The organism is Anaerolineae bacterium (assembly GCA_016931895.1).
Lineage (GTDB): Bacteria > Chloroflexota > Anaerolineae > 4572-78 > J111 > JAFGNV01.
The window spans coordinates 57,672-115,342 of sequence record JAFGDY010000237.1 but is presented as its reverse complement, the minus strand read 5'-3'; the positions used below and the strand labels follow the sequence as shown (position 1 = coordinate 115,342).

At 53.2% G+C, this 57,671-nt stretch carries 49 protein-coding genes (2 of these 49 cut by a window edge); 36 read left to right on the top strand and 13 right to left on the bottom strand.

The window, feature by feature from the left end:
- Positions 1 to 139 carry the 3' portion of a response regulator gene (locus tag JW953_18115; protein MBN1994620.1) on the top strand. The gene continues 659 nt to the left of window position 1, outside the view, so 139 of the gene's 798 nt are visible here — the last part of the coding sequence; its start codon lies off the left edge, out of view; it ends in the stop codon at positions 137 to 139.
- A gap of 26 nt (positions 140 to 165) precedes the next feature.
- Here JW953_18115 and JW953_18110 read toward each other — a convergent pair whose 3' ends face one another.
- From JW953_18110 to JW953_18090, 5 genes are all read right to left on the bottom strand, one after another.
- Positions 166 to 1,008 carry a thermonuclease family protein gene (locus JW953_18110; GenBank protein MBN1994619.1) on the bottom strand — a complete coding sequence of 281 codons (843 nt, stop codon included), beginning with the start codon at positions 1,006 to 1,008 and terminating at the stop codon, positions 166 to 168.
- Positions 1,009 to 1,237: 229 nt separating this feature from the next.
- A complete protein-coding gene (locus JW953_18105; protein MBN1994618.1) occupies positions 1,238 to 2,482 on the bottom strand; it encodes a hybrid sensor histidine kinase/response regulator in 1,245 nt (414 codons plus the stop codon).
- Positions 2,483 to 2,794: 312 nt separating this feature from the next.
- A complete protein-coding gene (locus JW953_18100; protein MBN1994617.1) occupies positions 2,795 to 3,496 on the bottom strand; it encodes a hypothetical protein in 702 nt (233 codons plus the stop codon).
- A 71-nt stretch (positions 3,497 to 3,567) separates the two neighbouring features.
- On the bottom strand, positions 3,568 to 4,455 hold the full coding sequence (gene folP / locus JW953_18095) for a dihydropteroate synthase (GenBank protein ID MBN1994616.1): 888 nt from the start codon (positions 4,453 to 4,455) through the stop codon (positions 3,568 to 3,570).
- 22 nt (positions 4,456 to 4,477) lie between these two features.
- The gene (locus JW953_18090) at positions 4,478 to 5,938 is read right to left on the bottom strand and encodes a hypothetical protein (GenBank protein MBN1994615.1); all 1,461 of its coding nucleotides are present in this window, start codon (positions 5,936 to 5,938) and stop codon (positions 4,478 to 4,480) included.
- 144 nt (positions 5,939 to 6,082) lie between these two features.
- Here JW953_18090 and ffh point away from each other — a divergent pair, with 144 nt between their 5' ends.
- The 8 genes from ffh to JW953_18050 all read left to right on the top strand — a co-directional run bounded on the left by ffh (position 6,083) and on the right by JW953_18050 (position 14,991).
- Entirely contained in the window at positions 6,083 to 7,417 is a 1,335-nt protein-coding gene (gene ffh / locus JW953_18085; GenBank protein ID MBN1994614.1) for a signal recognition particle protein, read from the top strand.
- An 86-nt stretch (positions 7,418 to 7,503) separates the two neighbouring features.
- A complete protein-coding gene (rpsP, locus tag JW953_18080) occupies positions 7,504 to 8,001 on the top strand; it encodes a 30S ribosomal protein S16 (GenBank protein ID MBN1994613.1) in 498 nt (165 codons plus the stop codon).
- A 178-nt stretch (positions 8,002 to 8,179) separates the two neighbouring features.
- Positions 8,180 to 8,407, top strand: coding sequence for a KH domain-containing protein (locus tag JW953_18075; protein ID MBN1994612.1), 228 nt, complete (start codon positions 8,180 to 8,182; stop codon positions 8,405 to 8,407).
- A complete protein-coding gene (gene rimM, locus JW953_18070; GenBank protein MBN1994611.1) occupies positions 8,404 to 8,979 on the top strand; it encodes a 16S rRNA processing protein RimM in 576 nt (191 codons plus the stop codon). Before JW953_18075 ends, rimM begins: the two co-directional genes overlap by 4 nt.
- A 208-nt stretch (positions 8,980 to 9,187) precedes the next feature.
- Positions 9,188 to 10,300, top strand: coding sequence for a DNA-processing protein DprA (dprA, locus tag JW953_18065; protein ID MBN1994610.1), 1,113 nt, complete (start codon positions 9,188 to 9,190; stop codon positions 10,298 to 10,300).
- Positions 10,301 to 10,343: 43 nt separating this feature from the next.
- Positions 10,344 to 11,405 (top strand): mannose-1-phosphate guanylyltransferase, encoded by a 1,062-nt coding sequence (locus tag JW953_18060; protein ID MBN1994609.1) that lies wholly within the window; start codon positions 10,344 to 10,346, stop codon positions 11,403 to 11,405.
- 30 nt (positions 11,406 to 11,435) lie between these two features.
- Positions 11,436 to 13,850 (top strand): type I DNA topoisomerase, encoded by a 2,415-nt coding sequence (gene topA, locus JW953_18055; protein MBN1994608.1) that lies wholly within the window; start codon positions 11,436 to 11,438, stop codon positions 13,848 to 13,850.
- 193 nt (positions 13,851 to 14,043) lie between these two features.
- Positions 14,044 to 14,991: a DnaJ domain-containing protein gene (locus JW953_18050; protein ID MBN1994607.1), complete on the top strand. Its 948-nt coding sequence runs from the start codon at positions 14,044 to 14,046 to the stop codon at positions 14,989 to 14,991.
- 21 nt (positions 14,992 to 15,012) lie between these two features.
- On the opposite strand, the gene JW953_18045 is transcribed toward JW953_18050, so the two are convergent.
- The 4 genes from JW953_18045 to JW953_18030 all read right to left on the bottom strand — a co-directional run bounded on the left by JW953_18045 (position 15,013) and on the right by JW953_18030 (position 25,666).
- Positions 15,013 to 19,545 carry an AAA-like domain-containing protein gene (locus tag JW953_18045; GenBank protein MBN1994606.1) on the bottom strand — a complete coding sequence of 1,511 codons (4,533 nt, stop codon included), beginning with the start codon at positions 19,543 to 19,545 and terminating at the stop codon, positions 15,013 to 15,015.
- Complete coding sequence (locus JW953_18040) at positions 19,542 to 22,259, bottom strand: AAA-like domain-containing protein (GenBank protein ID MBN1994605.1); 2,718 nt, start codon at positions 22,257 to 22,259, stop codon at positions 19,542 to 19,544. Before JW953_18040 ends, JW953_18045 begins: the two co-directional genes overlap by 4 nt.
- Positions 22,260 to 22,477: 218 nt before the next feature.
- Positions 22,478 to 24,157, bottom strand: coding sequence for a hypothetical protein (locus JW953_18035; protein ID MBN1994604.1), 1,680 nt, complete (start codon positions 24,155 to 24,157; stop codon positions 22,478 to 22,480).
- Positions 24,158 to 24,199: 42 nt separating this feature from the next.
- Positions 24,200 to 25,666 (bottom strand): hypothetical protein, encoded by a 1,467-nt coding sequence (locus JW953_18030; protein MBN1994603.1) that lies wholly within the window; start codon positions 25,664 to 25,666, stop codon positions 24,200 to 24,202.
- A 207-nt stretch (positions 25,667 to 25,873) separates the two neighbouring features.
- Between JW953_18030 and JW953_18025 the strand changes: the two genes are divergently transcribed.
- The 9 genes from JW953_18025 to JW953_17985 all read left to right on the top strand — a co-directional run bounded on the left by JW953_18025 (position 25,874) and on the right by JW953_17985 (position 34,307).
- Positions 25,874 to 26,557, top strand: coding sequence for a GntR family transcriptional regulator (locus tag JW953_18025; GenBank protein ID MBN1994602.1), 684 nt, complete (start codon positions 25,874 to 25,876; stop codon positions 26,555 to 26,557).
- Between the two features lie 125 nt (positions 26,558 to 26,682).
- Complete coding sequence (locus tag JW953_18020) at positions 26,683 to 27,747, top strand: glycoside hydrolase family 88 protein (protein ID MBN1994601.1); 1,065 nt, start codon at positions 26,683 to 26,685, stop codon at positions 27,745 to 27,747.
- Positions 27,740 to 28,513, top strand: a complete 774-nt coding sequence (locus JW953_18015) for a 3-ketoacyl-ACP reductase (GenBank protein MBN1994600.1) — start codon at positions 27,740 to 27,742, stop codon at positions 28,511 to 28,513. Before JW953_18020 ends, JW953_18015 begins: the two co-directional genes overlap by 8 nt.
- A gap of 12 nt (positions 28,514 to 28,525) precedes the next feature.
- Positions 28,526 to 29,560 (top strand): sugar kinase, encoded by a 1,035-nt coding sequence (locus tag JW953_18010; GenBank protein MBN1994599.1) that lies wholly within the window; start codon positions 28,526 to 28,528, stop codon positions 29,558 to 29,560.
- A 37-nt stretch (positions 29,561 to 29,597) separates the two neighbouring features.
- Positions 29,598 to 30,590 (top strand): hydroxyacid dehydrogenase, encoded by a 993-nt coding sequence (locus JW953_18005; GenBank protein MBN1994598.1) that lies wholly within the window; start codon positions 29,598 to 29,600, stop codon positions 30,588 to 30,590.
- A gap of 56 nt (positions 30,591 to 30,646) precedes the next feature.
- Positions 30,647 to 31,321, top strand: coding sequence for a bifunctional 4-hydroxy-2-oxoglutarate aldolase/2-dehydro-3-deoxy-phosphogluconate aldolase (locus tag JW953_18000; GenBank protein ID MBN1994597.1), 675 nt, complete (start codon positions 30,647 to 30,649; stop codon positions 31,319 to 31,321).
- Positions 31,322 to 31,377: 56 nt separating this feature from the next.
- The gene (locus tag JW953_17995; protein MBN1994596.1) at positions 31,378 to 32,208 is read left to right on the top strand and encodes a sugar phosphate isomerase/epimerase; all 831 of its coding nucleotides are present in this window, start codon (positions 31,378 to 31,380) and stop codon (positions 32,206 to 32,208) included.
- A 20-nt stretch (positions 32,209 to 32,228) separates the two neighbouring features.
- A complete protein-coding gene (locus JW953_17990; protein ID MBN1994595.1) occupies positions 32,229 to 33,380 on the top strand; it encodes a Gfo/Idh/MocA family oxidoreductase in 1,152 nt (383 codons plus the stop codon).
- 324 nt (positions 33,381 to 33,704) lie between these two features.
- Positions 33,705 to 34,307, top strand: a complete 603-nt coding sequence (locus JW953_17985; protein ID MBN1994594.1) for a protein-L-isoaspartate(D-aspartate) O-methyltransferase — start codon at positions 33,705 to 33,707, stop codon at positions 34,305 to 34,307.
- On the opposite strand, the gene JW953_17980 is transcribed toward JW953_17985, so the two are convergent.
- Positions 34,241 to 36,700: a hypothetical protein gene (locus JW953_17980; GenBank protein MBN1994593.1), complete on the bottom strand. Its 2,460-nt coding sequence runs from the start codon at positions 36,698 to 36,700 to the stop codon at positions 34,241 to 34,243. The genes JW953_17985 and JW953_17980 overlap by 67 nt on opposite strands.
- 312 nt (positions 36,701 to 37,012) lie before the next feature.
- Here JW953_17980 and JW953_17975 point away from each other — a divergent pair, with 312 nt between their 5' ends.
- From JW953_17975 to JW953_17960, 4 genes are all read left to right on the top strand, one after another.
- Positions 37,013 to 37,873, top strand: coding sequence for an HAD family hydrolase (locus JW953_17975; protein MBN1994592.1), 861 nt, complete (start codon positions 37,013 to 37,015; stop codon positions 37,871 to 37,873).
- Between the two features lie 17 nt (positions 37,874 to 37,890).
- A complete protein-coding gene (gene gnd, locus JW953_17970) occupies positions 37,891 to 39,342 on the top strand; it encodes a decarboxylating NADP(+)-dependent phosphogluconate dehydrogenase (GenBank protein MBN1994591.1) in 1,452 nt (483 codons plus the stop codon).
- Positions 39,343 to 39,365: 23 nt separating this feature from the next.
- Positions 39,366 to 40,658 carry a diphosphate--fructose-6-phosphate 1-phosphotransferase gene (locus tag JW953_17965; protein ID MBN1994590.1) on the top strand — a complete coding sequence of 431 codons (1,293 nt, stop codon included), beginning with the start codon at positions 39,366 to 39,368 and terminating at the stop codon, positions 40,656 to 40,658.
- Between the two features lie 343 nt (positions 40,659 to 41,001).
- Positions 41,002 to 41,754: a hypothetical protein gene (locus JW953_17960; GenBank protein ID MBN1994589.1), complete on the top strand. Its 753-nt coding sequence runs from the start codon at positions 41,002 to 41,004 to the stop codon at positions 41,752 to 41,754.
- 3 nt (positions 41,755 to 41,757) lie between these two features.
- Here the strand turns inward: JW953_17960 and JW953_17955 are convergent, their stop codons facing one another.
- Positions 41,758 to 42,510: a TrkA family potassium uptake protein gene (locus JW953_17955; GenBank protein ID MBN1994588.1), complete on the bottom strand. Its 753-nt coding sequence runs from the start codon at positions 42,508 to 42,510 to the stop codon at positions 41,758 to 41,760.
- Between the two features lie 19 nt (positions 42,511 to 42,529).
- Positions 42,530 to 43,912, bottom strand: coding sequence for a hypothetical protein (locus tag JW953_17950; GenBank protein MBN1994587.1), 1,383 nt, complete (start codon positions 43,910 to 43,912; stop codon positions 42,530 to 42,532).
- A 156-nt stretch (positions 43,913 to 44,068) separates the two neighbouring features.
- Here JW953_17950 and JW953_17945 point away from each other — a divergent pair, with 156 nt between their 5' ends.
- The 8 genes from JW953_17945 to JW953_17910 all read left to right on the top strand — a co-directional run bounded on the left by JW953_17945 (position 44,069) and on the right by JW953_17910 (position 52,069).
- On the top strand, positions 44,069 to 44,686 hold the full coding sequence (locus JW953_17945; GenBank protein ID MBN1994586.1) for a DUF4178 domain-containing protein: 618 nt from the start codon (positions 44,069 to 44,071) through the stop codon (positions 44,684 to 44,686).
- Between the two features lie 95 nt (positions 44,687 to 44,781).
- The gene (locus JW953_17940; protein ID MBN1994585.1) at positions 44,782 to 45,081 is read left to right on the top strand and encodes a DUF350 domain-containing protein; all 300 of its coding nucleotides are present in this window, start codon (positions 44,782 to 44,784) and stop codon (positions 45,079 to 45,081) included.
- A 135-nt stretch (positions 45,082 to 45,216) separates the two neighbouring features.
- Entirely contained in the window at positions 45,217 to 45,402 is a 186-nt protein-coding gene (locus JW953_17935; GenBank protein ID MBN1994584.1) for a hypothetical protein, read from the top strand.
- A gap of 11 nt (positions 45,403 to 45,413) precedes the next feature.
- A complete protein-coding gene (locus JW953_17930; GenBank protein MBN1994583.1) occupies positions 45,414 to 46,973 on the top strand; it encodes a DUF4178 domain-containing protein in 1,560 nt (519 codons plus the stop codon).
- A gap of 6 nt (positions 46,974 to 46,979) precedes the next feature.
- Positions 46,980 to 48,494, top strand: a complete 1,515-nt coding sequence (locus JW953_17925) for a polyamine aminopropyltransferase (protein MBN1994582.1) — start codon at positions 46,980 to 46,982, stop codon at positions 48,492 to 48,494.
- A gap of 480 nt (positions 48,495 to 48,974) precedes the next feature.
- Complete coding sequence (locus tag JW953_17920; GenBank protein ID MBN1994581.1) at positions 48,975 to 50,861, top strand: DNA translocase FtsK; 1,887 nt, start codon at positions 48,975 to 48,977, stop codon at positions 50,859 to 50,861.
- Positions 50,862 to 50,954: 93 nt separating this feature from the next.
- A complete protein-coding gene (gene pdxT / locus JW953_17915; protein MBN1994580.1) occupies positions 50,955 to 51,557 on the top strand; it encodes a pyridoxal 5'-phosphate synthase glutaminase subunit PdxT in 603 nt (200 codons plus the stop codon).
- Positions 51,558 to 51,691: 134 nt separating this feature from the next.
- Positions 51,692 to 52,069, top strand: a complete 378-nt coding sequence (locus JW953_17910; protein MBN1994579.1) for an NUDIX hydrolase — start codon at positions 51,692 to 51,694, stop codon at positions 52,067 to 52,069.
- A gap of 66 nt (positions 52,070 to 52,135) precedes the next feature.
- Here JW953_17910 and mutM read toward each other — a convergent pair whose 3' ends face one another.
- The gene (gene mutM, locus JW953_17905) at positions 52,136 to 52,936 is read right to left on the bottom strand and encodes a bifunctional DNA-formamidopyrimidine glycosylase/DNA-(apurinic or apyrimidinic site) lyase (GenBank protein ID MBN1994578.1); all 801 of its coding nucleotides are present in this window, start codon (positions 52,934 to 52,936) and stop codon (positions 52,136 to 52,138) included.
- A gap of 318 nt (positions 52,937 to 53,254) precedes the next feature.
- On the opposite strand from mutM, the gene JW953_17900 reads away from it, so the two are divergent.
- The 6 genes from JW953_17900 to JW953_17875 all read left to right on the top strand — a co-directional run.
- Positions 53,255 to 54,250, top strand: coding sequence for an NAD-dependent epimerase/dehydratase family protein (locus tag JW953_17900; protein MBN1994577.1), 996 nt, complete (start codon positions 53,255 to 53,257; stop codon positions 54,248 to 54,250).
- A gap of 45 nt (positions 54,251 to 54,295) precedes the next feature.
- On the top strand, positions 54,296 to 55,087 hold the full coding sequence (locus tag JW953_17895) for an NTP transferase domain-containing protein (GenBank protein MBN1994576.1): 792 nt from the start codon (positions 54,296 to 54,298) through the stop codon (positions 55,085 to 55,087).
- Between the two features lie 99 nt (positions 55,088 to 55,186).
- Complete coding sequence (locus JW953_17890; protein MBN1994575.1) at positions 55,187 to 55,645, top strand: SRPBCC family protein; 459 nt, start codon at positions 55,187 to 55,189, stop codon at positions 55,643 to 55,645.
- A gap of 168 nt (positions 55,646 to 55,813) precedes the next feature.
- Positions 55,814 to 56,323, top strand: coding sequence for a CoA pyrophosphatase (locus JW953_17885; GenBank protein ID MBN1994574.1), 510 nt, complete (start codon positions 55,814 to 55,816; stop codon positions 56,321 to 56,323).
- A 35-nt stretch (positions 56,324 to 56,358) separates the two neighbouring features.
- Positions 56,359 to 57,360: a galactose-1-phosphate uridylyltransferase gene (gene galT / locus JW953_17880; protein MBN1994573.1), complete on the top strand. Its 1,002-nt coding sequence runs from the start codon at positions 56,359 to 56,361 to the stop codon at positions 57,358 to 57,360.
- A gap of 41 nt (positions 57,361 to 57,401) precedes the next feature.
- Positions 57,402 to 57,671: the start of a hypothetical protein gene (locus JW953_17875; protein ID MBN1994572.1), read on the top strand. It continues 810 nt past the right edge of the window; the window shows 270 of its 1,080 coding nt (coding positions 1–270); it begins with the start codon at positions 57,402 to 57,404; the stop codon falls past the right edge of the window.

Genomic DNA, 57,671 nt, shown 5'->3' with positions numbered 1-57,671 from the left:
AATGGGCAAATATCAGCAGGAAATGCGGCGGTTAGCCCATGAATTGCATAATCTCTCGGAAGCCATGCGCTTGATGGCCCAAGATATGGAGCATCAAATTAAACGATTAGAAGTATTGACGCCTCGTGAGAAAAAGTGAAGTACCTCCGCAGAAATCAGGGGCGATCAATTGTCTGTTGAGGTATTATCAGGAGTTACCGGGGTGGCTGCCTGCGGGGAAGGGGTATCAGTAGCAGAGACCTCATCAGGTTCAGCTTCCGGGGATGGCGTTTGGGGCGTGGCCGGCTCTGAGGTGGCAGCCATTGTTGGGGAAGGATTGGCTGCGGTTGGCTCGGTGGTTCCTTCCTGAACAGGGCTGGGAGATAGGGTAGGGGTAGGCGTTCCTCCCCATAGTCCCAGTTTTCCATTTTTAGCGCGCGCCTGGGCTTCTAAAATCTCCGCTTCAAAGCGGATGTTTGGCGGTCTGAGGTCGGCCCGAGCCAGGCCTTGCTCGGTCAAAATGATGCTCAGTAATTCATCATCCACGTAAACATAGCGTAATAAATATCCCTCGTCGTCAAAATCAGAAGTATCTCGCACCAGCCGGACCACTTTCAGGTAGGTCATTTTCCGGTTTGTTTCAAAGGCAATGTCGCCCCACGGGGTATCAAGAGGGGGTGGGTCAATCCCAAGATAACGAACCGGGTAAGCCTGGCTGAGCGGGTCTCCTTGCATAACTACGGTAATGGTGCGCCCATCTATCACGTTGGTCACCATTGCCTCTATTTCGTCGGGGATAGGCGTGATGGTAGGGGTAGGCGCAGGGGTCAGGCTATCAAGGGGCAATACGCGGGTATTGAGGGGAGTATTTTTGGGGGTAGGAGCGCTGGTGGGTAAAGCTACAGTAGCCTCTCGATACACTGCGCCAGAGTGGAGTGAGGCCGGGGTGGTTTGTCCACAGGCAGTTAATAAAACGGTAAATACGATCAACCAAAGAAATCTGTTCCACCACGTTTTTAATAATTTCATTATTGAAGAACCGCCAATTTTTGGATTATGATGCTTGGTGCTTGCCGAATAAGCGTATTATAATCCTAATGAAATATCTCAGGAAATCAAGATAAAAATAATTTTTTTGACCGCGGGGTGGAACCGCTCAATAACCTGAATAAGCGTGGCGATACTGAATGAACCATCGCTCGTCCAAGAATCAAAAAATCCCGATCCGTGTCGGGATTTTTGGTGGAAATTGCCTGGTTTATAGCGCCGGCAGCAGAATATAAAATTTGCTGCCGGGCAGTTTTTCCGAGTCGTAACCTTCACTTTCTACCCAGATACGGCCTTGATGGGATTCGATAATGCCCTTGGCAATGGTCAATCCCAAACCGGCCCCGCCGCCCATAAACTTGGTTTTACCGGTGCTGTGCTGAGACACGTTTTCTGCCGTGCTGAATTTGTCAAAGATCAGTTTTTGTTTATCAAGCGCAATGCCCACCCCACTATCGGCCACAATTACTTCAACAAAAGATTGATTGTCCGGGCCGTTTGTCTTTTGGAGCGATTTGGCGCTAATAGTTACCCAGCCGCCATCGGGCGTGTATTTGATAGCGTTACCCACAATCCGGGTGATGGCTGAGTGGAGTTGTTTAAAATCGCCGTTGACCATTGGCAAATCGTTGGCCACCTCTGTGCCCAGAGTTATTTTGCGTTCGGCGGTTGTGGGCAGTTGTTCTTCCACAATTGTTTTGATGATACTGCGGATAGAAACAGGAGCGACCTCAAAATTTGCCCTGGACAACTCAACCCGGACCACGCTGACCATATCGTTAATAATTTCTTGCAAGCGCGTTGATCCTTTGGCTATCCCGGCCAGGAGGTCTTTAGCGCCCTCGTCGGCTTGAATAAAGGGCAGCATTTCCAACATTTGGGTGTAACTGTGAATAACGGTCAAGGGGGTGCGTAACTCGTGGGAGACTACGGAGATAAAATTGCTTTTGGCCTCTTCCAGATGTTTCAGCCGTTCATAGGCAGTTTGAAGCTCGGTGAATTTGCGCTCCAGCTCTTCAATAAGGGCTACGCTTTGTTCTTGCAGATAGTATTCTCGGGGGGTAATCGCTTCTTCTTGATGGCCCGTGGTGAGATAACGGTCAACTTCGGTGATTAATTCGTCAAAATCAACGGGTTTACTGAGATAGCTATCACAGCCAATGGCTTTAGCTCGCTCCCGGTCATCGCCAACACTGCGGGCCGTGAGGGCGATAATGGGTACTTTTTTGAGGTGGGCAAAACTGCGAATGCGGGTAACAGCGGTAAAACCATCGAGATCGGGGAGGTTGATGTCCATCAAGATCAGATCGGGGCAGAGTTGGCTGGCTTTGTCAATCCCTTCCAGCGCATTTGCGGCGTCTACTACCTGGTAACCTGCGCTTTCCAGAATTCGCCTGATCAGGTTTCTATTTTCCGGAATATCTTCAACATTTAAGATGGTTGGCGGCGTGCTCATACGCTGAATTTTATGGATGCTAAATTACAGATTCAAATTAATGGTTGATTCACTGATGTCAAGAGCCGGGTTTGATTTAGAGAACAGGTACCCTATTCCAAATGGAAGCACGCAAAGTATAGCCAGCTGGGTTCTTTGTTAATGTTCAAGGCGCTTTGGTTGAGAACAAACGTGGCTCAACCTTCAGGTGTTTTGCACAGCACAACTATACACCCCCATAATAGCATACCTCCATTTAAAAAAGTATAGGATAACCATCCCAAATTGACAAGCCCTAAAATTTGGGGTATCTGCAAACGACGGCCTTAAAATTCAGGCAATCTCGAATTCCAACCGGGGCGAGTGAGCCGTGAGAATGGCTCGATATTTGGGGGCCGACCATAAAGCCGTAATTTCCCTGGCCAGCGCGTCAATCAAGGCCGGCACGTCGGCAGGAGCCGTTTGGTGCAAACCCTCGCTCACAATGAGGGCGCGAGTTGTCTCCGGGCTAATCACCGAGCGGCGGCTCTGCCGGAACGTCCAGCGCCGGGCGTGCACGTGGTTTGAGGCATCGGCAAAGATCACTTCGCCCGCGGGCGGAATTTCTATTTCCCCGCTAAAGGCCAGGTATTGTTCAACACCTGTGGCGTGACGCACTTCCAGGTAATCGTCTACAGCGGCCAGGTTGAATACCGCCACCGGCAGGGAAAAGGCCAGGGAGACGGCATTGCACAGGTCAACCAGGGGATGGAGGCGGGGTAAGTCGTCCTCGCGTCGAAAGCGGCGCAGTAGGGCTTCGGCAGCCGAGCGGTATTGGGTGGGTTTTAGGCCCATTTGGGTGTAGGCCCGGCGCCAGGCAGAGATTTCAGCCAATTGTGATTCCGGGTTGTTGTTTAATCTTTCGCGGGCGTGTTGATAAAAGGGTTGCAGCCGATTTTCGACTTCAACTTGAGGCTGAATTTTGTCAACAACCAACAGCCCCGGCACTAATTGGGGAAATTCTTGCCAGATTTTAGAAGCGTGACAAAAGTGCATAACACCATCCTATTTTGGGATGGCTTATGATACGGTAGAGATGAACTTTACGCAACAAGCCCCGCCAGCAGTTATTGGTTTTTTGTATTCCGGCGCACAATGGCATCTGTCATGCGGGCCACGCGGCTCATTTCTTTCACCTGGTGCACCCGGATAATGTCCGCGCCCCGTTCAATGCCAATGGTTACGGCGGCGGCGGTTCCTTCTACGCGCTCGTGGGGGGGCAAATCCAGGGTGTAACCGATAAAGGATTTGTTCGACGGGCCAAGCAGGAGGGGATACCCTAACGATTTGAACACATCCAAACGGTTGAGCAGCGTTAGGTTTTGTTGCACGGTTTTGCCAAAACCAATGCCGGGATCAATGATGATGTGGGCGGGGGGAATACCGGCCTGCCGGGCCAAGTTTATGCTTTGTTGCAATTCGTTAGTTACATCTGCTAACAAGTTGTCATAATCGGTGCCCAGGTAGCGCCCGCCCAGGCGGTCCTCCTGAACCGCATTCCGCGGATGGCTGCGGTTGTGCATAATTACCACCGGCGCGTTTTGTTGGGCGCACAGGTTGGCCATCTCCGGGTCCATTTGCAGGCCCCACACATCGTTGACCATCACCGCGCCTGCTTCCAGCGCCGCCGCGGCTACCTCTGCTTTGTAGGTGTCAATAGAAATAGGTATGCCTACTTCAGTCGCCAGTGCTTTAATGACGGGCAAAACCCGCTTCATTTCCTCTTCGGCGTCAACCGCTTCGGCCCCCGGACGGGTACTCTCGCCCCCCACATCCAGCAAGTGTGCCCCTTCCTGGGCAAATTTGATACCCTGCTCTACGGCCCGTTTGACCCATTGCTTGCCGCTCAACAGTCCATCGCCCGAAAAACTATCCGGCGTAACATTAATGATGCCCATCACATAAGTTTGGCTCTCCCAGGCAAAGATAGAGGAGCCGAGGTGTAAAGGTTTCATTTTTCGTTTATCCTCTACCTCCCTACTGGCCAACCGAAATGGGTAAGAACAACTGGAATAGAACCTGATAAGAAACTACCGAGTCCATAGATTGCCCTTTGCTGCCGTTCCAGCCGCCAAAGGCATATATTTGGGTATCAATGACCGCCAGACCGGCATTGCGCCATTGGTGGTCAAAGGGGGCTTCAAACGTGGTCCAGGTGTCGGTGGAGGGATCGTACTTTTCGCTGGTGGTGACCGGCTGCTGCCAGCCGCCGCCAATAGCATACAACTGATTGGCTGCGCTGACCAAACTCAGGCCACCTCGCTTTTCATTCAACGGCGATCTTTCTAGCCAATTTCCCGTTCCAGGTTCAAAAATATAAGTCTGGTTAAATTCAGTTTGCCCATCGTATCCGCCGACAACATAAATTTTTCCATCCAACACGGTAGCGCCAACAAACCCTTTGGCCTGCGGCATGGGGCTGTCAAGAACCGTCCATTCATTGGTTGCAGCAGAATAAACAAAAATTGTATCTACAAAAGCCTGCCCATTCCAGCCTCCAAATAGATAGAGCTTGTTATCTAAACCAGCCAAACCATATCCGCAACGACCTTCGGGCAAGGTTTGTCCTTGCGTCCACTCGTCGGTTTTGGGGATATAAATTTCTAACACATCGGTTACAGTTTGACCTTCGCCGGTACAGCCGCCGGGGATGTAGATTTTTTCATTTAACGCCACCCCGTTGATATTGGCCACGCCCGTTGGTTTGGGCGCTCCTTCTAACCAAGTGTTGGTGTCGGGATTGTAAATTTCTACCAGATATGTGGCCTGGTCGTTATTTTTAATGCCGCCAATGGCATAAATTTTTTCGTCAAAGGCTACTCCTCCCGGCCCGGCTCGGTGGGTGGACATTGACGCTTGAAATGTCCAGTGATTGGTGTTGTTGATATTGGGTACGGTGGGGGTAGGCGTGTGTTGGGGTGGGAAAAACTTATTTTCGTTGACTTCAATAACCGGCAAATAAGGTTGGGTGGCGCCGGCCGTATATTTGACCTGCCAGGGCATAATAGCGGTAGCCAGCGCCAATAAGAACGCGCCCAACAAATAAACATATTGCCATCGCGCCAATGCCGGCTGCCGGTCGGCCCGCAGGAAAGTTTTAGCCGCAGACACCCCGGCTGTGGATGTGTCCGCATCGTCGGAAACGGTAATCCACCCTTCCTGGATAGCTCGCAGAGTGGCCTCGGTGCGAGATTGCACCTCTAATTTTTCAAAAATGTTACGCAGGTGAACTTTAACCGTATTGATGCTGATAACCAGTTTGCGAGCAATTTGCTGATTGCTCGCCCCGGTAGCCACCATTTGCAATACCTGGAGTTCACGCTCACTGAGGGGTTCGGCTGTTTCGTGATTAGACACAGGAGAAATCCACCAAATAAAGGTAATTGCAAATAAATTATGACATAAAACCCGGTGCAAAGCAAGAGAACTTTCAGCCATTTTCTATCTGGCTGGAAATTTGACGAATTATTGTTGCTGCGATACAATGTTATTTTGCTGTTACAGCTCAAAATCTGAGAATTTTATCCCTTCGTTTTTGTTTAAATTTTGAAACGAAGGGGTAAATTTTGTTTGGACACGTCCATGTTTGAAAGCTTGCAAGATAGGCTGCAAGGTGTCTTCAACCAACTCAGCCGGCGCGGTCGTTTGTCTGAAGCCGATGTTGATGCGGCGCTGCGCGAGGTTCGGCTGGCCTTGTTGGAAGCCGATGTCAACTTCAAAGTGGTCAAGGCGTTTGTTGCCCGGGTTCGAGAACGAGCTATTGGGGCGGAAGTTACCAAAACCATCACCCCCGGCCAGCAGGTTGTTAAAATTGTGCATGAAGAACTGTTGACCACGCTTGGCGAGTCGGCCCCCCTGAATTTGGGCGGCGGCTCTCCCCACCTGATCATGTTGGTGGGGTTGCAGGGGTCCGGTAAAACAACCCACGCAGCCAAGTTGGCCTTGCACCTTAGAAAATCAAAACATAGTCCCTTAATGGTGGCCGCCGACACGCGCCGCCCGGCGGCAATTGAGCAGTTGCAAGTGCTGGGCCGGGAATTGGATATTCCCGTTTACGCCGAAGACCCGTCCGTGCCGCCGCCGGAGATATGCGCCCATGCCATCAAAGCGGCTAAATCCGGCGCGCATAATATTGTTATCCTGGATACGGCCGGCCGGTTGCAAATAGACGAAGCCTTGATGCAGGAGTTGAGCCAGATCAAGGCCAAAACCCAGCCGCAGGAAATCCTGCTGGTGGCCGATGCCATGACCGGCCAGGAGGCGGTGCGGGTGGCCGAGGGTTTCCACCAGCAGGTTCAGCTCACCGGCCTCATTCTCACCAAGATTGACGGCGACGCTCGCGGCGGTGCAGCCATCTCCATTCGTGAAGTGACCGGGGTGCCCATAAAATTTCTGGGCACCGGCGAAAAGCCTAACGACCTGGAAGTTTTCCATCCCGACCGGCTGGCCTCGCGCATCCTGGGCATGGGGGATGTACTTTCGCTCATTGAGCGAGCCGAGGAAGTGATTGATGAAGATGTAGCCGAGCGAGGGGCCAAAAAACTTCTGGAAGGCAATTTTACCCTGGAAGATTTTCTGGAGCAGTTGCAGCAGGTTAAAAAACTGGGGCCGCTGAATAAGGTAATGGATATGATTCCCGGTATGGGTGAATTGACCAAGGCTATTCCTCAGGAGGATTTGGAAAATCGGCTAAAATACACCCAGGCCATTATCAACTCGATGACGATCCGGGAGCGGCGCAACGCCAAAATTTTGAACGGCAGCCGCAAAAAGCGGATCGCCAGGGGCAGTGGCACAACGGTGCAAGAGGTCAATCAGTTATTGACCCAATTTCGCCAGATGCAAAAGGTGATGCAACAATTGCGTAACCCTCGGGCGCGGCAAAATTTAATGAATATGTTGGGCGGTTTTCGTTAAAGTCGCCGGTTTCAAAATAAGTTTTTGTGTGCAAATTTAATATATTATGATATAATCAATATTCAGGAAGGAAATAACTGGACAACATTATGGTTAAAATCCGCTTACGACGTATTGGGGCCAAAAAGCAGCCAAGCTATCGGGTTGTTGTGGCCGACTCCCGCTCCCCGCGAGATGGCCGTTTCATTGAGATAGTGGGACACTACAACCCCAGAACCGAGCCGATAACGCTGAATATCCAGGAAGACCGGGTTTTGCATTGGCTATCGGTAGGGGCGCAACTGACCGACCCGGTGGAGAGGCTGTTGAAGAATTTGGGTACGCTGGACCGGTTTGCTCGCCTCAAAGAAGGCGCCGATCTGGAGTCGCTTTTGGCCGAGGCCGAGGCTGCCCATACGCAGCATGTTGAAGAAGTTAAGGCTGAGGTTGAAAAGGCGCCCAAAAAGAAGAAAGAAAAAAAGCAAGCTGAAGTAGAGGAGGAAATACCATCAGCCGAAACAGCAGCGCCAGACACAGGAGAAGATGCTGAGTTACCAGAAGAGGTAACGGAAGATGCGGAAGCCTCGTCTGAGGAGGAAACCTAAAGTTTAGGGTGCAGCACCCCATTGGGCGAGGCCCTATTGGATAAGGGGCGCGAAAAAGGACATCCCGTTATCGTCAGTTGGGAAGATTTTTGTCAAGCCTCTATGTCTGGTTCTTAATTCCTCAATCACAAACTCAAATCGCACAAGAGAAGGAGGTATCCAAATCATGTCTTCATCAATGAAAGAACTAGTCGAGTATATGGCCAAAGCTGTCGTCAACGATCCAGATGCTGTTATTGTCCGCGAGATTGAAGGCTCTAGCGCCACCATTTTTGAATTAAGCGTTACCCCTGACGATATGGGGCGGGTGATTGGTAAACAAGGGCGCGTGGCTAATGCCATGCGTACGCTTTTGCGCGTTGCCGCAGTTAAAGAGGGGAAGCGCGTTACCCTGGAGATTGTATGACCGGGCCTGGTGGTCCGTTTCAAGAAATTCATCGGAACACCAACGGAAGTTCAGGTTTATCACAACCTGAACTTCACTATTTAGCTATCGGCAAAGTGGTTCGGGCGCACGGCTTGCGGGGTGAAGTGTCTATAGCTGTTTTGACTGAGTTTCCTGAACGATTCAAGACAACGGAGTGGGTTTACCTGGGCGATCAATTTGAAGCCACGGCTTACCGTTTGGAGAGTTTCCGTTGGCATAAGCAGAATGTTTTGCTCACCCTGGCCGGTGTCACCGATAGAACCCAGGCCGAACAATTGAAAGGCCAGTTTGTGCAGGTGCCGGTTGAACAAGCTGTTCCGTTGCCTGAGGATGCCTACTATTTTTATCAACTGATTGGCCTGGACGTAGTTACAATCGCCGGTCAGCATTTAGGCATAGTGACGGATATTGTAGAAACCGGGGCTAATGATGTTTATGTAGTTGAACACGACGGCCAGGAAATATTATTGCCCGCCATTGCCGACGTGGTCAAGTCTATTGATTTGGAGACAGGGCAAATGGTGGTAGAAGTCATTGAGGGCCTGATTTGACATCAGGGCCACATTCAGTATAGTTTTATCAAGGGACGCCTGCGGGCGTTCCTTTTGATTAAGCGGGTTTTCTTGTTGCCAAACTTGTTTAGGCCCAAACCCAGTTTGGGAACAAGAAAATATGCAGGTTTGTTTTTCTATTGACAATTACCTTGTCGTCGTGGTATGCTAGCCAGAGTTTACCGATGATAAAGACGGAGAGGGAGCGGTGACAGACGATTTACGTTACTGGGTTGGTTTTAGTAAAGTGCCGGGCATTGGCCCGGCGCGTTTAAGAGGTTTATTGGATTATTACGGCCACATTGAACAAGCCTGGCAAGCCAATCCTGGCGAATTGCGAGCCATTGGCCTGGATAAGCGTTCTGTTGAGAACCTGTACCAGATCAGGAACAGCCTTGACCTTGATGCCGAATTAAAAAAACTTGAACGGTTGAACGTTTCTGTGCTCACCTGGGAGAGTCAAAATTATCCCCCCCTCTTGAAAAATATTGCCGACCCCCCGCCGGTGTTGTACGTGCGCGGTCAACTGATGCCGCAAGATGAATGGGCGCTGGCCGTAGTGGGCACGCGCCGGGCTACGGCGTATGGCCGGGAGTGTACGCGCCTGCTGGTGAGCGGCCTGGTTGAAAATGGTGTAACTGTAATCAGCGGTTTGGCTTATGGCGTTGATACCGAGGCTCACCGCACGGCTGTGCAGTGCGGGGGGCGGACGGTTGCCGTGTTAGGGTGCGGGGTTGACATTATCTATCCCACTGAAAATCGGAAATTGGGCCAGGTTATCATGCAGCAGGGGGCGATTGTTTCAGAGTATCCCTTGGGCACCAATCCGGAGAGTGGCAATTTCCCCCGACGCAATCGTATTATCAGCGGCTTGAGCCTGGGGGTGCTGATTGTGGAGGGCACCATTCAAAGTGGCGCCTGTATTACAGCCGATTATGCCCTGGAGCAGGGTCGTGAGGTTTTTGCGGTGCCCGGCACAATTTTGCGCCAGAGCAGCTCCGGCCCCAATTATTTGATTCAAAATGGGGCCAAGCCGGTGACCCAGGTGAATGACATTCTGGAAGAATTGAATCTGACGATGATTACCCATCACGCTGAAGCGCGAGCCATTATCCCGGATAATGAGGTGGAAGCTGTTTTGTTAGCCCAACTTTCCTCAGACCCCCTTCACGTTGACGAATTGGGTCAGGCCGCCGGCCTCTCCGCCCCCGAAGTGGCCAGCGCCTTGACAATGCTTGAATTGAAGGGTTTGGTCCGGCAGGTTGAGGGAATGAACTATGTGATTGCCCGCGAAAGCGGTGTGAAATACGCTATAGATTAGCCACATAGATGTGGCAACCAGAAAGGACTGGAGGAATAAAACAATGTTTGCGCTTATTTTAGCAGGAGGTGCAGGTACTCGCTTGTGGCCTCGCAGCCGGGCGTCCTCCCCCAAGCAACTATTGGCCTTGGGCGGTGATAAAACGATGATGCAGGCCACGGTCAATCGTATCTTGCCAATTGTTTCCTTTGAACATATTTTTGTGGCCACCAATCGGGAATACGGCCCGTTGATTAAAGAGCAGGTACCCGATATTCCTCCTCAAAACATTATCGAGGAACCTAGTGGCAAAAACACTGCGCCTTGCATTGGCCTGGCGGCGGTACAGATGCGCCGCCTTGATCCCCACGCCATTATGGTTTCATTGCATGCGGACCATTTTATTGTGGACGAAGAGGGATTTCGACAGGCGCTTGTGGCGGCGGCGGAAGTGGCCCGGCAGGGGTATTTGGTTACATTGGGTATTACCCCTAACAGGCCGGAAACGGGTTATGGTTATGTGCAGCGCGGCGCGGAGTTGGGGCAATATAATGATCATCTCGTCTATCGGGTGGCTCAATTCTTGGAAAAGCCCGATCTGATTACGGCGGAAAAATTTATAGCCAGTGGAGCGCATTATTGGAACAGCGGTATTTTTATTTGGCAAATCTCTACCCTATTGGAAGCGTTTGGCCAATACATGCCCAAATTCTACCGGCAGCTTGACCAAATGGAGCAAGCCCTGGCCGGTGGCGGAACCATTGACGCCGTTTGGCAAAAAATAAAGCCAAAGAGTATTGATGTGGGCATTATGGAACGCGCCGAAAAAGTGGCTGTCGTCCCCGTTGACATTGGCTGGAATGATGTGGGCAGTTGGAATGCCATCCACGAGATCAACCAGGCCGATGAAAATGGCAATGTGATTCTGAAAGCAGAACACATTGGTTTTGACACCAAAAGTACCCTCATTCAAGGCAATGGTCGGCTTGTGGCCACAATTGGCCTGGAAGATATGGTCATTGTTGATAGCGACGACGCCTTGTTGGTCTGCACCAGGGATAGGGTGCAGGACATTAAGCAAATTGTCACCTGGCTAGAGAAGAATGGCCGGACTGATTTGCTCTAAACAAAATAGCTTGTAGGAGTATATTTTTAGATGAGTTTAGAACCAGTAATTGCCTACTGCGTAAAGTGCAAAGAAAAACAGAAAATGAGTGATCCCGAAGCAGTGTATACTGCCAACGGCACACCGGGGACCAGGGGTGTATGCAGCGGTTGCGGCACTAAAATGTTCAAAATGGGTCGTACCCCGGCCCACGAGTACGTTACGCCCCCCGACCCGGCGACGCTTAAAACTAGAAAAAAGGCATCTAAAACCCCAAAACGCAAAGGGAAGTTGGTGATTGTGGAATCGCCGGCCAAGGCCCGTACGATTGGCAAGTTCTTGGGCAAGGGGTATACGGTCAAAGCCTCGGTAGGGCATGTGCGTGATTTGTTGCGTTCGCAGTTATCGGTTGATGTGGAGAACGGTTTTACGCCCAAGTATCGCGTGCCCAATGAAAAGCGACCGGTAGTGAAGGAGTTAAAAAACGCCGCAGCCACGGCCGAAGAAATATACCTGGCCACAGACCCCGACCGCGAGGGTGAGGCTATTGCCTGGCATTTGATTGAAGCGGCTGACATTGAGGAAGAAAGAGCCAGGCGCGTTGTTTTTCACGAAATCACCAAAGAGGCGGTGGCCGAGGCGTTTGCCCATCCCCGGGGGATTGACATGAAGCGGGTTGACGCCCAGCAGGCCCGCCGCATTCTGGACCGATTGGTGGGCTATCAAATCAGCCCTCTATTGTGGCGCAAAGTACGCAGTCGCACCAGCGCCGGCCGGGTGCAAAGTGTGGCCCTGCGTTTGATTGTTGAGCGAGAGCAAGAAATTGCCGATTTCAACCCGGAGGAGTACTGGTCGCTTGAAGCAGATTTGGCCAAAACGAAAAAAGAAGCCCCGACAGCCACCCTGGCCGAAAGGCAATTTCGGGCCAAACTTACCCGTGTCCAGGGTGAAAAAATCGAACTAAAGAGCCAAGCCCAAACCCAGGCCATAGTGGACGAGCTAGAGAAGTCAATCTACGTGGTGGAAGAGGTCAAAAGAGGCGAGCGCCGCCGCCGCCCCGCTGCACCCTTTACCACCAGCACCCTGCAACAAGAAGCCTCCCGGCGACTGGGTTTTGGTACGCGCAAAACCATGCGTTTGGCCCAGCAGCTTTACGAGGGCATCGAGCTGGACAGCGAAGGCACTGTTGGCCTGATTACGTATATGAGAACCGACAGCGCCAATGTTTCTCAACAGGCCCAAAACGAGGCGCGGGATTTTATAGGCGAGCGGTACGGTCAAGATATGTTGCCCCCTGAACCGCCGGTTTATAAAACCAAGAGCAAGAGCGCACAGGAAGCGCACGAGGCTATTCGGCCAACCAGTGTTTGGCGCGAGCCGGATAAAGTAAAAGCCTACCTCAGCCGGGACCAGGCCCGGCTTTATACGCTTATCTGGCAACGTTTTGTCGCCAGCCAGATGGCCCATGCCATTTATGATACTATATCGGTGGCAGTGGCGGCCGGGCCTGAGCCGGTGGCGGATGGTCCATGGCCCTATCGCCTGCGGGCCAGCGGCTCAAGGCTGCGTTTCCGGGGCTTTTTAACGGTGTACGAGGAAACCCGTGATGAGGACGAGGCCCCTGATGCCAGTGAAGGGGTGGTGCTGCCTGAGCTGGCGGAGGGTGAGGCCCTTGATTTGCTCCAACTCATCCCGGAACAACACTTTACCCTGCCCCCGCCCCGTTATACCGAGGCCAGCCTGGTCAAAGCACTGGAAGAGTATGGGATTGGCCGGCCCAGCACCTACGCCCCCATTATTTCAACCATTCAGCAGCGGGGATATGTGGAGAATTTTGAGAAACGGCTTTACCCAACCGAATTGGGCGAGATTGTCAACGATTTGCTGGTGGAATATTTTCCCGATATTATCAATGTGCAGTTTACCTCGCAGATGGAGGATGACCTGGACCGAATTGCCCGGGGCGAATTGGCCTGGACACCTGTCTTGAGCGAATTTTACGGCCCCTTTGCCAAAGATGTGGCCCACGCCGAGGAAAATATGCCCGAAGTGGACATTGCCGACCAGCCCACCGGCGAACTTTGCGAAAAGTGCGGCCATCCAATGGTGCTGAAATTTGGCCGCTATGGCAAGTTTGAGGCTTGTTCAAACTTCCCGGAGTGCCGCAATGCCAGGCCGCATCTGGTCAAGTTGGGTATAACTTGCCCCAATGATGGCGGTGAGTTGGTTGAACGTCGTACCAAAAAGGGTCGCGTTTTTTATGGCTGCGCCAATTACCCTGAATGCGAATGGAGTAGTTGGAAACGTCCGCTGCCCACGCCGTGTCCCAATTGCCAGGGGATGTTAGTGCAGAAGAATCGGAATTGGGCCCAATGTTTGAATTGTGAAGAGCAATTTGAATTAAATCAGTTACCGGAATCAACTGAAAATGAAGCGATCGTAAAACCTGAACTGACGGCAGCTTAGCATTAAGAGGCGTGAAAGGATGATCCATGTCACGCTTACCCTTTTTTACTTCTGTTTTGATAAAGTGAATTTTTGCATGCCTGTTTGGGGTGAAATGAAAGGGTCTATTTCACCCCTTTTTTGTTTGATGCTTGGGAATCTCTCTAACAGAATTCTATTATTTGTGTGATACAATCCAAATGGGAGACTGCCTATGGAATATAAAGATTATTACCAGATTTTAGGTGTGAATAAGAACGCCAGTGAAAAAGATATAAAATCTGCTTTCCGCAAGTTAGCCCGCAAACATCACCCAGATATGAACCCGGATGACCCGCAGGCTGAAGCGCGTTTTAAAGAAATCAATGAGGCCTATGAGGTGTTGGGCGACCCGGAAAAACGAGCCAAGTATGACCAGTTGGGGGCAGACTGGCATCGTTGGCAGCAGGCTGGTGGAAATTCCCAGGACTTCAATTGGGGGCAGTGGGCTACGGGGCCGGCCGGCCAGCGAGTGAATGTGCGTTATGCTAATATGCAGGATTTAGAAGACCTGTTTGGCGGCGGCAATCCCTTTTCAGATTTTTTTACTTCCATTTTTGGCGGGATGGGCAGCGATCCACGCGGGAGTGGTTTTGATTATCGTCCCCAGCCACGGCGCGGCCAGGATTTGGAGCAGGAAGTTGAAATCACATTGGCCGAAGCCTATCATGGCACTACCCGCTTATTGACCAAGGATGGCCGTCGTTTGCAGGTGAAAATTCCGGCCGGAGCCAAAACCGGCACCCGGGTGCGCATGCGCGGCGAAGGTGGCGGTAGTCGTAGTGGGGGCCAGACGGGAGACCTATATTTACGGGTCAAAGTAGCTCCCGATCCTCGTTTTGAGCGCAAGGGAGATGAACTCCACACGACTGTTCCGGTAGACCTATATACCGCTGTTTTGGGCGGCGAGACGCGCGTGCCAACCTTATCCGGCGAAGTCAACTTAAAAATTCCGGCCGGCTCGCAGAATGGACAGACGTTCCGCTTGCGGGGGAGAGGCATGCCCAAATTGAACAAGAAAGACCAGCATGGCGACCTGTATGCCAGGCTCGATGTCCGCCTGCCGACCAAACTCACCGCCGAGCAGCGGAAGCAATTTGAAACGTTGCGGAAACTGGGATAATTCAAATCAAGCGCATCGGTTTTACTCAAGATCAAACGTGGGAGTAGTCAATATTAAGGTGGCGGTTGGCGTTGGGGTGAGAGAGAAGATGGGTGTGGCCGTAGCAGTTGGCGTTGGCGTTGAGGTGGTTGGTATTGGCAGGGTGAGGAGAGGCTCTGAAGCCACTGCTGGGGCAGGGAAAGGCAGGCCGGGGCAGGTTGGGATGTGGGTGTGGTAGGTAACTGGGATGAACAGGTCAATTTCCTGTTGGGTCAGGTTGCGATTGGCAATGCGGCAGGCCCGCTCCTGCCACGAAGTCAGATTGACGTCCCACAAGATCACGGTATGATCCCAACTGCCCGAAGCCAATAAATTTCCCGCGGGGTTAAAAGCAATGCTATTGACAAAATCAATGTGGCCGGTCAGCGGCTCGCCCAGCCGTCGCCGGGTTTCCGCATCCCACAGAATGATGGTGCGGTCAAAACTGCCCGAAGCCAGAGTTTGACCATCTGGGCTAAAGGCTACGCTGTTGACAAAATTGCTGTGCGTTTTGAGTGGGGCGCCCAGGGGTTGGGGATGGTTGTAGTCTGACATATTCCACACCATGATGGTGCGATCCTCACTGCCGGAAGCCAGAAGTTTGCCATCGGCGCTAAAAGCCAGACTCCTGATGGGGGTTGTGTGGCCGGTCAGTGGTTGGCCCAATGGGTGAGGATTATTGGGGTCCGACATGTTCCACAATATAATAGTGCTGCTCTGACCCCCGGCAGCCAGAGTTTGACCACCGGAACTGAAAACGACGCTGTTCACAAAACCTGTCTCCGCACTCAGCGGATCACCCAGCACATCAGGCTGGTTGGGGTCCGATACGTGCCACAATATGATTGTTCCGTCATCACTGGCCGAGGCCAAGATTGTGCCAGGGGGGTTAAAAACAACGCTCAACACACTGCCGTTAGGTCCGGTCAGGGGGTGGCCCAACGGTTGGGGATGGAGGCGGTCTGACACATCCCACAAAATAATGGTGCGGTCAAAACTGCCTGAGGCTAAAGTTTGCCCGTTGGGGCTGAAAGCCACGCTGTTTACAGATTCAGTGTGACCGGCTAGCGGCTGGCCAATCTGTTGCCCCGGTGATGATTCATTGTCCATGTCCCACAAAATAATGGTTTTATCCAGCCCTGCCGAGGCCAGGGTCTTTCCGTCCGGGCTGAAGGCCACGCTAAACACCCGATTGGTGTGACCCTGCAAAACTTGCCCCAATCGTTGCCGCATATCCTCCCGCCGGTTGGCCAGATCCCACAGGATGATGTTGGTGTCTATCCCGCTCGAGGCCAGGGTCTTTCCATCTGGGCTAAAGGCCACGCTCCACACCTGGCCGAGGTGGCCCTGAAAAGGACTGCCCAACAGTTGGGGATTATTTGGATTGCCGACATCCCACAAAATGACCGAGCCGTCGAAGCTGGCTGAGGCCAGGAGATGGCCCTCTGATGTATCCGGGCTGAAGGCCAGGCCCCATACCCAGTCGGTATGGTCAACTAAATCTCGCCCCCGTCGTTCCCCGGTGGCTGCATCCCACAGATAAAGTTCGCCCTGCAAACAACGCTCCGGGTCTTGTGGGTCGGGTTGGCGGCAGCTACCCGAGGCCAGCGTGGTTTCATCCGGGCTGAAGGCCAGGCTGAGAACCGGATAGGTGTGTCCGGTCAAGGGCGGGCGTGATTGAGGATTGGCCGGATCGGATACATCCCACAGGATGATGGTGCGCTCAAAACCGCCCGAAGCCAGCATCTGACCATCCGGGCTGAAGGCCAGGCTGTACACCGAGCGGTAGTGTCCTTGCAGCGGTTCACCTATTTGTTGTGGATTGTTAGGGGCGGACACGTCCCATAAAATCACCGCGCCATCCAGGCTGCCTGAAGCCAAAATGTTTCCCGTAGCATTAAAAGCAATATTCCAAATTTGATCGGTGTGACTCATGAGCGGCTCGCTCAATTGCTGTGGATTGTGGGGGTCGGATACGTCCCACAAAATGATGGTGTGGTCATCGCTGCCGGAGGCCAGGGTGCGGCCGTCTGGGCTGAAGGCGATACTGCGTACCTTGTCGGTGTGACCGGTGAGCGAAGGGCCGAGGGGTTGGGGGGCATTGCGATCTGACACATCCCACAGGATGATGGTGCGGTCGTCGCTGCCGGAGGCCAGGATGTGACCATTGGGGCTAAACGCGACACTTTGCACGCCATTGGTGTGCTTGCGCAGGATGGTGATGAGTTCCGGGTTTGACTCTAAACCTTGCAGCAAACTGCTCCTGGCCTCCACGGTGTCGGCGATGCGGTTGGCTTCCAGACTCAACAATAGGGCCAGGTCGTACTGATTCTCTTGCAGGTTGAGCGATTGTAGCGCCAATTGCCGCGAGGTTGACTGGCGAGCAATCTGGTCGGCCCGTTCGCGCTCGGCTTCGGCGGTGGCTTCCGCGGCTTCGGCGGTGGCGCGGGCGATGGCTTCCTGGGTAGCTCCGGCCTCGGCGGTGCTGCGAGCCACGGCTTCCTGGGTGGCCTGGGCCTGGGCCGTGGACCGGTTGGCCTCGGCGGTTTGTTCGGCCTGAATGGCCCGGGTTGCCCCGGCTTCGGCAGTGGCTTGTTCTCGTTCGGCCGCATCCTCGGCATCTTTGGCTCGCTCGGCTTCATGTTCGGCGGTGCTGCGAGCGTAAGCAGCCTGGGTGGCCTGGGCCTGGGCGGTGGCTTCGGCATTGAGCGAACGGGTCGACTCGGCCTGGGCCGTAGCCCGGGCGATGGCTTCCTGAGTGGCCTGGAACTCGGCCGTGCTCTGTGCAGCCACAGCATCTTGCCGGGCAAGGCCTTCTTGAATGGCTCCGGCTTCAGCCGTATTTCGGGCTTGGGCTTCTAAGGTAGCTTGAATCTGGGCTGTGTTTTGCGCGGCTACGGCCTCTCCACGGGCCAGGGCTTCCTGAACTGCCCCGGCTTCGGCGGTGCCACGGGCATACGCGGCCTGGGTGGCCTGGGCCTGGGCGGTGGACTGGGCGGCTACGGCCTGGCCCCGGGCCATTGATTCCTGAGTGGCCCCAGTCTCGGCGGTGTGCCGGGCATACGCGGCCAGGGTGGCCCGGTTGTGAGCGTTGGCTTCAGCGGTTTGGGCTGTTTGGTTTTTGTTTTGGGCCTGGATACCAAAGCCAACGGCCAGAACCACGGCGAAGGCGGTTAGAAGCCAAGCCCCACCCAACCACAGCGCGCGACGGCGTAGTTGGGCGGCGGAGCGGGTTTGTTCCTCGGCTCGCTGGCGTTCTGTGGCGGCGCGTCGTTGCTGTTCTTCGGCTCGTTGACGTTCGGCTTCGGCGCGTTCTCGTTCAGCCTCGGCGCGTCGCTGCTGTTCTTCGGCCAGGGCGCGTAAACGGGCCAGTTCGCGTGGGTCGGCCACTTGCTGGCGCTGCTCAATTTCTTCCACCCACTCCACGTTAAATACGGTTGCGTAAATACGATTGCGCACCTGTAAGGTATTTGTCCCTGGCGTGCGGCGCACAATGCCGGATAGTTTCAGGTGAGACATAATAGGCGACTGTTCTTCGTCGGGTACGGGATACAGACCCTGCCGGATAGCCCGGTACGCGCTCAACACCCCGGCCAGGTCGGGGGCGCGTTTGGTCAGCATATCGCGCACAAATTGTAGATTGTGATCCTGCTCGCTCATTTCGCCTAAAAATGTTTTGGCCACAATCTGATCTACTTCGGCTTCAGTCCAGTCGCGGCGGCGCTGGGTGGCGATGACCTGGCAGAGACGTTGGGTTAAAAAGGGATGGCCGTTGGTCCACTTGAAGGCCCAACTCAGAACTTGCAGGGCCAGGCCACGGGGCAGCCCGAATCCCTCGGCAAAAGGGCGGGCTTCTTTGAAGGTGAAATCGGTAATATCAACCTGTTGGCCGATGTTGAAGGGGGTGCGTTTGGGGTCGTCAATCAGATCGCTGGGGGTGGCTACGCCAATGAGGACAAAAGAGAGCCGGTGAAATTCGGGTATCCGGGCGCGGGCGTTGTAGAGAAAACGGATGGCGGCAAAAAAGTCATCGGTGAAATCCAGGCTGAGGGTGCTGTCAATCTCGTCAATCAGAACGACTATCGGCCCGGTAATCTCGGCCAGCAGCACTTCCCGGAAAAATAGGGTCAGTCGCTGGGCGACGCCCAGGTGAGCGTGTTCTTGCCACCAACTAACCACGTCGGTGTTCAGCATGAGGGTGTCTTCGATGGTGGTCAACAGACCCAGGTACCAGGCCTCGGCGGTGAGCTGCACGCCCAGTTGGTTGAGGTCAATAATGATGGAGGTGATACCCTCGGCTGCCAACTGTTCGGCGGCGCGAACCATGAGGCTGGATTTGCCCATCTGGCGCGAACTGAGGACGTAGGCAAACTCCCCAGCCCGACAAAGGTTCAACAAATCCTCGTCAGCCTGCCGGGGAATGTACAGGCCGCTGCCCGCCTGCACCGTGCCGCCGACGGTGTAAATATTCTGCCCAACGGCCGGCATAGCCGATCCGGTTGCCGGGTCAGCCTGGTTAACTGCGTTGCCTATCATTCGAGTCGCTCCCGAAAGTAGTTGGCGTACAGTTGGCAGCGCGGCAGCACTGCGCCGCCTCCCGCCGGACGACGCACCAACCCTGCGCCGCGCAGGCGGAAGAAAACGCGCTCGTCGGGGCAGGTGTTATGGTGGATAACCTGGCGCAGCCCCTCGACCAATTCCGGCTGGCCGTGCAGGCGGAAGGAGTGATGGCGCAGGTGGTCGCCAAAGGGGCCGTTGTCGTCGGTGGCGCGGCTGAAGAGTTCGTCTATGGTGAGGCGTTTGTTGGCCACCATATAGAGCGCCCGGCGCACCAGGTAGGGATGCCCGCCCAACAGGGCCATCAGTTGTTCTTCTTCGGCTGGCCCCAGGGGAGCGCCGTGCCGCCGGTTGAGGTCGGCCACCTGTTCTGGGGTGAAGTCGGGGAGTTCGATGATTTCGCCCACGTTGAAGGGGGACTGGTTGAGATTTTCGATAAGTTGGTAAGGCTCGGTGGAAGTGACCAGGGCCAGGTTGAGCCGTTGCCAGATTGAGCCAGCCCGGCGGCTGTTGTGCCAACTGCGCAGCATGCCAAAGAAATCGGAACGAAAATCGGTATCGAAGACGCTGTCTACTTCGTCCATAGCCAGCAACACCGGATCGTCAATGGCTTTGAGGAGATGACGACCCATGTAGCGAGTACAACGCTGGCTATTGCCCAAGGGCTGCTGCCAAAAATCGGCCACCCGGTCTTCAACCTCCAACTCGTCGCTTAACCAGACGCAGAATTGGCGAAAAAAGGTATCGGCGTTAACCAGGGCCGATTGGTCGAACAATTGAAAATCCAGAAAGGCGACTTGCTTGCCTTTGTTGGCCGCAGCCTCAATGATGCGCATCAGCAGGGAACTTTTGCCCATTTGACGGGGAGCTTTGATGGTGATGGTCACGCCCTGCCGTTCGATGGCCTCCAGGGCGATGCGGTCGCCAAGACGTTCTATGTAAAGTTTGGATTGAGGGTCTATAGTGCCTTCAGGCATTTCCAGACGGATTGGTTGGGCGGACGGCGGCGGCGTGGCCAGGGTTGAAGGGGGGGTAATCTCAAGCAGGGCCGACTTGGCCTGATCACCAATAGGTAATTGACCGCCGGAGATAGCTCGCGAGAGTTCCTCGATCAGCCGGGGGGTGTCTTCCGGTCCCTGCCAGAAGGCCCAATTGAGGGGGTCCAGGTAGGCGCTGAGAGGGTATTGAAATGGTTTGCGGTAGGCCAGGCGCACCGGCAGGATGATCGGTCGGCCGCCATGCTGTTGGGCCAGGTGATTGGCTTTGGCAATTTCGGCCTCAATCATCTCGCTGTGAATAGATTGGGCTGAGAGGATGGCAATGAGAAAATCGGCCTGGCGGAGTTCGGCTTCAATGCGTTCGGCCCACCGTTCGCCGACCAGCATGGTCTGGTCAATGAATACGTTGTGCTTTTGGTTGAACGCTTGAAGAATTTGGCTGGCGATGGCTTCATCGGGGTCAACATTGCGCTTGTAGCTGATAAAAATGGATACCCGTTTTGTTTTTCGGGCGGGAAAGGTGCCGGTGCTTGCCCGGGCGTGGGCCTCGACCACTGTCGGCGAAAGGGGAGCGGTGTCGGGTTTTTCAGCCTGACCTTTGGCCAGGGTTACGGCGGCATCAAGCGCTTCGGCCATTTCTCCGGCGCTCTGGAAACGGTCGGCCGGATTTTTGTTCAAGGCTTTGAGAATAACGTTCTCTACGACCTTGGGCAGGTCGGGATTAAGTTCGCTGGGGTAGGGTGGGGTTTCTGTGACGTGCTTGAGCACAACGGCAAAGGGAGTATCTCCTTCAAAAAGCACGTGGCCGGTGGCCAGCTCGTAGAGAATGGCGCCTAGGGAGTAGATGTCGCTGCGTTCGTCAACCTGCTGGCCCTGCGCCTGCTCCGGCGACATATAGACCGGCGTACCGACAACGGCGCCGGTGATGGTGTAGCGGGTGGCGCCCATAATGCGGGCGATGCCAAAATCGGTCAGCACCACTTGGTCGTCGGCGGTAAACATGATGTTGGCCGGTTTCAAATCGCGGTGGATCATGCCCCGGCTGTGGGCGTAGTCAATGGCGCTGGCCAGGGCGTTAAAGATGCGGGCGATTTCATTCAGACTGAAGCGTTGGCCCTGGGCTTTACGCTGGCGCAATTCGGCCTCCAGGGTGGGACCTTCGATGAATTCCATCACCATGTAGTAGGTATCGTCTGCCGCAAAAAAGTCGTGTACTTGCACAATGTTGGGATGGCGCAGACTGGCTACGGCGGTGGCTTCTTGCTGGAAACGTTCGATGAAACCGGCCAGGTCGGTCAGGTGGCTATGCACGGCCTTAATAGCTACGTAACGATTCAGGCCGGTCTGGTAGGCTTTGTGGACATCGGCCATACCGCCTCGCCCCAGCCGCTCAATCAAACGATATTGGCCCAGATGTTGGCTGGCCGGTTGGGGGTCATCATAATAGGGTTGAAGCGCTTCATACTTGGCCGGGTTTTGTTTTTGCGCCCAGGCCAGCAGCAGATCGAACTGGCCGGTTTGGCGGGCGTGTTCAAAAAGCTGGTGAATGATCTCGTCTTTACTGGCCTGGGGGGGAAGTTGGTGATGTACCGGCCGAAATTCAGGGATATGCAGGCAGACATCGCGCAGGGCGGTAGCGGTAAAACCCTGGACCAAGAGGGTATAGATTTTGCGTAAATGATAGCGTCTTCTCATAGGGTATCCCTAAAATAAAAACGGCTTCCGATGTTCTGGCAGGAAGCAGTTTTTTAACATGATAGACGCCTTGAGCGCTGATAGGGATCGGATTATTGGTGTTAAATGACAACTGTCCCGCGCCGGAACATCTTTTTAACATTATAGCACAAAATGGGGCAAAATGGGCGGATTTAGTACTTATTCCTTAAGTCTGGCCAGGATGCTGGGGCAAGGGGCTAATCTTCCTCTGAATATGTGTCGCTGGCGATGATGATGGGTTGATTGGGCACGGCCTGGTAGTAGGCATAAAAATCTGCAATCTCCGGCCCCTCGTGCTGGCGCAGATTTTCGGCCCAGCGATAGCTGATGGATTGGTATAGGAGTTTCACGGTGATGGTCAATGGTCTTTGAATTGGTTGGACTTGGATGACGTACTGGATGTTATCTCCGCCACCCAGAAAATCTCTATCGGCCGCCGCCTGGCCCTGGACGGCAAAGTCAGGAGCAGCGGTATTTGGGTCAAAGCCTAGCGGCAGCAGCCGGTTATCTTTCACGTAGGCTGTGCCTCGCATTAAGGTTGTGGTCAACTCATTGTTTGGGTTTACCATAATTGTTTCGTAAATTTGGACCTGTTCCGGGGTTTCAATAGTATGATAGTGGGGTTCGTAACGGGCCGGGTTGGCGTCGTTGTTATTGCCGTTGACCGAGCCATCAGGGTTGACCTGCCCGGATTCAAAAATAATCTGCCCCTGGGCATCTTGCGCTACCAGGTGTAACCACGCGCGTCGAGCCGGGTAGCCGGTGGGAAATTTGTGACCGGCCAGATTCTTGATTGCTACGTGAACGGTCAGGGATGTTCCTTCTTGGAGAAACTGCATAATTTTGACGGTGGCCGTGCGCTGCTGCAATTGGTCAAGCGTACGCTCAATTGTCGCGTCAAAGTGTTCATTGGAGGCCGTCACCTGGAGGTCTTTACCAAATGTTTTCAAGATTTCGCCCATGTACACATTTCCGCCGACAAAGGTATGTTTAGAGAAGGGGCTGCGCGGTTTGCCGCCGGTGATAGAGAGTTGAACGCCGCCCTGGGCGTGGGGCATGTGGCAGCCCTGACAACTGGTGGTTTCGGCGTAATCACTGTGCCGCCATTCCAGGTAGGGGGTTTGTTCTGGGAATTCACCCACAATCTGGCCTGACTCGTCAATAGTAGGGGTGTATAGGGTGTGGCAAGTGGCGCATAGTTCGGCTTGCCGGATATGCAGGCTTTGTTTGGGCGCAAAGCCTGAGCCGCCTTTCATAACATCGGCCTGGGCTTTTCCGATGGGATATGGGCCAAAAAGGTCTCGTTCACCCGGCGGTTTTTCAGCATCTATCACAAAGCTACCACTAAAGCTATGGGCCTGGCCCAAACCTTCCTGAAGAATTTGATGGCATACCGTACACGAAACGCCATCTTGCGCCAGAACGTAAAATTCGTTTTGGGGGTCAAGGAAACCCTCGTCCAATATTTTTCCCTCTTGACCGGCTACGGTTTTGGTGAAACGAGCCATGGGGGTATGGCAGGTGGCGCATTTGTCTTCAATGGCGGCGCGATAGGCGGGCGTATTGAGTATTTCTCGACGCACGGTGGCCTGCCAGTAGGGATCACGCGAGGCGTTGGCCATCATGGTTGAGCGCCAATAAGTGGCGTTGGAAACGTCATTTCCGGCCTCGTCTACCATGTTGACGTGGCAGATGGCGCACTGGCCAGAGGTGGAAAAATAGCGGCTTTGGGCCACGGGCAATGTGGGGCCGGTTGTTGTTTTACTTTCTGCGGATGGGGTATCATCGCCGGCTGGGGAAAATTCTGTAAAATTAGCCATACAAGCCGCTAACAGGGTCAAGCTGACCAGGGGGATAGCAAGCCAGGTTTTATTCAAAATCAACCTCCCAACAGACGGATTAGAGAATTTGGGAACGGTTCAGTTATTGCTTCCAGCTTCATAGCGAAGCCGGGCAGGGTTGGCTTCCAGGCCGTAATCAACATAGTTGGGATTGACCTGGACAATGCCGACGGTCCACAAGTATATCCCATTCCGACCTGAGACTCCCGTGGCATAACGGATATTTGATACGGTCAGGCGGTATCGGTTTTCGCCAATTTTATCCAGATCTACCCATTCTTGATTATCTCGCACGGCATCATGAACGCCTGCCCGGAATTCTCCGGGCTGCCAAACGCTCACTTCAAAACCAAATCTGGGTGCCAGCGGATCGCCGACCCATTCCCATTCAAAAACAGTCAATCCGTATGTCGGCAAATCCAGAGATAAGGGGTGGTGTAGGGTCAACACCCCCCGGGGTAGATTGGGAGCGGAAGGGGGGGGGGTGATAAAAGTAACCACCGGCGGTACCGGCGTGCTGGTGGGGGTGGTGGTCAGGATTGAGGTGGGAGTTAGCGTAGGCGGCCCCAGGCGGCGGGTGGGCGTGGGAGTGGCCGGGGTGGTCCGGATGAAGATGACGTTTAGAGTAGGAGTGGCCGTGGGTGAGCTTGGGATAGAGGGAGGGGTGCGGGATGTGGTTCCGGCGGCGTTAGTTGCGGCGGCATTGGCTGTGGCGGTTGCGTTGGCCCTGGCTATCGCCGTGGTAAGAGCATTGGCCGTAGCAGTTGCAGCGGCGTTGGTTGTAGCCATGATGGCGGCGTTGGCTGTCGCCGTTGTGTTGGCCTTGACTATGGCCGTGGCAACGGCATTGGCTGTAGCGATTGCCTGAGCCTCGGCTATGACAGTGGCAGCGGCGTTGGTTGTAGCCATGATGGCGGCATTGGCTGTCGCTGTTGCCTGAGCCTCGACTATAGCAGCGTTGGCTATTGCCGTAGCCCCGGCATTGGCTGTGGCGGTTGCGTTGGCCTTGACTATGGCCGTGGCGACGGCATTGGCTGTAGCCATGATGGCGGCATTGGCTGTGGCGGTTGCTTGAGCTTGGTTTGTAGCGGCTATGGCGGTGTTGGCTGTTGTCTGGGCCTCGTTTGTAATGGTTGCGGCGGCATTGGCTGTCGTTGTTGTCATAGCGTTGGCGGTTGCTTGAGCCTGCTTTGTAGCGGTTGCAACGGCGTTGGCTGTGGCGGTTGCCGCAGTACTGGCCGTGCCCATATTGGGTCCGATGGGGGGGGGCAAGGGGGTAGATGTAGCCGTGGGAATGGGGGTGGGGGTAAGGGTTGAACTGCCAGCAGCAAGGGAAAAAGTGGAAATTGGCTGGCAACCTCCGGCAGCCCAGAGTAAAACCATGATCATCATGCCAATAATGGTCAAAGCGGTCAGCGCTCCCCAGATTGACCAGAGAATGGCACGAAGCCAGGGGGGCAGTAATTTTTGGCGTAAGGAGAGGCTATCCTCATTTTCAGACGAGGAAGTGGAAGAAGGAGAGACGATTTGATCTTTGTGTTTCATTCAAGCCGCCTTGTAGGAAATGTTTGCCAGTCCACATACCCGTTTTAACAATTGACAAATGTAGTATAAGGTGTTGTCGGATAGGAGTCAAGAGGATTATCAGCTTTAATGAAATAGGGCCAAATTCATTTCTTCAATTTGACAATCATTTTGAAATGTAGTATTGTGCGTATCGTATATCATATATGATATATGATAACGATAGTAATGAACACGCAAACATTGCTCAAATCCTATCTCACCAAAGAAGAATATGTCTATAACACCTTACGCGCCGCGATCATGGGTTGTGAGTTGAAGCCCGGCGAAAAACTGGTCATAGATAACCTCAGCGCCGAGTTGGGCGTTAGCCCCATCCCGGTCCGGGCCGCTTTACAGCGACTTCAGGCCGAAGGACTGGTTGAAATTACGCCCCACACCGGCGCAGTGGTTTCAAAAATATCCCCTGATTTGATCAGAGAAATATTCATGCTGCTTGAAGTTCTGGAAGCAATGGCCTTCAGGGTGCTGGTAGATAAAGCTGATTTGGATGATATTGTTCATTTGCGGCAGCTTGTTGAGGCAATGGAGGTCGCTTTTCAGGCAGACGATGTTAGCCGGTGGTCGGACTTGAATATGGAGTTTCACCGGGCTGTGGCGCAAATTACGCAGATGAAGATGCTCATCGAATTCACGGGCAGGGTGTGGGATAGCTGGAATCGCCTGCGGCATTGTTATTTGAAACCGATTGTTTCGGCGCGGATGCCGCAGTCTCAAGCTGAGCATCAGCAGATGATCGCCCTTTTGGAGCGTCGTGATGTTGAGGAATTGGCTGCGCTGGCGGTCAAGCACAATCGTCAGGCCAGAGAAACTTATCAGCAATTACTGCAAAATCAAAATAATGCCAATTAACGAAACAGCAAGCCAAGGAGACAGCGATTAAACGGCTCTCCGGCAATAATGATTGATAATTCACATTTTCCGAGGAGATACTGGTGACAAACAACACCACCCTGGTCAAAAAGTGTCAAATAACAATGGACTTTGCGGCCAAACAATTGCGCCACTTAATTGAAACCTATCCCGATTTTTTCCCTATGTATACCATCAACGGCAAATGGAAACACGAAGGCGAAGCCTGGACCAACTGGTGCGAGGGCTTTTTGGGCGGCCAGTTGTGGTTGCTCTATCAATATACTCAGGATGCCTATTGGCGCGAAAAAGCCGAACACTACTCTCGCCTTATCGAACATCGTAAAACTGATCGTAATGTGCACGACCTGGGTTTCCTCTTTTTATCCACCTGGAAGCGTTGGTTTGATCTGACCGGCGATAAAGCCATGGGGCAGGTAGTCATTGAGGCCGGGCAAACGTTGGCCCTGCGGTTCAAGGAGAGGGGACAATATCTACGTTCCTTTGTGGCCGATGATAGTTTGTTCATTGACATTATGATGAACGTGCCCATCATTTACTACGCGGCCCGGCAAACCGGCGATGAGAATTTGTGGCGGGTGGCCAACCAGCATAGCCTGACCACTCGCCGCTATCTGGTGCGGGGCGACGGCAGCGCCTCTCACGAAGGGATTTTTGACCTGGAAACCGGCGAGTTTTTGCGCCAGAGCACTCACCAGGGTTGGCGAGATGACTCGTCCTGGGCGCGGGGTTTGGCCTGGGCCTTGTATGGTTTTGGCGCGGTTTACACCTACACCCAAGACGCGCGTTTTTTGCGCACCGCCGAAACCTGCGCCAATTTCTACATCGAGCGCACCCCCGCCCATGGCGTTCCCCCCAACGATTGGGAAGAACCCGACCCCACCTGGCCCTACGAAAGTTCTGCTGCGGCCATTGTCGCCAGCGGCCTCTTCAACCTGGCCAAAATTACGGGCGACCCCCTGCGGGCTCGTTTTTACCAGGAATATGCTCTGAGAATTGTGGACACCCTGACCTCCCCAGAATTTTTGGCGGTTGACACCCCGGGCTGGGAAGGCATTCTCAAACACGGCATGTACCACCAGCGCAAAAGTCTGGGTGTGGACGAAAGCGTGATGTGGGGCGAATACTTCTTCCTGGAAGCCGTGAGTAAGGTATTGGGTTATGAATAATCAGGTAGCGTTAGTGACTGGCGCCGGTCGAGGTATTGGGCGAGGGATTGCGGTAGCTCTGGCTGAGAGAGGTTGGACGGTGGTGGTCAATTATCGGGGAAATGCCCAGGCTGCGACAGAAACAGTCCGGTTAATAGAACAGACCGGGGGCCGAGGGGTGGCCGTCCAGGCCAACATTGCTGAAACTACTGAGCGCCAGCGCTTAGTCAATGAGGTTGTGCAAGCGTTTGCTCGGCTTGATTTGCTGGTCAACAATGCCGGGATGGCTCCTCGCCAACGACTGGACATTTTGGAAACCAGTGAAACCAGTTATGATGAAGTGATGACGGTCAATCTCAAAGGCCCATTTTTTTTGACCCAACAGATTGCCCAATTGATGATTGACCAGCTTCAAGCCGGCATCATTGACCAACCCAAAATTGTCAATATCAGCTCCATCAGCGCCTACACCAGCAGCCCCAACCGGGGCGAGTATTGTCTCTCCAAAGCCGGAATATCCATGCTCACGGCGCTTTTTGCGGACCGCTTGGCCGAATTTGGCATTAATGTTTACGAGATTCGACCCGGCATTATTGAAACCGATATGACCAGCGGCGTTAAAGAAAAATACGATGATTTGATTGGCGGGGGTCTGACCCCCATCCGTCGCTGGGGCCGGCCGGATGATATTGGCCGGGCCGTGGTAGCCATTGCCGAGGGTTATTTGCCGTTTTCCACGGGCGAGGTGATTAACGTGGATGGCGGTTTTCACTTACACAGACTATAGGAGGCAAACACAATGAAAAAAATAGTTACTTTTGGTGAAGTTATGTTACGGCTGTCGCCGCCGGGATTTCAGCGTTTTTCCCAGGCGCGGAGTTTTGATGTGATATACGGCGGCGGTGAGGCCAATGTGGCCGCCTCGCTGGCCAATTATGGGTTGCCGGTGGAGTTTGTCACCCGGCTGCCGACCAACGATATTGGCGAGGCCTGTCTGAGTTTTCTGCGGCAGTATGGCATCGGCACGCAGCACATTGTGCGCGGCGGCGAACGGCTGGGCATTTACTTTTTGGAGATGGGCGCGGTGCAGCGCGGCAGCAAAGTGGTATACGACCGGGCCAATTCCGCTATGGCAACCATCGAAACGGGCATGATTGACTGGCAAACCGTATTTGCCGACGCCGATTGGTTTCATTGGACCGGCATTACCCCGGCCATTTCGGCGGGCACGGCGGCGGTGTGCCTGGAAGCGGCGCAGACGGCCAAAGCGATGGGCCTTACCATATCGTGCGATCTGAACTACCGTAAAAAGCTGTGGCAATGGGGCAAAACTGCCGGTGAAGTAATGCCGGAGTTGGTGAGTTATTGCGACGTAGCCATCGGCAATGAAGAAGACGCCGATAAAGTGTTTGGCATCAAGGCCCCTGAAACTGATGTAACCAGCGGCCAGGTGGAGGCCGATCAGTATCGCGTTGTGTGCGACGGGTTGGCCAAACGGTTTTCCGGCCTAAAAACCATTGCCATCACCTTGCGCGGCTCCGTCTCGGCCAGCCACAATACTTGGTCGGGCGTGTTGTGGAACCGGGGCGACTTTTACCTTGGCCCGAAGTTTGACATCACCCACATTGTAGACCGCGTTGGCGGCGGCGACTCATTTATGGGCGGCCTGATTTACGGGCTACGTACCTATCCGGCTGACCCGCAGCGGGCGCTTGATTTTGCCGTTTCCGCTTCTTGCTTGAAACATTCTATCTTTGGCGATTTCAACATGGTCACCGTGGCCGAGGTGGAGAAGTTGATGCAAGGCGATGCTTCGGGGCGGGTGAGTCGTTAGCCAGGCCCAGAATTTATCACTGCCGAAAGGTTGCCCAATGCGCAAAGGCATATTCCTGCTCCGCGCCGATGCCTACCAAAAGATCTACGGGCCTGACGAACTCAAAGCCATCCATGCCCTGGTTGACATCTCTGTTCCGCCGCAAACCAGCGAGTCGGTCAAGAAGAATCCGTCTATCCTGAATGAGGTTGAGGTGATTCTTTCTGGTTGGGGGATGGCCGTGATGGATGAGAAGTTCCTGGCGTCTGCGTCCAACTTGAAGGCCGTTTTTTATGGGGCTGGGTCTATCCGTTATTTTGTGACCAATGCCTCCTGGCGGCGCGGCATCATTGTGACCAGCGCCTATGCGGCCAATGCGGTGCCCACGGCAGAATACACCCTGGCCCAGATTTTGTTGTGTCTCAAGCGGGTCTGGCCGCATGCGCAATTGGTCAGAGAGCAAGGCACTTTTCCGCCGCGATTGCCGGTGGCGGGCGCGTTTGGCAGTACGGTTGGCCTTATTTCTTTGGGCCAGGTTGGCCGGCAGGTGATCAAACTGCTACAGAATTTTGACATAAACGTGATAGCCTACGATCCCTTTGTGACGGCGGCAGAGGCGGCTGAATTAAAGGTGGAACTTTGCGCTTTGCCCGAAATTTTTCGCCGCGCCGATGTGGTTTCTTTGCATACTCCATGGCTGCCGGAAACCGAGGGGATGATTACGGGCGAGCACCTGGCTTCAATGAAACCTGCTGCCGCCTTTATTAATACCGCCCGGGGCGCGATTGTGCGGGAACAAGAAATGATCCAGGTTTTGCGGCAGCGCCCGGATTTAACAGCGGTGTTGGATGTGACCTACCCCGAACCGCCCGCCCCGGACTCGCTCCTCTACACCCTGCCCAACGTGGTGTTGACGCCCCACATTGCCGGGGCGATGGATCAAGAGTGTCGCCGGATGGGGCAGGTTATGGTTGAGGAGTTGAAACGTTACCTCAATGGCGAGCCGTTGCAGTGGGCGCTGACTAAAGAAGATATGGCCCGGATGGCCTGACTCTGAGGAACCTACAAAACGATACACATTATACAAAACAAACAATGAGGTGAACAATGGCTAAATTTGATCGTCTGACCGTACTCAACACCATGATTGACACCGGCTTGGTGCCGGTGTTTTACCATAGCAACCTGGAGGTTGCCAAAAAAATTGCCGCAGCCTGCGTAACCGGCGGGGCCAAAATTTTGGAATTCACCAACCGGGGCGACCGGGCCTGGCATATCTTCACCCAACTCATCGAGTGGGCGGAACAAACCCATCCCGATCTGATTCTGGGGGTAGGTTCGGTGGTGGATGCGCCCACGGCGGGAATGTACATTGGCAGTGGGGCCAACTTTGTGGTCGGCCCGTTGCTCAATCCAGAAGTGGCCCGCTTGTGCAATCGGCGCAAAGTGGCCTACAGCCCCGGCTGTGGCAGCGTCAGTGAAATCTCGGAAGCCGAGGAACTGGGCGTTGAAATTGTCAAAATTTTTCCCGGCGGGCAGGTCGGTGGCCCGGCCTTTGTCAAAGCCGTGCGCGGCCCAATGCCCTGGACGCGCTTGATGCCCACCGGCGGCGTGGATACGACCAAAGAAGGTATTGCAGCCTGGATTACGGCCGGTGTCGCTTGCCTGGGCATCGGCAGCAAACTTATCCGCAAAGATTTGGTAGCTGCCGGAGATTATGCAGCCATCGAGCAGAATGTCCGCCAGGTATTGGCCTGGATTCAAGAGGCCAGAGAAGCCTGAGAAAACAAATTATAAATAGCAATTTGTAATTTGCGATTTGAATTGGGAGCATCGCCATGCCTCATTTAATTCAGGATACCTCCAAACTTTGCATCCACACCATCACTACCCAACCCTGGCCCGTTGAAGAAGCGATTGAGCAATATAGCGCTATTGGCGTTAAAGGCATCACCGTTTGGCGGCAGGCGCTTGAAGGACGCAATCCGGCGGCCGTAGGCGAACGAATCCGGGCGGCGGGATTGACCGTTGTGTCGCTGTGCCGTGGTGGATTTTTCGCCGGTCTGGATCAGACAACTCGCCGGGCCGCGATTGATGATAATCTACAAGCCATTGACGCCGCTGCTGTCCTGGGTGCCCCCTTGATTGTATTGGTCTGTGGGGCGGTGCCGGGTCAATCCCTGGCCGAGTCGCGCCAACAAATCAAAGACGGCCTTGCCGCCATCCTCCCCCACGCCGAAGCCTGTGGGGTCAAACTGGCCATTGAATCCCTTCACCCTATGTATGCCGACTCGCGCTCGGCCATCAATACGCTGCGCCAGGCCAACGAGATGGCCGAGGAGTTCAACTCGCCGTACTTGGGTGTGGCGGTAGATGTGTATCATTTGTGGTGGGACCCGGATTTGGAAAACGAAGTCCGGCGTTGCGGCCGGGCCGGTAACTTGCTGGCCTTTCATGTATGCGATTGGAAAACGCCGACCGAAGATATGTTGAACGACCGGGGTTTGATGGGCGAAGGCTGCATCCCCATCCCCACCATTCGGGATTGGGTGGAAGCAGCCGGGTTTGACGGTTTTATTGAGGTGGAGATTTTTTCGCATAAATATTGGGCTATGAATCAGGCAGAGTTTTTGCAAGAAATCAAGGAAGCGTATTTGAAGTATGTTTGAGAATGTTTGGAGGTAAAACTGTGAAAGAACACAAAATCGGCATCATTATGAACGGCGTCACCGGGCGGATGGGCACCAACCAGCACCTCATTCGCTCTATTCTGGCGATCAGGCAGCAGGGAGGCGTGCAAATCAAGCCGGGTGAAGTCATCATGCCTGATCCTATTCTGGTAGGCCGCAATAAAAACAAACTGGCCAAGTTGGCGGCAGAACATGGCCTGACCCGTTATTCCACCGACCTGAACGCCTGCCTGGCCGATTCTTACAATCAAATCTATTTCGACTCCCAACTCACTACCCTGCGCGTTGAGGCGGTGCGTAAGGCCATTGCCGCCAAAAAAGCCATCTATTGTGAAAAGCCCACGGCCACCACCCTGGCCGACGCCCTGGCGATTGCCAGCGAAGCGAAAGCAGCCGGACTCAAAAATGGGGTGGTGCAGGATAAACTTTTTTTGCCCGGCCTGCTCAAATTGAAATATCTTATTGATACCGGTTTTTTCGGCCAAATCCTATCTGTGCGCGGTGAATTTGGCTACTGGGTGTTTGACGGCTATCACCAACCCGCGCAGCGTCCCTCCTGGAACTATCGCAAAGAAGACGGCGGCGGCATCATCATTGATATGTTTTGCCACTGGCGTTACGTAATTGACAACCTGTTTGGCCTGATCAAGGCGCTGTCGGCGTTGGGCGCGATTCACCTTGACAAGCGCGTTGACGAAAACGGCACCGAATATACCTGCACCGCCGATGACGCGGCCTATGGCACGTTTGAACTGGCCAACGGCATCATCTGCCACTTCAATTCGTCCTGGACGGTCAGAGTGCGGCGGGATGATTTGCTCACCTTGCAGGTTGACGGTACCAAAGGCAGCGCCGTGGCCGGCCTGCGGGATTGTGTGGTGCAGCATGATTCTTTTACCCCCAAACCCGTCTGGAACCCCGACGTTGATAACCCGATTGACTTTTACGAAACCTGGCAGCGGGTGCCCTCCAACCAGGTGTATGACAATGCCTTTAAGGTGCAGTGGGAGATGTTTCTCAAACACGTGGTGTTGGATACGCCGTTCTGCTGGGGGCTGTTGGAGGGCGCCAAAGGGGTACAATTGGCCGAATTGGGCCTGGAATCGTGGCAGAAGCGTTGCTGGGTAGAGGTGCCGGAATTGACTCTTTGAAAAACTTTTTAAACGTCAACGCCGAAGTCGCCTACAACTTTAAACCTGGACGTTGTAGGCGTTTTTATTTCTCCTTATCAGTGGTACAATGTTAGTAGTGATAAAGAAAATCGCTTTGAAGGGAGGAAGGTGCAATTGCGTCAAAAAATTGTTTATATTTGTCAAACTGTACTGATATTGATTTTGCCAGCCGGTTTATCGGCTTGTGGCCTGAGTTTGTCTGAGCCTACGCCGACCGCTGGCTTCACCGCTATAGCCCCCCCCCCCGAATCTACTCTAGCCGGTACACCTTTTGCCGATCCTTATGTTGACTTGCGCCAGGAAATGGTCGAGTACCAAATTCGCCGCCGCGATGTTTCTGATGAAGCTGTGCTGGCAGCAATGCTCAAAGTGCCGCGCCACGAGTTTGTGCCCGACGACTACAAAGCTCGGGCTTATGAAGACCATCCTCTGCCCATTGGCTACGGCCAAACCATCTCCCAACCCTACATCGTGGCGGTGATGACCGAATTGCTTGAACTGCAACCGAGCGATAAGGTGTTGGAAATCGGTACTGGCTCCGGTTATCAAGCCGCTATCCTGGCCGAAATCACCAATGAGGTTTACACCATTGAAATCATCCCCGAATTGGCCGCACGCGCCCAAGAAACGTTTGAGCGTTTGGGTTACGAGCAAATTATGGCCAAACAGGCCGATGGCTACTGGGGCTGGGAAGAGTACGCCCCATTTGAGGCCATCATCGTTACCGCCGCGCCGGATCACGTGCCCCAACCTTTGATTAACCAACTGGCCGATGGCGGCAAAATGGTTATCCCGGTGGGGCCGCCGGGTGGTTACCAGAGTTTGTGGCTGATTGAGCGTCAGGGGGAAGAGATTTTGCGCACCAATTGGGGGGGCGTGCGGTTTGTGCCGTTTACGCGGGAGTGAATCACCATTCCTGCCAGCCCATAAGCCCCCGCCGCGCTCCACAACACCGCCGAAAAGCCCCAGGTGAGGGCAATCATTGCCGCCAGCACGGCGCTGATAACCGAGGTGCAGCCGTTCACCGCCCAAACCCAGGGAATCAGTCCCGGCGCGGTTTGGGCTACCAGCCGCAAGCCGCGCGGGAAAGGGATTCCCAGCAGCAGGCCCAAGGGGAATAAGGCGATTACCGTCACCCCCACCCGCCCGGCAAAAGGAAATTGAAGGGTGGCGTTAAACAGATGCGGCAACAGCAGGGGATAGAGCATAGTTAATGCCACAATCAGCGGCAGCACGCCCCTTAGCGGCACCCGCGCCGACAAACAACCACTCCCCACCCCCGACGCCAGCAAAATGGTGGCGACCACCACGGCGAAGGCATAGGTCGGTTGGCCCAGGTAGAGGATAAAGCGTTGCAGCAGGGGGATTTCGATAAAGAGGAAGCCGAGACCGAGCAGGGCAAAGTAAATGAAGAAGATTAAGGGATGAAGGATGAGGGATGAAGCCTGTTCATCCCTCATCCTTCTGCCTTCCGCCTTTCGCCACAGAAGGGGAAGAAGAATCAGGATGGCCGACAGAATTACCACCAGAATCAACAGGATGACCAACACTAAATAGCCACTACCACCAAAGGGTTGCCAGGTTTTACCGAGCATTTGTAGTATCTCCGGGGTTTGTTGCCATTTGAAGAAATGGAAAAAATAGGGATGGTTATCGGTGGGGGGGGCGACGGCGTAGGGATAGTGGGCATAAAAAGTGGCGGCAGAGGCAGCGGTCAACAAGTTGGCCAATGTTTGGTGGTAAACGGCGTCGGGGACAATGCTGTAGCGGTTGACTTCTGCCGGTTGCAGATCGGGCAGCCAGACCAGATCATATTGGCGCTCGGCGGCGAATTGGCGCGTTTGCCCTAAATCGCGCTCCCCCAAGGGCGCACGGCTGGCCAGGATCAAGGATGTTTGCAGGGTGCGCAATACGGCCAGGTGGGTGGCCGGGTCAACGGTTTTGAAGGCGGTTTGCTGAATGTGCTGCCGAAGGGCCTCGGCCATGGTGCCCCACAGTCGCAAACTTTCGCTGGGGGGCAGTTGCAGCCAGCGTTCGGCCACTAACAGCCCGTTGGGCGAGAGATGGGCCAGGGCATCGGCGAAAGATTCAACCGTGTAGCGGTAGTCTTCGTTTAAAGTATACGCTCCGGCGGTGACAGGGCGGAAACTGTCGGTGAGGGGCCAGATGATGAGGTCAAATTGCTGATTGGTGCGGCGCAGAAAACTGCGCGGTTCGTCAATAATAACGGTAACATGCGGGTCTTGATACAGATGATGGTCAAAGTCGGCAAAATGTTGGCCAACAGCTTTTGCTACGGTGGGGTTGCTGTGGACCACGGTTACAGTTTTTGTCCCGTTTTGTAGGGCGGTCAGCACCGCCAGCCCGCCACCCGGTTCCAAGATAAGCACATTGGCCTGGGGCCGTAAGGCAAAAGCAAGTTTCAGAGGCAGATATTGGGTAAAATTCGGTTTAGTGGGGTTGGTGATGGGCGAGAGGTTGTCGCCATCCACGGTCAGACCCAATTGGGGCGGCAGGTCGCCGGGATAGGTGAAACTCAGGCCCGGCGCAGAGCGAATGCCCTGGCTACGCAGCACGTCAACGCGAGAGAAGGCGTTCCACTGGCGAAAGATAACCTCACTCTGGGGATAGAGCATCGCCTGTGAGAGTGATTTGTAGGGAGTCAGACGGACATCGAAGAGAGGCGGGGCTTGGAAGGTCAGATAGAGGAGGGCGAGGGCGATGATGGTGTAAAACGTAAAACGTAAAACGTGAGACGTGAAACGTGAAATGTGAAATGTGAAACGTAAAATCTGACACTTGACACCTGACACTTGACACTTGACACTTGCTACATACCCCAACCAGCCGAGGCATGCGCACAAAAAAACAGTGCCAGGGCCACCGACTGTGGCTAAAGAAAGTAAGGCCAACGGCGGGCCGAAGCCGGAGCCAATCAAGTTGGCGGCGTAAATAGGCCCGGCGTGTTCAGCGCGGGCGGTCAGGGCAGCGCCAATGACCAGACCGCCGAAAAAAAAAGGAACGGTCAGGGTTAAATAGTAGAGCAAGAGCCACAGCAATTGGCTTCGCTCCCAGGCCAGGCGGTAGGCATCGAAGGGGGAATAGTTAATGGCTAAATAGGAGAGTGGCGTTGAAATGGTGAATAGAAGCGTGCCGGCGGCGAGCGTGCGGGATAATTTAGGGGAGGAGACTTGTTTGAGGAAAAGGTACGAGCCGCTGGCCCCTGCGCCTAACAGGGCCAGGCTAATGGCCATAAAGGCCATGTGGCTGCCCTGGGCCAATGAAAAAAAGCGGGTCAAGGTTATTTGCAAAGCTAACGTTGCTGCTGAAATTAATAATAGGGTAAGATAGAACATCTTCATGGCCGGTATAAATTAGAAAAGAGAATAAGGTATAGTATAGTCCCAAAACATCTATTTTTACAAAGGGCAATGAAATGGAAATTGACAAGATTTTCAAGGTGTGTTATTATTTGCAATTGCTATGCACACGTGTGCATGAAATAATTTGGTGGCCTCATTCCCCAAGTTTTTTAAATTGAAACCCCCAATCTAAAATTTTTTAAGGAGGTAAAAGTGGATATCCCCGCAGCAGCAAAACCTTTGGTGGAAATGCAACCCAAGTATGAATTTTTTATCGGCATTGATTCAGATGGCTGTGTTTTTGATACGATGGAAATCAAGCAAAAGGAGTGCTTCTGCCCCAATACGGTTAAATATTGGGGTTTGCAGGCGGTCTCCAAATATGCCCGGGAAACGGTTGAATTTGTCAATCTTTATTCAAAATGGCGCGGCATCAATCGCTGGCCGGCGTTGGTCAAAGTGTTCGACTTGCTCCGTCAGCGCCCTGAAGTGCAGGCCAGAAAAGCCAAGATTCCATCAGGCGATAAGTTGAGGGCATTTATTGACGCCGCAGAATATCCTAACAGCAATGATGGCCTAAAGGCCTACAGAGCCAAATATCCTGACCCTGAGTTGGATACCGGCCTGGCCTGGAGCCAGGCGGTCAATGCCACCATCGCCGACATTGTGCATGGCGTGCCGCCGTTTCCTTATGTGCGTGAGAGTCTGGACTTCTTGTTCGACAAAGCGGATATGATCGTGGTTTCGCAAACGCCGGACGAAGCTTTAGAGCGCGAGTGGGCCGAACATGGGGTTGACAGATATGTGCGGATGATTGCCGGGCAGGAGAAGGGCACCAAAACCCAACACCTGGCTCTGGCTGCGGGCAATAAATATCAATCTGGCCACGTTTTGATGATAGGAGACGCTCCGGGTGATATGAAAGCGGCTCGCGCCAACAACGCTCTCTTTTTCCCGATCAACCCCGGCCACGAAGATGAAAGCTGGCAGCGTTTTTATGAAGAGGCTGTGCCTAAATTTCTGGCCTTAGAGTATGCCGGCGACTATGAAACTAAATTGATTGAAGCGTTTGAAAAATTTATACCCGAGATTCCCCCTTGGCAAAAATAAAAAATTGGAGGCAAAAAATGTCTAAAGCAGATATTGGCTTAATTGGCCTGGCCGTGATGGGCCAAAATTTAGTGCTCAATATGGATGATCATGGCTTTACGGTGGCGGTTTTTAATCGTACCGTGTCAAAGGTGGACGACTTTATTAATGGCAACGCCAAAAACACCAAAGTGATGGGGACACATTCTATTGAAGAATTGGTCAGCGTGCTCAAAAAACCACGCCGGGTGATGTTATTGGTGAAAGCAGGGCAGGCAGTGGATGATTTTATTGAGCTGCTAGTGCCGCATCTAGAAAAAGGCGACATCATTATTGACGGTGGTAACTCCAATTATAACGACACCATTCGGCGGACTAAATACGTAGAGTCAAAGGGGTTGCTTTACATTGGCACCGGCGTTTCCGGCGGTGAAGAGGGGGCGCGGCACGGCCCCTCCATTATGCCCGGTGGGTCGCCTGAAGCTTGGCCGCATGTTAAGCCTATTTTCCAGGCCGTGGCCGCAAAAGTGGATGATGGTTCTCCATGCTGTGATTGGGTCGGTGAGAACGGGGCGGGCCACTATGTTAAAATGGTGCATAACGGCATTGAGTATGGCGACATGCAACTCATTTGCGAATCATACTACTTAATGAAAAACGTGTTGGGAATGAGCAATAAGGAAATGCACCAGACTTTTGCCGAGTGGAACGAGGGTAAGCTTGACTCCTACCTCATCGAAATTACCCGTGATATTTTGGGTTACCAGGATGAGCATGGCGAGTACGTGCTAGACTTTATCCTCGACACCGCCGGGCAGAAGGGGACGGGCAAATGGACCGGCATTTCCTCGCTTGATTTGGGTATTCCCTTGACCTTGATTGGGGAAGCGGTGTATGCGCGGTGCCTGTCGGCCTTAAAAAATGAGCGTGTGGCAGCTTCAAAAGTGCTGAGCGGCCCGACGCCCAAATTTACGGGTGATAAGAAAGCCTTTGTGGACGATATCCGTGAGGCGTTGTATGCCTCAAAGATCATCTCTTATGCCCAGGGTTATATGCTGCTGCGGGCCGCCGCCGAAGAGTATAACTGGAATCTTAATTACGGCGGTATTGCCCTGATGTGGCGCGGCGGTTGCATCATTCGTTCTGTTTTTCTGGGCAAGATCAAGGAAGCGTTTGACCGCGAACCTGATCTGACCAACCTATTGCTGAATGACTACTTCAAGGAGCAAGTGGAAGCAGCCCAGGCCTCCTGGCGGCGCGTGGTGGCTAAATCTGTGGAGATGGGCGTGCCTGTGCCGGCTATATCTAGCGCCCTGGCCTTTTTTGATGGCTATCGCAGTGAGCGGTTGCCCGCCAATTTGCTCCAGGCCCAGCGCGACTATTTTGGCGCGCACACTTATGAGCGGATTGATCAGCCGCGCGGCAAGTTTTTCCATACTAATTGGACCGGCGCGGGCGGTGATGTAACGGCGAGTACGTACGTGGCGTAGTTTTAGGGGTCAGGTGATTAACAATGTCTAAACCAAAAAATGTTGTTGTGGCTCAATCCGGTGGACCGACACCAGTAATCAATAGCTCTTTGCGCGGGGTGGTGGAAACGTGTAAGGCCATGCCGGATGTGTTTGGTTTGGTTTATGCCGGTTTGCATGGCATTGAAGGGGTTTTGAAGGAAGAACTCGTCAACCTGTCCGCCCAGCCAGGCGAAGAAATCGCTTTATTGAGCGCCACTCCTGCTGCCGGTTCCATTGGCACCTGCCGCTATAAACTTAAAGCGCAGCAAGAGGAAGACTTTGAGCGGGTTATTGCAGTTTTTAAGGCGCACGAAGTGGGGTACTTTTTTTACAATGGCGGCAACGACTCGATGGATACGGCCAACAAAGTGGCCCAACTGGCCCAGAAGCGTGGCTTGGATTTGGTGGCTGTCGGTGTGCCCAAAACCATTGATAACGATGTCGGCGACAGCGAGTTCAAGTTGATTGACCATACCCCGGGTTATGGCTCGGTAGCGCGTTACTGGGCCTTGAATGTGCAGAATGCCAATGAGGAAAACAAAGGCTCCTGTCCGGCCGATCCGGTGTTGGTGATGCAGGCTATGGGGCGTAAAATTGGCTACATCCCTGCCGCCGCCCGCCTGGCCGATCCTGATCGGGAGATGCCGTTACTCATCTTTATCAAGGAGTCCAACTTGACCCTAGAGGCGCTGGCAGACAAGGTTAATGATATGCTTAAAAGACAGGGCCGGGCAATCGTGGTGGTTAGTGAGGGCTTTGATGTAGGCGATATAAGCGCGCGTAAAGATTCCTTTGGTCACACCATGTTCAGCGCCAGTGGCACCACCGTTGCTCAAATTGTGGTCAATTATCTCAATGAGGTGGGCCTGGCCACCAAAGGTTCGGCGCGGGGCAATGTTTCCGGCACGGACCAACGGCACAATATGATCTACGCCTCTACCGTAGATTTGGAAGAAGCCTACAAAGTTGGACAAAAGGCGGTTATGATTGCGGCAGAGGATGGCTCCGGTTATATGTCTACCATTCTGCGCCAACCCGGCTCTATTTATAATGTTTATTACGACAAAGTGCCGTTGGAACTGGTGGCCAACTCCGAGCGATCCTTCCCCAAGGCGTGGCTTGCTCCCGGCGGCGCCGACGTGACGGATGATTTTGTAGCTTACGCCCGCCCTCTGATTGGCGAGGATTGGCCCAGTATCCCATTGGTCAACGGGCGACAGCGTTTTGCCCGGATCGAGCCGATAATGGCCGAAAAAAAGTTGGCGGCTTACGTGCCGCAGGCTGATCGCAAATAATTTAAAAAATACGGACAGCCACACCTACTACTCGTTAGACCCAAAAGGTTAGCCTTTTGGGTCTTTCATTTGGCGCCAACCTACGCTCGCCTTACCATCTGACCCACGTTTACCCCACGCTTAGGCAATTTGGCCTATTATCTATTGACTTAATAAGCTAAATGGCGTATACTATACCTGTCAATGTACCCTGGGAGAGTAAAAAAAATTGGTTTTTGAGGAGGTATGTGTGGGCAAACAGCAAAACGCTACGTGTTTTAATTCTTCTTGGACCAACTCCCGGCGGCAGAGAAGCAACCTCAGTCATCTTCTCCAAAAATTTCAACTCTTGAGGAGATTTACCGTGAGCAAAAAATGGCGCGTGACTTTTTTTACCATTGCCCTGACGCTGGTTGGTGTTTTGAGCTTGATTTACAGTTCCAGAGCGTTGGCCGACCTGGTTCTTAACCCGGTTGCAGATGACGCGCTGCGCACCCAAGTTATCCTCAAACCCGACTTGGTGGTTTTGCCGGGTCAGGCCGTTCTGGAAGCAGACCTGCGTGATGCCCGGCAAGTGGTGGCTCGCCGGTTGGAGCAGTTGGACTTACCCGAACCTTATTACCTGGTCAGCCAGCCAGGACAATTGGCCGTGACCTTACCCGAAACCGAGAAAATCCCCTACGTAATCAATATCCTCACTCACGTGGGCGAGATTGAGTTTATTGATGGCGGACTGGAGCGGCCCCCACTTGGACGGCAGGTGGCAACCGGCCTACAGAGCAAGCCTGAGCAAAATATTTACCGGGTTCTTTTTGCGGGTCAGGAGATTGACGAGGTTGCGCCGCCCGACTCCACTACCGGCCAGATATTTTATCGCCTGGTGTTGGACCCAACTGCCAGCCGCCGGGTGGCCCAGTTTGTGGAAGCTCAGCCGGAGCATTATATCTGTATGGTGGTGGATAAACAGGTCATCAATTGCTCGGCCATGTATCATTGGAGCGATCATACGCTGGATATTTTGCCCAACCTCGGCAGCGGCTCGCTGGTTAGCCTGGCCGATTTGGCCGTTTTTTTGGACAGCGGCCCCTTACCCGTGCCCTTAAAGGTTAAGCGCTGAACGTTATCTTAGCCGTTCACAATCTATTGTTCTGCCCAAAACCACTAAAATATCATCCTCTTGGATCATTTCATTGGCGCCGGGCGAGATGATTACGTTGTTGCCCCGGCGAATGGCCACAATGGTCAAACCGTAACGCTGGCGTATTTGCGTTTCTCGCAAAGATTGGCCGGTAAGCTGGCTGGGGGCAATAATTTCTACCACGCCGGTATCCTCGGTTAATTCCATAAAGTCAACAAAATCAACTGCCGCCAATTTGCGGGCCAAACGGACCCCGGCCTCATGTTCCGGCAAAATTACCTCGTCCGCGCCTACTTTCAGCAAAATGTCTTGCTGGGTAACGGTGCGGGCTTTGGTGATAACGCGCCGAACTCCCAACTTGCGCAGGCTAACGGTAGCCAGCAAATTCGACTCCAGATCAGTGCCAATACAAACCACACCGGTATCAAAGGCATCTACGCCCACTTCGCGCAAAGCTTCTATATTCGTGGCGTCCAATTGAATAACGTGGGGCAACACCTGCGATACTTGCTGTACCCGTTTTGGGTCGGAATCAATGGCCAGCACATCGTGACGATAGGCGTTCAGGGTCATGGCCAGGCTGGTGCCAAAACGGCCCAGACCGATGATGACAAATTCGTTGTGGTAGTGAGAGGACCCGTTGAGCCGGCGACTGATTTGGCCTCCTGCCGGGAAAAAGAAGTCAGTGACACCCTGCCACAGGCGTTGCGACCACGATGAATTTTGCTTTGTCATAACAAAAACCTTTTCTTTTCTAACCGATGATGATTTTTTCTTCTGGATAATGGATCAAACTACGTCGCCGGCGTTGGGCCAGGGCGACAATGAGAGTGAGCGGGCCTAAACGTCCCCAAAACATGGTAAAGATGAGCAGGAGCCTACCTAAAGGGCTAAAATCGCCGGTAACGCCCAGCGAATAGCCCGTATTTGAAAAGGCGCTGATAACCTCAAAGGCTACCGGGAACAGTAGCCCTGCACTCAATAACATCAGGATGGTGGTGATGCTGATCACTAAAATGGAGGATACGGTCAACACGGCCACTGCTTTGAAAATTGTCTCAATCGGTAACGTTCGTTCAAAGATGCGCACCTCGTTGTGCCCGCGTACGGTAGAGATCAACGTGACCAGGACGACGGCGATGGTGCTGATGCCCACACCGCCGCCCATTGAGGCCGGCGCGCCGCCAATGAACATCCACACAAACAACATCAGTTGGCTGGCCTGGCCCAGATCAGGGAGCGAAACAAGGGTAATGCCGGCGGTCCGGCTGGACACAACCGTAAACAGGGCCAGGAGCCACTGTTTGCTGACCGGCACCACGGCCAGGGCGTTGCCATTGCCAAAAGCTTCATCAAATAGCATTAACGCCGTACCAATGCCAACCAGAACCAGGGTCAGGGGCAGCACTAATTGCGTGTGCAAAGAGAAATGTTTGTCGCGGGGCCAGACGATGAGATCGTAAATAACCGTGATGCCCAACGTGCCAATCGTGATGAGAATGCTCATCACTATCAGCGCGATGGGGTCTTCCCGGGTGGCCATGAGAATAGGATCGTCTAATCCACCAAACAGGTCAAAGCCGGCATTGCAAAACGCAGATACCGAATGAAAAATGGCGTAGTAGGCGGCCTGGGTCCAGTCCATAATTTGCACCCACTGGATAAATAAAAAAAGCGCGCCAATAAATTCAATGACCACCGTGATCAACAAAACCGTGAGGGTGAGGCGCACAACGCCTTTGCCGGCCTCAACGCCCAGAGTTTGGCTCAATAAAATGCGTTCGTAAATAGTTACGCGCCGCCCGATGAGTTTAAACAGCACCACCGAGAGCGTGATAAAACCCACTCCCCCCACCTGGATCAGTAGCAAGATCACAATTTCCCCAAAAGTGCTAAAAGTGACTTCCGTGCTAAAAACCACCAGGCCGGTGACGGTGGTGGCGGAAGTGGCGGTGAAAAGCGCCTCCAGCCAGGTAAGACGGCCGGGATTTTCCGTGGCGATGGGCAATGTTAACAAGGCGGACCCGGCCAGGATGATCAAGGCAAAACCTAAAACCAATATTTTTGACCCGCGCGCAGGGGACGGTTTTCGGGCGTGTTCCAGATGATGTTGGCGGACTTGTGAATAATGGAGCACTGATCAATTCACCTGTCAGGTAGCTACGAGTATCGGATGATAAGGTGAATTCTAGCACGTTGAGAAAGACAGGTCAATTGAGCCAGAAGGCAGGCATTGACCTTCCGGTCATCCCCTGATATAATGAAACAGAAATTCCCCTGAGAGGCTCAAACAATGAAAAGCATGAGTTGCCCCTCCTGCGGCGCACCCCTTGATATTAAAAATCGTTTTGTAAAAGTGGTCACTTGCGACTTTTGTAACCAGGTGATGCTTTTGCACGACACCGGCCTTGACCCAACCGGGCAAGCCGCCAAATTGGCGGAATTGCCCTCACCCCTGTACGTGGATGCCACCGGCCAGATCGGGGGTAAAAAATTTGAGGTGATGGGCCGCCTGCGCTATCAGTACAATGCCGGTTTGTGGGATGAGTGGTTTATAGTTTTTGCAGATGGACAGCCCGGTTGGCTGCAAGAGGATGAAGGGGAGTACATCCTTTTTCATAAAGAGACCCTCACCTCCCCCCTGCCGCCTTTTGACAACGTGGCTGTGGGCAGTGTTGTCCAGATTGCCGGGCGTCAAGTTTTTATCACCGAAAAGGGGCGAGCACAGATTGCCGGGGGCGAGGGACAATTGGCCTTTAATATCTTGCCGGGCCAGGAAGTGCGCTTTTTAGATGGCAATAGCGGGTCAGAGCAGATCAGCGTAGAGTATACGTCAAACGAGATAGAGTTATCGGTGGGGCGAACCGTTCCTAGAAATGAGTTGGTTGTGGACGAGGAAGACCTTTGGTAAGAAGGGGCCGGGTAATCTGGCCTTGCCGCAATAAGGGGGAACCCGGCTTTGGTAAAAACTCAAAAACCCAAAAACATCGAGAAAGGAAAACTTTTATGAAACGCAAACTGTTAGTCTCTTTCTTTATCGCCTCTATTTTGCCAAGTGGCGTGGTCCTGGCCCAAAGCGCTCCGGGCAGTTCCAATGATTTAGGTTGGATGCCGCTTCTTTCAACTCTGATTTACGGTTTGCTCGGCATTATCTTGGCGGTGGCGGGTTATTTTGTGTTTGACCGGCTCGTGGGCCTGGACCTTAAACGTGAGCTGGTGGAAGACCAAAACGTGGCCCTGGGCATTATGCTAGCCGGGGTGTTCATTGGCATCGCTATTGTGGTGGCGGCCGTGATGATGTCGTAGTTTTGTAAAATTAAGGGGATACCAAGTTTTTGGATTGGTTTTTGTTCTGTGTTGGAAGGCAATTGATAGGTTAGGGATTTTGGATAGCCAAATCCGGTTGGATATGGCTCATGCGGTTTAAGGAGTGTTGGTAAGATGTCGTCTAAAACTACTTGGCTGGCTGTGGCTTTTATCATCTTTCTGCTTACGTGTAACTTTTTTATCTGCGGCCTTTTATCGTATTGGGGCGTGGGCGTGCAGCAAGTTGGCCCGCACTATTTGCGAGCGGGTAGCGTGGGCGGTCCCATTGTGAGCGGCGGCGGTCCCGGTTCAGGTAAATAATTTGGTGGCCAATGGACGAACAACAAATCAATGAGACGTTACAAAAGGGAATCCGGGCCGCCCGGCGTGGCCGCCCGGAACCGGCTCAACATTTTCTGAGTCAGGTTATCCAGGTTGACCCGAACAATGAGGAAGCCTGGTTATGGTTGTCGCGGGTGGTAGAGGACCCCCTGCAACGGACTGAGTGTTTGCAGAAAGTGCTGGCTATCAACCCCAACAATCACTGGGCCGCCGAGCAATTGGCCGAATTACAGGCTGCCGCACCCACCCCCGCTGCGGAAACTCCCCAACCCGCTGCGGAGGAGCGAAAATACAAACGCCTCCAACCCAAAAGCGGCGAGATAAAACTGGAACTGCTCCAATGCCCCCACTGCGGCGGCAATTTAGACCTCCGCGGCGGGGCCGATATAAAAACCCTGGTGTGTAGCTACTGCAGCAGTGTGCTTGATTTGACCAGCGAACAGGCCGCCGTCATCGGCCAGAGTGAAAAACGGGTGAGGCCGATGATGCCCATTGAGCCGGGCATGGAGGCTACGTTTAAAGATGAAGTGCACCAGGTGATTGGCTGGATCCGTTACGAAGGCTGGGATGACGAAGACCGCTGGCGGTGGGATGAGTGGCTGCTGGTTTCGGCCGCTGGCCAGTACCGTTGGTTGAGTTACGACCCCGAAGAGGGTTTTATCCTCAACGAAAAAATCCAACCCCTGGCCCCCTTTGACCCCCGCACCGCCTCCTCTATTCAAGTGCCGGGCGGTGCGGCGCGGGTTACCGAACGAGCGCCGGCCAGGATAATTGCCCTGAAAGGTGAACTGACCTGGCAGTGTAAAATTGGCGACCAACTGGCCTATTTTGACGCGAGGCGAGGCAGCGTTGCTTATAGCGTTGAATACACCCAGGATGAAGTTGAACTTTACCAGGGCCAGCCGTTAACGGATGTTGAGGTGTGGACCGCGTTTGGCCGCCAGGATTTGATGAAAAAGGCCGGCGAAACCGCCGTTTGGAACCGGGCTTTTGCAATATTGGCCGCTTTTAGCGTGCTCCTGGTGATATTCAGTTGTTTGGGGGCTGTATTTACGGGCTTCACCGGAGAGTTAGTGACGGAAGAGCAGTTTCAGTTGGTCAAAAGCGAAGAGCAATTCCAAACCATAGGGCCAATCAACCTTACTCAGGCAGGCAAAGTACACCAGATACAATTGCAGGCCGGCAGCCTGCCGGTCAATACCTGGGCCGTGGTAGAGGTTTCGGCCCGCGATAGCGACGAAAACGAGTATTATCTCTTTTCCGGCGAATTCTGGGACGAAGAAGGCCGCGACAGCGATGGTTACTGGCATGAAAACGATCTGAATGCGGATTACGTATTCAAACTCGAAAATCCCGGCGAATACTATCTGGATTTATCTATGGCCGAGGCCACGGTGGACTCGCTTTCTGTTTCGGTCAAGATCTACCAGGGCGTATGGTTGGCTCGCTACTTTATCATTTATCTGGTCATTATTACAGTGTTGGTTTTTGTCTTCTTTGGCCTCAGTAACAGACGGCTGGTGGGCAGTGCGTTGGTCAAGTCAAAATAGAGCCGCATGCAGCTAACCACACGCCATTCAACCTCGTTATTGGTCACGGTTTTTATCATAGCCGTTTGCGGCCTGATTTACGAACTGATTATCGGCGCCCTTTCTTCTTACCTCTTTGGCAATAGTGTAACCCACTTCTCCATAACTATTGGCCTGTTCCTCAGTGCTATGGGCCTGGGCTCTTTTGCTTCGCGCCGCATCACCCGTTCGCTCCTGGGCTGGTTTATTTTAATTGAACTGGCCGTGGGCTTGGTGGGAGGTTTTTCCGCCGCGCTGCTTTACGCAGTGTTTGCCACCACGGATTTGTATCATGTGGCAATGGTCCTGCTCATTCTGGTTATTGGCAGCCTGATTGGCATGGAAATTCCCCTGTTGACCCGCTTGCTGGGCGGCTGGGAGCCTATTAAAGACACCCTGGCCAATGTGTTGGCCTTTGATTACCTGGGCGCATTGATTGCTTCTATTCTTTTTCCCCTGGTGCTGCTGCCCGAACTGGGTTTGCTGAAAACTGCCTTTGCCACCGGCCTGTTGAATATAGCGGTAGTTGTCTTCAACATCTGGATGTTTCGCCAGCGTTTGCTGCATTGGCGGGCGCTCTCGGCTATCACGGCGGGGGTCAGCTTGCTGCTGTTGGCTGGCGCAGTTTGGTCGGTGCAATTGACCTCTTTTTTTGAGCAGCAGTTGTACAAAGATGACATCATTTATGCTCGTCAGACCCCATACCAGCGCATCATCATCACCCGCTGGGCCGAAGATGTGCGTCTGTATCTGGACGGCAATTTGCAATTCAGCTCCCGCGATGAGTATCGCTACCACGAACCGTTGGTCCACCCGGCCATGGCTTTGAGCCGTTCCCGCGAATCGGTGTTGGTGCTGGGTGGCGGCGACGGCCTGGCCGCCCGCGAGGTTTTTAAGTATAACGACGTGCGGCGTTTGGCGCTGGTTGACATAGACCCGGCCATGACCGACCTGGCGCGGTTCCATGCAACAGTAGTAGCCATCAATGAAAACTCGTTGAGCGACCCGCGCCTGGAAATCATTAATCAGGATGCTTACACCTACCTGGCCGAAACCGATGAACTGTTTGGCGTCATCATCATTGACCTGCCCGATCCCAACAACGAGAGCCTGGGCAAGCTCTACAGCCGCGAGTTTTACAAACTGGTGCGGCGTCATCTGGCCAAGGGGGGGGTCATGGTTTCCCAGGCCACCTCCCCCTATTTTGCCCGCGAAACCTTCTGGTCAATTGGGCATACCATTGCCGATGTGGGGCTGAAAACGTGGCCTTATCACGTCTACGTGCCCTCTTTTGGCGATTGGGGTTTTGTATTGGCTGCCGAACATGCCTTAAACCTATCTCAAATTTCGCCCTCCGTGCCCGTGCGTTATCTCAATGCCGACATATTGGCCGCCGCCCTGGTATTTGATAGCGACACCGCCGAAATAGAAACCCAGGTTAATACCCTGGATAACCAAATTATCCTGACCTATTACGAGCAAGGCTGGCGGCGCTGGCAGTAATCAAATTACCAATACTTTCAAAATCCCCTACTTCATGCTAAAATAATACCAAACATTTGTGCTGTTTTTGAAATCATGGCTAAAAGAGGAACTACCCGTAAAAAAACAACTACAAAAAAGAAGCAGCCAGAGGGACCGGCGATTCGCCCGGAAGTTGTGGGCACAATTTTGCTAATTTTATCCGGTTTGACCTTCCTGAGTATCTTCACTCCCAATCGAGGTTCCATTGTGGCGGCCTGGCTGAACTTTCTGTATTTTTTGATGGGTTGGGGCCAATATGTCATCTCGCTCCCCCTATTTTTGCTGGCGGTCTGGTTTTTCAAGCGCTACGGCACAGAAGATGACGACGAGAAATGGGAGAAGCCCATTGGAACCTTTATGCTGCTCGGCCTGCTGTTGGTTGTCTTTTACCTGATCGAGCCGGGTGAGGGATTGGCCGAGCCTGGCGGCGGAGGGGTGATTGGCTGGGTCTTAGGTAAATTGCTTGGTTCTGCGTTGGGTGCGGGAGGCACCATTGTTTTACTGGTTGGCCTTTTTCCCTTGGCCCTCATTCTCATCAGCGGCCTGTCCCTGCGAGAATTATACCAGATATTCCGCGACCTCTATTACCGTTTTCAGGATTGGCGGCATTTCCGGCAGTTGACCATCAACCAGCCCACCTTGCCTGTCCGCCCGCCAGAACCCAAGCCCAAATTCATTGATCGCGTGCTGACCGGAGGAGGTAAGTCAACCCCGGCCAATGGCGAAGACGCTGTTCCCATCAGCGTGGTGGGTGAAGTAGAGACGCAATCCGCAGATGCTGTCTCGGCGGTTTCACCGGCCGGACTCTTGACCGGTCACGTGGTTGGCGGCCAAAAGTGGCAATTGCCCGTGCCGGCTCAACTTTTTGAAGAAGGGCTGGAACACGAAATCAGCGAGGCTGAAATTCGCCAGCGGGTCAAAATCATCGAAGAAACCCTGCTGAGTTTTGGCGTTGAGGCCAAAGTGCGCGAAATTAACCAGGGACCGGCCGTGACCCAATTTAGCCTGGAGCCGGGCTACATGGCCACCAAAGACGCCAAGGGCAATCCGCGCAAGGTGCGTGTCTCGCGCATTGTCAATCTGTCAAACGACTTGGCCCTGGCCTTATCTGCCGCGCCCATCCGCATTGAAGCGCCTATCCCTGGGCGGCCCTATGTGGGTTTGGAAGTGCCCAATTCAACCACCAACCTGGTAACTTTGCGCAACTTGATTGAGTCTGATCAGTTCCAGCGGGTGCGCGGCCCGCTCAAACTGGCTCTGGGCCAGGATGTATCCGGCCACGCCGTCATCGTTGATTTAACTTCGATGCCGCACATGTTGATTGCCGGAGCTACCGGCTCCGGCAAAAGTGTGTGCATTAATGCGATTGTGGCCTGTCTATTGACCACCCACACGCCGGATACGTTACGCCTTTTGATGATTGACCCCAAGATGGTGGAGTTGGTCAATTACAATGGCATTCCCCATTTGCTGGCCCCGGTAGTGACCGAATTGGAGAAAGTGGTCGGCGTTTTGAGTTGGGCCGTCCGCGAGATGGACCGGCGCTACAAGTTGTTTGCCAAAGAGGGCGTGCGCAATATTTTGGGATACAATGAAAAGATGGTCAACCAGAGCCGGGAGATTTTGCCTTACATTGTCATTATTATTGACGAGCTGGCCGACCTGATGATGATGGCCCCGGATGAGGTGGAGCGCACTATTACCCGCATTGCCCAGATGGCCCGCGCCACCGGTATTCACCTGATCATTGCCACGCAGCGCCCCTCGGTGGACGTGGTGACGGGCCTGATTAAGGCCAATTTCCCGGCCCGCCTTGCTTTTGCCGTAACCAGCCAGATTGATTCGCGCGTGATCCTGGATACGCCCGGCGCCGAACGTTTGTTGGGCAAAGGCGATATGCTTTACATGGCCGCGGACTCGGCCAAACTGCGGCGGTTGCAGGGCGTGTTTGTGTCTGACCGGGAACTCAACCGTCTGACCCGTTTCTGGCGAGGTTCGCTGCCCCCGCCGGAGCGCAAACCACGCGCCCTGGAGGAAGGCCCCCGGAATTTGGAGCAGCAGCCCTTGTGGGCAGAATACAAGGACATTGAGAAAGCGATGGCTGATAGCGATCAGGATGAACTTCTAGAAAAAGCTATTGCCGAGGTTCGCGCTCAGGGCCGGGCTTCGGTGTCGCTGCTACAGCGCCGCTTGCGGATTGGTTACGCCCGCGCCGCCCGTTTGATTGACGAAATGGAAGACCAGGGCATCATCGGCCCGGACGAAGGCGGCGGCCGCGCCCGCCCGGTGCTGGTCACTCAGGCCGATGATGAGGCGGATCCAACGGCGGAGGAAGAGTCAGAATAATTTATTACAGGATAAATCAGCAAAGTGCCAATTTCCCCCCAAAATCTGATTCTCGATAAGAAACACGTATCTCCCCTCGACCCGGCAGCATCGTTGCTAAAAATAGGCGTGCTGGCCTTGCAGGGGGCGTTCTTGGAGCATGCCAACGTGCTGCGCAAGTTGGGTGTTCAGCCTGTGGAAGTGCGTTTGCCGGAGCATCTGGCTGGTTTGGCCGGTCTGATCATCCCCGGCGGCGAGAGCACTACCATTGGCAAATTAGCCATGCAATACAACTTAATGGAGCCACTGCGGTGTTTTATTGAATCTGGCTGCGCCGTTTGGGGCACCTGCGCCGGGATGATTTTTTTGGCCCGGAATATTGGCGCTACCGGCAGCGGGGGACACGTAGTGCCACCCCGATTGGCGGTGATGGATATCACGGTAGACCGCAATGCGTTTGGCCGCCAGGTGGCTAGTTTTGAAGCCGATTTACGCCTGACGTTTGCCAATGATGCGCCTTTTCGGGCTGTGTTCATTCGCGCCCCATTGATAGAAGCTGTTGGGGAGCAGGTAGAGGTTTTGGCCCGCCTGGATGATGGCCGTATTGTGGCCGCGCGCCAGGGGAATTTATTGGTCACTGCTTTTCATCCCGAATTGAGCGACGACTTGCGGTTTCATCGGTACTTTTTGGAGATGATTAAAAATATTAAACCCTAAATTCATAGACCCATAAGGTTTGTTTTATTGAGATTTTTTGGAGACAACAAAACAAAACCGGGAGAGATAAAATCAAGACCCCCTCAAAAAACAACCAGGAATTCGATAAACCCTACGCCGTGCGCGCTTTGCTTGTGCGCGGGTCAGAAATCCTCTTGATTCATCACCGTTTTCAAAATCCGGCCATGTTTGGCAAATGGACTTTTCCCGGTGGCCGGCTTGACCCCGAAGAAACCGACCCTGTGGCCGCGTTGCACCGCGAGATACAGGAAGAATTGTCGGTAGACATTGAGGTGTTGGGCGAATTGGGCGTTTTTTACAACCGCTCCGGGTTTGACTACACCATTTTTGCTGCCCGCCCCTTGGGAGATGTTGGCCCGCTTCAATCAGACGAGATTCGGGAAATTGTCTGGCTGACCCCTGCTGAAATTTACGAGTGGCATACCAGGGATAAATTGCAGTTTGGTTTTGAAATGGACGCGGTATCGGCATACTTAAAGCAGTTTGCCTAAAACTGCTCCCCGCTGGAAGCGGCCCCCATCACAGAGATCAATCGCTAATCTTTTCAATGTTTGCCCTCATTGCTGGCATTGCTCGCAAAAATGGGTTGAGCGGCCGCCCAGAACGACGCGCCGGATGAGCGAGCCGCACTTGAAACACGTCTTATTGGTGCGGCCGTAAACCTGAAAATGATGCTGAAATTCGCCGCCCCGGTATACCTCATCCAATGAGGCTCCTTTGAACATAATGCCATGCTGCAGAGCTTGGCGGATGGCCCGATAAAGTTTTTCTAATTCCACACTTGAGAGGGTGTCAACCTGTCGCCTGGGGTCAAGACCGGCCAAAAAACAGCTTTCGTCGGCGTAAATATTGCCGATGCCGGCAATGAATTCTTGATTAAGCAGTAACGGTTTGAGTCGCCCCTTCCGCTTGCGAAAAAGAGCTTGAAAGTCGTCGCCGGAAAAATCGTCGGCCAGGGGTTCCGGGCCTAATTTGCCGATGATGGGGTCGGGGTTGTTCACCAGATAAACCCGGCCAAATTTGCGCATGTCTTTGAAGCGTAGTTGGTGGCCGTTGTCCAGGTCAAAAATGGTACGCACGTGTTGGTGAGGTGGTTCGCTGGCCGGTTCTACCATTAAATTGCCGCTCATTTTCAGATGCAAAAAAAGAGTGTCTCCCCCGGATAGGTCAAAGCGTAAATACTTGGCCCGCCGGTCAATAACCTCAATGCGTTGGCCGGGCAATCGTTTGCTGAATTCCGGCAAGGATGGCGTTTTGATTGTTTTGGGCCATAATACAGTGACCCCGGTAAAGGTGCGTCCGACTAGGGGCTTGCGCAACCCCCTGACCACTGTTTCGACTTCAGGTAATTCGGGCATTGTTTAGCCAACCCCTCACTATGGCAAATTGATAACCCCAACATTATAGACAGGTTTGGCCGGATTATCAAAACCTTTCATCATTTCGCTTTGGAGTTGCTGTTAGTTGTAAGGGAACGTATAATTTTAGGGTTGAAGTCGTAAAAATATCTGGCACCGACGATGGCGTTATTGTTCCTGATCCTATTTGGACGGTATCAACAATGGTCGGTGGCTGCTTATAACTTTTGCCCTACTTTGTTCTGTGTTGTATCATCAAACAAAATAAGGAAGTGTAACAATGGGTCTGAATAAAGTCCTCTATGACCAAGTTTACCGATGGATGTAAGTGGCAAACGAATTCTTGTTACCGGAGCCACCGGCTTTATTGGCGGACGCCTGGCAGAACGATTGGTAACAGAGGAAGGGGTGGTCGTGCGGGGCCTGGTCCGCACCCCGGAAAAAGGACGCCGGTTGGCAGACATAGGGGTTGAGCTTATGCCGGGCGACATTACCGATCCGGTTTCGGTGCAGAGCGCGATGGCCGGTTGCCAACTTGTTTTTCACACGGCAGCCTGGGTCAGTGAGCACGGCAGCCGGGCCGCAGTGTGGGCGGTTAATGTGGAGGGTACTAAAAACGTGGTTGAGGCTGCGTTGGCTGCCGGGGTGAAACGATTTATTCACCTGAGTTCTTGCGCGGTGTACGGTTCTTTGCAGCAGGACAACATTGATGAAAATACACCCCCTCGTGTGTCAGGCGATCTTTACGGCGACTCGAAGATAGCGGCAGAAGAGATTGTGTTTAACGCTTATCGAAAGAAGGGTTTGCCGGTGGTGGCTGCCCGCCCTTCGCAAGTGTATGGGCCTGGTTCTTATCAATTTACCGTCCGTCCGGTTGAATTGATTAAAGCAGGTCGGATGATGTTGATTGATGGGGGTCGTTATTTTTGTAAACCGGTCTATATTGATAATGTGGTGGACGGTTTGATTTTATGCGCCAAAATTGATGCCGCCGTTGGCCAGGCCATTAATTTAACGGATTCTCCCATCCCCTGGCGTGACTTTTTGGGGGCGTATGGACGGATGTTGGTTATTGACTCATTTCCATCGATTCCTTTTAAATTGGCCTGGCTGCTTGGTTTTTTGAATGAGCTTGGCGCGGCTATGAGCGGGAGAAAGGCCAGTTTCAATCGGCGGCTGGTTAAAGCGTTGCATAGTGATAATAGTTTCAGCAACCAAAAGGCGCGGAAGCTTTTGGGATGGGTGCCAAAAGTTGATCTTACCGAGGGGATGTGTCGCACCGAAGCCTGGCTTCGGGCTGAAGGATATATTTAAGTTAAACTATTAGCAAAGAAGTTATAAAAGTAAGGAATCAGACTAATGGACGCAATAGTTACTGCCGGTGGTATCAACAACCCGGATGACCCGTTATTTGCCTTAACCGGGATAGAAAAAAAAGCTCTTATTCCTTTAGCCGGTAAACCTATGATAGCCTGGGTAGTGGATGCTATCTGGCGATCCGGCCTGGTTGAGCATATTGCCGTTGTTGGCCTTGAACCGGGCGAGGTGGATTTTGGCGACGCCCCGGTTTGTTTTACCGGCGCGGTGGGCGACTTGATCAGTAATGTGTTAACCGGGCTTGACAAAATACGTCAGCTAAACCCGTCTGTTAAAAAAATCTTGCTGGCCTCGTCGGATATTCCGCTGATTACGCCGGAAATTGTGCGCGGTTTTGTGGCGGAGTGTGGCTCCCAGGAGGCTGATGGTTACTACGCTATTGTTGAAGAAAGAACCATGGAAGCGCGAATTCCCGGTTCAAAGCGAACTTTTGTGCCTTTTAAGGGGGGGCGTTATTCCGGCGGCGACTTGCTTTTGCTTGACATTGCTGCGGCAAAGGCCAATGAGGGGCTTTTGCGCTCGTTGACCGGCTCGCGCAAGAATTACTGGAATCAGGCCCGCATGTTGGGCTTGAACTTTATCATTCGTTTCCTATTGCGCACGATGACGGTTGATGAAGCGGCTGAACGAGCGCGGGCGCGGCTCAATGTAAATGTGCTGGTGGTGGATACACGTTATGCTGAAATAGGGATGGATTTGGATAAGCCTCACCAATATGAACTCATCAAAGCCATGCTTGAAGCACGTGAATCTGCGGCATCACCAACCTTGTAAAAATTAGCCGAATTCCGTTTTACCTGCATCGTCTGTATTCTATTTTTAACCTGTGATCTCTAAAAATTCGTGATATAATTAGGTGAAGGAGTTCAAAAAATGTTAGTTGTAGAGCAAACCACCGTTATTGAAGCGCCCATAGATGTGGTCATGCAGGCGTTGAACGATGTGAAAACTTTCCCCACCTGGACTACGGTGCAAGGTAAAATTGATCACGTGCAGGGCAGCGGGCCAGGGATGACGTATGAATGGCATTATACGGTAGAGGGCCTGAATTTTAACGGCCAAAGTGAGGTGTTAGAACAAACGGCAGACACCTTGATTACCAAAACCACCGGGGATATTGATAGCATCTGGACCATCACCCTGGCCCCAGTTGGTAAAAAAAATGTGGCTATGCGGGTGGTGGTGGAATATACTCCCCCCCATGCCTTTGTTGAGGTTTTGGCCGACAAGATTATCCAGCAATATACCACTCCAGCAGTGGCCAGTGAAAATCTGAGACGATTTAAACAAAGTGTGGAAGAAAGAGTCAAAATGGTTGGAGTGCAGGTATGAAGTCGTGGCGGCCAGGGGAGATACCGGGTGATAAACAATCCGTACCACATTTCACCCACTATTGAGGAAGTTCAACATGCCCTGACCGATAAATCCTTGCCTGGTGTTGACGGTCAAATAAAAATGGCGCCTGAGCCGCTAGATGGTCAAACAAATCGGTGGAAAAGGATGAATGCTTGTCGTGAAGCCGGAGTGCTTATTTTGCTCTATCCTCACCCCGCCACCCATCCAGAATTACACCTTGTTCTGATCCGCCGTCCCAACTATCCCGGCGTTCATAGCGGCCAGATTTCCTTTCCCGGCGGGCGCCGAGAGAAAGAAGAAACATACCAGGCAACAGCTTTGCGTGAAACAATGGAGGAAATAGGCGTTTTGCCAGAAACGGTTGAAGTAATTGGCCCGTTATCGTCTCTGTATACGGCGCCCAGTAATTTTTGCATTTATCCTTTTGTGGCTTTTAGCTCTACCCGGCCTGTTTTTCGGCCTGACCCTAAAGAAGTGGCGGAACTGATTGAAACGCCGCTCGGTCTCTTGTTAAATCCGGCTACCCGCCAGGAAGAAGTCTGGTTGTTACCAGGCGGTCAGCGTAGAGTTCCCTTTTTTAACGTATTTGGGCATCGGGTGTGGGGGGCTACAGCCATGATCCTCAACGAGTTTTTGACCTTGTTGGAAGCGTAGCGGGTTTGTTATTGATGGGTTTCAGGGAATAAGTAATGACTGAACTTAGGCAGAACATGGCAACCAAGGAATGGGTGGTGATTGCCACCGAGCGAGCCAAGCGCCCGGATGATTATATTGAGGCGCAAGAGCCGGTCATACCTGAAACGGAACCCGCTTACGATCCAACGTGTCCGTTTTGTCCAGGCAATGAAGAACTTGATTTGGAAGTTCTCAGAGTGCCCTCTACCGAGACCTCCTGGCAAACCAGGGTGGTTTGTAATAGGTATCCCGCGCTTTCCACAGATGGCAAGTTGGCCCGCACCTATGATGGCGTTCATCGTTTGATTTCGGGGGTGGGTTATCATGAAGTTGTTGTGGAACACCCCCTGCATAACACCACCCTGGCCCTGATGACGCCTGAGGAGATAAAGGTTGTTTTGGAAACCTTTTACGAGCGCGGCTGGAGTATTCGCGGCGATTCTCGGATTGAGCAAATTATCTACTTTAAAAATCATGGCGATCAAGCGGGCGCATCGTTGAAACATCCTCATAGCCAGATTATTGGTTTGCCCGTTGTGCCCACCGATATCCGGCATCGCATTGAAGAGGCTCGCCGCTATTTTGATGACAACGGCGATTGTGTTTTTTGCGTGATGATGCGCGATGAACTGGAAAAGGGTGAACGATTAGTGATTGCCAGCGAACATTTTGTGGCGTTTATGCTCTATGCCGCCCCCTCCCCTTTTCACATCTGGATTCTCCCCCGCCAACATAGCGTTAGTTTTTTATATTCTCAACCGGCGCAAATGGAGGACCTGGCCAGGGTATTATACAACGTGCTGCGTCGGCTTTTTATTGGTTTGCACGACCCGGCCTTTAACCTGATTATTCGTTCTGCGCCGTTAAAAGAAATCAGTAATGATTATTTGCATTGGTATGTCACCATCGTGCCTCGGGTAATTCGTACGGCTGGATTTGAGTTGGGCAGCGGCATGTTCATTAATCCTTCTTTGCCAGAAGCATGCGCCGAATTTTTGCGTAAGATTAAAATATAATTGGTTATTGAATAACCGGAGTAGTTGTTAAGAGAAGGACGATGGCAGATTTTATTGGTAACGCTACATCTAACCAATTATTGCTTTTAATGTGTGTACCTCTTACCGGCGCGTTGCTGCTGGCCGGCTTTTTGGTTTTTTCCTTTAGCCGCAGGCGTCAGAAGGCGAAAATGAAGCACGGCTTTGTGTCTAAAGAAGAAACGTATGTTGACCTTGGCGCTGATGAAGACGCACCGGGGCTACCCCCTCCCCCTCTGGACGATTTGGAGCTGGTTGAAGAGCCTGCTTCTGCCCCACCCACAGCAGTTGAC

Excerpts from the sequence above, each read along its gene's own strand:
- JW953_18110 (MBN1994619.1), bottom strand. The coding sequence starts at position 1,008 with ATGAAATTATTAAAAACGTGGTGGAACAGATTTCTTTGGTTGATCGTA.
- JW953_18105 (MBN1994618.1), bottom strand. The coding sequence starts at position 2,482 with ATGAGCACGCCGCCAACCATCTTAAATGTTGAAGATATTCCGGAAAAT.
- JW953_18100 (MBN1994617.1), bottom strand. The coding sequence starts at position 3,496 with ATGCACTTTTGTCACGCTTCTAAAATCTGGCAAGAATTTCCCCAATTA.
- folP (MBN1994616.1), bottom strand. The coding sequence starts at position 4,455 with ATGAAACCTTTACACCTCGGCTCCTCTATCTTTGCCTGGGAGAGCCAA.
- JW953_18090 (MBN1994615.1), bottom strand. The coding sequence starts at position 5,938 with ATGGCTGAAAGTTCTCTTGCTTTGCACCGGGTTTTATGTCATAATTTA.
- ffh (MBN1994614.1), top strand. The coding sequence starts at position 6,083 with ATGTTTGAAAGCTTGCAAGATAGGCTGCAAGGTGTCTTCAACCAACTC.
- JW953_18075 (MBN1994612.1), top strand. The coding sequence starts at position 8,180 with ATGAAAGAACTAGTCGAGTATATGGCCAAAGCTGTCGTCAACGATCCA.
- rimM (MBN1994611.1), top strand. The coding sequence starts at position 8,404 with ATGACCGGGCCTGGTGGTCCGTTTCAAGAAATTCATCGGAACACCAAC.
- JW953_18060 (MBN1994609.1), top strand. The coding sequence starts at position 10,344 with ATGTTTGCGCTTATTTTAGCAGGAGGTGCAGGTACTCGCTTGTGGCCT.
- topA (MBN1994608.1), top strand. The coding sequence starts at position 11,436 with ATGAGTTTAGAACCAGTAATTGCCTACTGCGTAAAGTGCAAAGAAAAA.
- JW953_18050 (MBN1994607.1), top strand. The coding sequence starts at position 14,044 with ATGGAATATAAAGATTATTACCAGATTTTAGGTGTGAATAAGAACGCC.
- JW953_18045 (MBN1994606.1), bottom strand. The coding sequence starts at position 19,545 with ATGATAGGCAACGCAGTTAACCAGGCTGACCCGGCAACCGGATCGGCT.
- JW953_18040 (MBN1994605.1), bottom strand. The coding sequence starts at position 22,259 with ATGAGAAGACGCTATCATTTACGCAAAATCTATACCCTCTTGGTCCAG.
- JW953_18030 (MBN1994603.1), bottom strand. The coding sequence starts at position 25,666 with ATGAAACACAAAGATCAAATCGTCTCTCCTTCTTCCACTTCCTCGTCT.
- JW953_18025 (MBN1994602.1), top strand. The coding sequence starts at position 25,874 with ATGAACACGCAAACATTGCTCAAATCCTATCTCACCAAAGAAGAATAT.
- JW953_18020 (MBN1994601.1), top strand. The coding sequence starts at position 26,683 with ATGGACTTTGCGGCCAAACAATTGCGCCACTTAATTGAAACCTATCCC.
- JW953_18015 (MBN1994600.1), top strand. The coding sequence starts at position 27,740 with ATGAATAATCAGGTAGCGTTAGTGACTGGCGCCGGTCGAGGTATTGGG.
- JW953_18010 (MBN1994599.1), top strand. The coding sequence starts at position 28,526 with ATGAAAAAAATAGTTACTTTTGGTGAAGTTATGTTACGGCTGTCGCCG.
- JW953_18005 (MBN1994598.1), top strand. The coding sequence starts at position 29,598 with ATGCGCAAAGGCATATTCCTGCTCCGCGCCGATGCCTACCAAAAGATC.
- JW953_18000 (MBN1994597.1), top strand. The coding sequence starts at position 30,647 with ATGGCTAAATTTGATCGTCTGACCGTACTCAACACCATGATTGACACC.
- JW953_17995 (MBN1994596.1), top strand. The coding sequence starts at position 31,378 with ATGCCTCATTTAATTCAGGATACCTCCAAACTTTGCATCCACACCATC.
- JW953_17985 (MBN1994594.1), top strand. The coding sequence starts at position 33,705 with ATGGTCGAGTACCAAATTCGCCGCCGCGATGTTTCTGATGAAGCTGTG.
- JW953_17975 (MBN1994592.1), top strand. The coding sequence starts at position 37,013 with ATGCAACCCAAGTATGAATTTTTTATCGGCATTGATTCAGATGGCTGT.
- gnd (MBN1994591.1), top strand. The coding sequence starts at position 37,891 with ATGTCTAAAGCAGATATTGGCTTAATTGGCCTGGCCGTGATGGGCCAA.
- JW953_17965 (MBN1994590.1), top strand. The coding sequence starts at position 39,366 with ATGTCTAAACCAAAAAATGTTGTTGTGGCTCAATCCGGTGGACCGACA.
- JW953_17955 (MBN1994588.1), bottom strand. The coding sequence starts at position 42,510 with ATGACAAAGCAAAATTCATCGTGGTCGCAACGCCTGTGGCAGGGTGTC.
- JW953_17945 (MBN1994586.1), top strand. The coding sequence starts at position 44,069 with ATGAAAAGCATGAGTTGCCCCTCCTGCGGCGCACCCCTTGATATTAAA.
- JW953_17940 (MBN1994585.1), top strand. The coding sequence starts at position 44,782 with ATGAAACGCAAACTGTTAGTCTCTTTCTTTATCGCCTCTATTTTGCCA.
- JW953_17935 (MBN1994584.1), top strand. The coding sequence starts at position 45,217 with ATGTCGTCTAAAACTACTTGGCTGGCTGTGGCTTTTATCATCTTTCTG.
- JW953_17930 (MBN1994583.1), top strand. The coding sequence starts at position 45,414 with ATGGACGAACAACAAATCAATGAGACGTTACAAAAGGGAATCCGGGCC.
- JW953_17925 (MBN1994582.1), top strand. The coding sequence starts at position 46,980 with ATGCAGCTAACCACACGCCATTCAACCTCGTTATTGGTCACGGTTTTT.
- mutM (MBN1994578.1), bottom strand. The coding sequence starts at position 52,936 with ATGCCCGAATTACCTGAAGTCGAAACAGTGGTCAGGGGGTTGCGCAAG.
- JW953_17900 (MBN1994577.1), top strand. The coding sequence starts at position 53,255 with ATGGATGTAAGTGGCAAACGAATTCTTGTTACCGGAGCCACCGGCTTT.
- JW953_17895 (MBN1994576.1), top strand. The coding sequence starts at position 54,296 with ATGGACGCAATAGTTACTGCCGGTGGTATCAACAACCCGGATGACCCG.
- JW953_17890 (MBN1994575.1), top strand. The coding sequence starts at position 55,187 with ATGTTAGTTGTAGAGCAAACCACCGTTATTGAAGCGCCCATAGATGTG.
- JW953_17885 (MBN1994574.1), top strand. The coding sequence starts at position 55,814 with ATGAATGCTTGTCGTGAAGCCGGAGTGCTTATTTTGCTCTATCCTCAC.
- galT (MBN1994573.1), top strand. The coding sequence starts at position 56,359 with ATGACTGAACTTAGGCAGAACATGGCAACCAAGGAATGGGTGGTGATT.